A 57,671-nucleotide genomic window follows, 5' to 3' on the forward strand; every position below is an offset into this window, starting at 1 on the left:
TTGCGGCCAATGGAATTGAGCTTGATAAGAAGAAAGGTTTTGTTGCAAAGAAACAAGACGAAGAGACGAAAGAAGTTGTCAAAAAACTTAATGAGAAAATTGAATACAAAGAAGTTCAAGGCCATGAAGTTGTTGATCATGGGCCAAACTCTGGCCCTGCTAGACTAGCGGGAATGAAGAATTCATGGGGATTAAAAACTGGCCTAAGTGTAAAGCAGATGAATTACGCTAGTATGGAAAATAACAATGGAAGCGATGATGATAACTACGGTGGACTTGGGGCCGATATTGTTGGACACTACCGCCATGTTTTAAATCAACAACTATACCTTGATTATATTTTTGGAGTACATGCTTATTTCATGGATCGCGGCGATCTTGAACCTGAAGATATGGACGATGACATCTTAACTTTTGAGTTAGGTGTTCAAGCTTACTACCGATTAAATAATCGCTTTAGGCTGACAACGGGATTTTTCATGAATGATGAAATGTTTCTTACAGCGCGATTTGAAACGAGTCTAACTCCTGTCATGGATCAAAGAACGCAGTTTGCACCTTATCTAAAATTTGGAGCAGAATATGACTACAGTGATAATTGGAGCTTCCTAACGAGTTACCGCTCATATATTGTTGACTCTCATCACCCTAATATTGCCATTTACTCTGGAAAAGGCTTTGAATTTGGAGCAAGAAGACATCTTTCGAAGTCAACGGCCCTCTTATTTAATTTCTTACACCGCGAATTTATCGCACAAGATATCATTGTTAAAAATAAAGACTTTAGCGTCTTATATGAAATGGAGTTTTAATGAGAGCGCTACTAATAATTTCACTACTACTTGGCCTATCATCATGTTTTAAAACAGACGCTGATGGAAATGCTTACCTTTTTGAAAATGACAATAGGGCCGTTATCTCTTTTGAGTTCTTTAATGCGGATACAACCTCAACTTGGTATTTTGGGATTCAAAATCAAGTCGACACAAACGTATTAAATGTTGAAGGATATAACTCTTCTCAATACTGGTGTATTGAGAATGTCTATATACAACTGAAATCGGGAGATGTCTCATCTGCATCATTTGACGTTGTCCTAAACAACTCTCCTGTTACTGCAGGCATCCCATTCCCAGGAGGAAATGCTAACGTCCATATCGCTCCAGGGGATCAAGTAAAAGCCTCTATAAATTGCACAGCTTGTGTTAACGGATACGGAACAATTAATTTTGAACTAGGAAAGTGTAACTAGGCCAATTTTTTTTCGATCGAATTTCATGAGTCTTAAATAAATAACGAGATCTGCAAGATAGAAAATTGGTATCCAATAATTATGTACCACGAGAAAGTTTAAGAAAAAGTACGAGTAATAGAAAATATTAATAACAAGGCCGACAAATAAAAACTTGTCGGCCTTTTTGTATGCAAGATAAGCAAAGCGAATATAGATTAATAGGCTAAGAAAGGCGACCACTCGGTAAGAAGCAGTTAAAAGCTTACTCATATTAAATGGTAAAATGAGCTTCGTTAATTCATTAGTCGTTTTAGAGATGACATCATCACTTATACAACACGAGCCACTGCCCTCCACTAAGTAGAGAATATAGTGAATGCCAAAAACAAATATCGCCAAGTAGACAACAATTTTATACATCGTTCTAAGAAGCTTATGCTCACCTAAAACTTTACTTAAAATATTCCATAAATCAAAACGCGCCAAAAATAGTAGGAGAAAAACGAGTAGAGTGACTCCTACTTTATAATCAGAGTATAGTGGAACAAAGAGAAGTGAAGTAACTAAGAAACAAATGATGGCCTGAAAAAAAGGCATCCTTTCGATTCTTAACGATGATTTTAAAGTACGCCTCATACGAAAAGCACTCAGGCTTAGAAAGAGATAATAGAGCCCCACAATAAATGTGAAAAAGCTATAAATAGCGGGAATCAATTTCATATCACTGTGATTAAGACTCATTTCAAGCATCTTATTAAATCTCTATTGTAAAACAGGTAAAGGATTCTTCATTATCTAACTTTAAGTTACCATTTAATTTTTCAATATCTCTCTTTATTGAATAAAGTCCTACTCCCCTTTTATCGCCCTTAGTTGAGGAGCCAAATTCGAAGGCCAACTCAGGAGACTTGAAGTCAACAAACTTTCCATTGTCGATAATTTTGATAACAAGTCGATCTTCAACATTGTTAATGTTAATTTTTATCCACTCAAGTTCTTCCTTAAGTGCTTCATGAGAGTTTTTAATCAAATTAATCAAGGAGTTCTTGATAATCCCTTTATTTACCCTCACTTCTTTATGAGGCCTAGTATAGAAAATTTTAACGTCGGGAAAAATTGAAATCACTTCTTCAACAATATCCGAAATATGAGAGTCACTTGATCCTCGATTTTTATAATTATTTAAAATATCGATGGCGCTTTTCGTCCCTTCATAAATGGCCTTAACTTCCTTGGACTCTTTAATGGAATTTTCACGTTTAAGCTTTTGTAAGCGTAAGTTTGTAAACTGTAGTGGATTGGCCAAATCGTGAATCATAGAATTATATGACTGTTTTTGTTCCTTAAGCTTTTGGGCAAAATGAGAAACCTCTAATTGCTGCAGCCTTGTGTACTCCAATAAGTCCACAACGAAGTAGAGAGGAATCCAATACTTGAAGCCAAAGGCATGATAACTCGTTGTATAGAAGATATTTAAGACACTGATAAAAAGTCCAAATATCATGAGGTAGTCACGAGACTTCAATGAGATCAGAAAAAAACGAATATAGACAAGAGAAACCGAAATCGTAAAAAACTTCACAAAACCTGAAAAGCTATCATTCATTAAATATGGAATCTGCACCTTTAAGATATAATTTGATGCAGGATTTTTAATATATTCTTCGCCGAGACAACAAGGCCCTGGCCCCTTCATTAAAAACCAAAATAAATGAATGAGACAACAGCCAATAGCGCCTACAACAATGCCGTTATAAATAACTCTCAAAGTCTTATTCTCATTGAATACTTCTGAAAGGTTTCGCCAATAATGATACCTGGCAGTGTAGGTGAAAATAAACATCACCAATGTCAAAGGTACTTTATAAACAGAATATAGAGGAAAGAAGAAATTAGAGACAATGATTAAACAAACTGCTGCTTGAGAAAAACACATCACAACTGTCTTAATTGGAGAGGATTGTGCATTTTGACTTAGGCGATTTAGATGAATACTTGTCACACCTAATGAGATTAAATATGTCGCTGCTCCAAGAGCAATTAGGACATAGCCAAAGGCCAGCCAAAAATTTAGAGAGAATTGATGTAAATATTCATACATTAGACAAGAGTAATGATTTTATGCGCCATAGTCAATAAGACTAGTTGACGCATAAAAAAATTATCTCAGAAAGTTTTATTAGGAAGCTAATTTCTTAGAGATTTGAGAGCCCACGACCATTGCGAGAACAAATACCACTATCGGGGCCGAAAGGTTAATTAGGTTTACGATGGCCGGACCAGGACAAATTCCTGCGATCCCCCAACCAATTCCGAAAAGGGCCGCACCAGAGACTAGCTTCTTATCGATAATCGTCTTAGTTGGTAAGTGAAATTGTACATCACAGATTGGAGCACCGCGCTTTGTAATAAGCTTAGTGGCAATAACACCAATAACAACGGCACCACCCATCACAAAGGCTAGAGATGCATCCCATCCCCCCTGCAAAGAGAAGACGTCAAGGAAGCCGATGACTTTCTTTGGATTAACCATCCCTGATAGAGTTAGACCAATACCAAATATCATTCCAGCAATTAAGCTTGTTAATTTCTTCATTATAATAACCCCATTAAAGATACGACAGCGACAGCAACGGCCATGAAAGTGAGAGTTGCGGCCAGTGAACGTTTTGAGAAACGTGAAAGTCCACATACACCGTGTCCACTAGTACAACCTGAGCCAAGTTGTGTTCCGGCACCGACAAATAGACCGGCCACAATGGCCTTAGTATATGTTAGGTTGAGGGCATAATTGAAAAAGCTTGGGTCCACCAATTTAACAACAAGTCCACCGGCCAGGAGACCTAGCACGAAGAAGACACGCCAATAACCGCCGTCATTCTTTTTGTGAAAATTAAAAAATATACCTGAGATTCCCGCAACTCGCCCATTAAAATAGAGCAGAAAAGCAGCCGATACTCCAATTAATATCCCGCCAACGAGTGGCCATGTAAAGTTCGTCATATACTCACCTTTTTATTGAAAATCAGTCCTTTGTCATAGTTCGAGGACTTACAAACTTAAATTAATTATATATAATGATTATAAATTAACATTGATGCCCATCAAATTTGGAAAAACATGATTAAGGAAATCTTAAATAATATTGAACAGCCTATTTTTCGTCAGTATCAAAAAGGCGAAGTCATTTATAGAGAGTCAGAGTCCCCTCAATACCTCTATATTGTAGAAGAAGGAATTATTGGCCTTTATTACAATAGCGAAAATGGTAAGGAGAGCTTTTTAAGAGTCTATGGGCCAGGTGAAATCTTCGGCCATCGTTCATACTTTTTAGAAACACCTTATCACGCCAATTCAATTAGTCTGACAAAGTCAAAGTTAATGCTCATTGATCGTAAGCAATGTGACAATATTTGTCTTGAAAGCCCGGCCCTACTTAAGAATATGACGAAAATTCTAGCGAGGGAACTTGGAAATGCTGAAAGAAGACTTGCTGGAATGGCAGATAAGTCGGCCAAGGCAAGAATCGTTGAGGCCCTAGTCTATTTAAAGCTTAAGCATCCAGAGCATAATTGGACTCGTAAGGAGATAGCAGACTTTGCAGTGTCAACTTTTGAGAGTGTCACAAGAATCTTAAGTGAACTCGAGTCTGCAGGTTTAATCACTAAGAGTGGCAGAAGTATCGAAATTGTGGACGAACAAAAGCTTCTAAAATATTCGAGTGAGAATTATTAAGATCTTGTTAAATTCATAGCAAATTTTACATTTAAGGCAGCTCAAGCTTGTCTATATCACGTTGCTTAGATAGGATGCGGCCAACTTTAACCCACACAAAGGCCATCTTATGAAATTAGCAATGACTCTTTTATCATTTATCTCATGTTTAGCAATTAGCTCAAATGCAATCGCTTGTGACAATGTTGTAAATAAGCAACTAGAAAGAAAAATTAGAGCAGATCGTCCACTAGAAGTTAAATACCTAATGTATCTAACTGAGGGAACAGAGCTTCTAAATGAAAGAGGAAATAAGCTAGCACAATTCAATGAAGACAAGCTTATTTACTCAGCAATCGGTTCAGAGCACTCTGGTTGGTTTAATGCAGCTGTTGCAGTTAACCCAGACACATGCTCGATTGATTATATTGGCTACTTTGCAGCTGAGTAATCATAGCAAATAAATTTAAAAAATATCTAGGCCCAGCTTCAAGTTGGGCCTTTTTAATCAACTAAATAAATATCATATCTCAACCTTAAGAAATCCTTTAATTTTTCAAATGTAAAAGTATTTAGTTTAAATAATTAACTTTATAAACTACTGATATCTCATGTAAAAAAATTGAACCTCCACAAAAAATTGCCACCAAATTAAATAATTCCTCCAAAAAGCCGATATAAGTGACTGAATTTAGTGATTTGTTCATTAAGTGCTTTAATACTAAAGAAATATTATATTAAGTCGAAAATATTTAAGAATAAAATTTGTTCACAAACAACTAACTATCAATGATTTGTGAGGGACTTTGAAAAAACCAATACTCTACGTCGGACTAGCTCTGGCATCACTATTCAGCTTTAGCTATATCTTCTTTGCAGATGGTAATGCAACGAAGACTGCTAGTTATAGTGAATTGGCGAAAGAGATTGGAATCGAATACGAACTTGTTAAGCCTAAGGTTAAAGCAAGACTAAACTCTACGACATCAACTATTAGTAAAAGAGGGCCATCTTCGCTTGCGCAAGATGATAATGATGAAGTAGTAGAGCCAAGTAATAAGAAAGGAGACTTTCAAGTCTCAAAACTTGCTGTTAATAAAAAGAAGAAGAATTCAACACAAGTCTTCTTAAACGACTCAGATTATTCTAGGCCATATTATTCAAATAGCTCTTTTGAAAGAACTCCTGCAAAAGCAGACGATAAGAAAGTAGAGGCCAAGGAAGAAAATAAGAAAGTCATTACTTACTCTCTTCCAACACCACCACAAGCTGATGAAACAAATCCTGAAGATGAATCTTCAAGTGGCCAACAAAATCCTGGTTCAAATAATACAGTCATTGTAGTACCTGCTATTGAAGGTCGTATTCCTCCTCTATCAGGACTAATTACTCAGACAAATAATAAGAGTCTCTTTATTAGCAATGCCTATGCGGCAACAACATGTGCAGACCCTAAAGTCGAACTCTTTGATCTTGTGACGATGACAGTACTTGAAGATAACCCGATTACATTTGAAGGGATTAATACTTCAACATATTTTAAATTTGATGCAAAGAAATTAGCACTAGATCTAACAGCACCAGCTCGTTACAAGGTTAAGGTTTCGGGATGTAGCGACGAGCTAGAAAAAGTTGTAACTAGTTATTTCAAGCCACAAGATATTACACCTGTTTCAACTCTACTTGCTAAGATCACAAATACAGATATTGACTACACGCCGACACAAGAGCTTGCAAATTATCTGGATCAAACTGAAGCATTAATCCAAGCAAGTGTTGATAACCAAACGATTGATTATGATCTTATTTATACTGAGCTAGAAAATAATACTGATGCCAGTATAATCTTTAGTGAGCTAACTCATGGTGAAACAGCGGCGATCTTAAAAGACGCTGCCCCAAAACTAAAGTCTCTTGAGACACCGACTTCATTAAAAGAAGGGATTTCAAGTGATTTTGAAACAAGTGCCGTTCACTGGGATTCATCTTATCCAGTTGCATACCAATGGATACTTGATGGAGTGACTGTTTCAAATGCAAGTACATGGACTTACACACCACCAGCAGATACTGCTGCAAGTGCAGATATTATTGTTAGAATTGGGAAAAAGAATGATGGCGATGCAAATGTTAACACAGACTTAGTACATCACGAATTTACCTATACACTTGATATAGAACAAATTAACGATGCACCTACTCTCGTTGCATCTCAAAGTGTTAATGTTACAGAAGACACTGTACACAACTTCTTTCTGACAACTGGTAATGATGTGGACTCTCCAAGTCTTTCTTATATTACAACTTCACTACCAGCAAACGGAACATTGACTTGTGTAGGATCAACTAATGATTGTACATATACGCCAAATGCTGATTTTGTTGGTGTTGATACTTTCACATATAAAGTAAATGATGGAGAGCTAGACTCAACAGAAGCGACAGTTACTTTAAATATTTCAAATGTAAACGATAGGCCAGTTATTGGAGCGGATCAAAGTCTTACGATTGCGGAAGATAATACACTTGCAATCACTCTTAATCAGGCAACGGATGTGGATAATGCACAAGCATCTCTTACTTATAAGATCGTAAGTTCAACAAATAATGGTACACTTTCAAATTGTATTACAACAGGTACATATGGAAATGATTTAACATGTGACTATACACCAAATACAAATTTCCATGGAAGTGACAGCTTTAGTTATATAGCAAATGATGGATCTCTCGATTCTGCAAGTGTAGCAACTGTATCTCTAACCATTACTCCAGTTAACGATGCTCCTACACTTGCAGCTACTCAAGCAGAGTCAACAAATGAAGATACGCCACTAAGTTTTAATCTTAATGCTGGTAGTGATATCGAAGGGACGACTCTAAATTACACTATACTTTCAACGACATCTAATGGTGTCCTTTCATGTACTCAAGGGACTTCAACAGCTTGTACTTATACGCCAAATCTAGACTTCTTTGGAAGTGATACATTTACTTACCAAGTTGATGACGGTGAACTAAATTCAACATCAGCAACTGTGACAATCACAGTAAACACAGTAAATGATGCTCCTGTAATGGGTGCTGATCAATCTGAATCAACAGATGAAGATACTGCTCTTAATTTTACATTAAATACTGCAACTGACGTGGATATTCCTGCTCAAACAATTTCATACAAATTAGTTTCTGGCCCTACTAATGGGACTCTTACAAATTGTATTACAACGGGCTCATATATTAACGATAGAGACTGTACTTATACGCCAAGTGCTAACTATAACGGATCAGACTCATTTACATATATTGCTAATGACACAGTTACTGATGCAGTAAGTTTTGCGACAGTGACTCTTACAATTAACGCAGTTAATGATGCTCCGACTCTTGCTCTAACTCAAACAGTTAGTACGAATGAAGATACAGTTCTGAACTTCACACTAAATGCTGGAGCAGACACAGAGGGTGACAGTCTTTCATACTTAATTGTGACAACCCCTACTAAAGGATCTTTAACTTGTACGGGTGGAACTTCAAGAGATTGTACTTATACTCCTGATCTAAACGATAATGGTTCAACTTCATTTACATATAAAGTAAATGATGGCCAATTAGACTCAACAACAGCAACAGTTACAGTTAATATTACTTCAGAAAATGATGCTCCTGTAATGGCAGGAAATCAGGCAGAGACAATTGCAGAAGATAACACGTTAAGCTTCACTCTTTCTGGTGCTACAGACGTTGATATTCCGGCACAAACTATCCAATACAAGTTAATTACAGCTCCTACAAATGGTACGCTATCTAATTGTATTAATACATCTACTTATTCAACAGATATTACATGTGACTATACACCTGGGGCGAATTTTAATGGAAGTGACTCGTTCACATACAGAGCAAATGATACGCTAACTGATTCAGCAACTGATTCAACAGTATCAATTACAATCACTCCTATTAACGATGCTCCAACTCTTGCGGCCACGCAAAGTGTATCAACAAACGAAGACACAGCTTTAAACTTTAACTTAACGGCCGGATCAGATATTGAAGCTGATACTCTGTCTTATGTTATTGTTTCAACTCCTGCAAATGGAAACCTAAGCTGTACAGGTGGAACATCGACAGCGTGTACATTTACACCAGACTTAAACTTTAATGGTTCGACATCTTTTACTTACAAAGTAAATGACGGGGCCCTTGACTCAAATACTGCAACAGTAACAATTACTGTTAACGCAGTTAATGACGTTCCTGTTATGGCAGCAGATCAAGCTCATTCGACTAATGAAGATACTGCAGTAAACTTCACTCTTAATGGTGCGACAGATGTAGACTTACCGGCACAAACTTTAAGCTACAAGGTCATCACAGCGCCATCAAATGGTACGCTTTCTAATTGTATTACAACGGGAAGCTATGGGACAGATATCTCATGTACTTATACGCCAAATGCGAACTACTATGGAAGTGACTCATTTACTTATACTGCAACTGATAGTGTTGGTGTTGCCGTTACAAATGCAACGGTTTCTCTAACAGTAAATAGTGTAAACGATGCACCTACTCTAGCGGGAGACTGGTCATTTTCAACTAACGAAGATACTACACATAATTTCAATCTAACGGCAGCAAGTGATATTGAAAATGATACGCTTTCTTATATCGTTGTTTCAAACCCTACAAATGGTACTTTATCATGTACAGGTGGAACTTCTACGGCGTGTACTTATACACCAAACCTGAATTTTGAAGGAAGTGACTCATTCACTTATAAAGCAAATGATGGGGCACTGGACTCAAATACAGTTACAGTAAGCATTACAGTAAATGCAATTAATGATGCCCCTGTTATGGTGGCCGATCAAAACGAAGTAACGAATGAAGACACTCCACTTAGTATCACCCTTAATGGTGCAACAGATGTGGATGTACCAGCACAAACAATTAGCTACAAGGTCATAAGCCTACCAACTAATGGAACACTATCTGATTGTATTACAACTGGATCATATGGGACAGATATCACTTGTACTTATACGCCAGGTGCAAATTTCAATGGGACAGATTCATTCACATACCTTGCAAACGATGGGCTGCTAGATTCAGCGGCAAGCTCAACTGTTAATATTACAATTAATGCAGTAAACGATGCTCCAACTCTGGCAGCGACTCAAACTATTTCAACAAATGAAGATACACCTCTAAATTTCAGCTTAAATTCTGGCGCTGATATTGATGGTGACACTCTATACTATGTTAAGCTTACTGATCCTGCTACAGGTTCTTTAAGTTGTTCAGGTGGTACATCTCGTTCTTGTACTTATACTCCTGTCGCAAATTTTAATGGAACAACAACATTTACTTACCGAGTAAATGACGGTGTGGCAGACTCAACTGTTGCGACAGTTACAATCATTGTAAACTCTATTAATGATGCTCCTGTTATGGCAGCAGATCAGGCATATTCAACTGATGATAATACGGCCCTAGCAATTACTCTTAGTAATGCAAGTGATGTTGACGGTGATCCACTAACTTATAAGGTTGTCACAGCACCATCTAATGGGACACTTTCAAATTGTATTACGACAGGTAGCTATGGAACTGATTTAACTTGTACTTATACAAGTAATATTAACTTCCATGGAACAGAAACGTTCACTTTTATCGCAAATGATGGAACTGTTGATGCAGCTTCTGTTGAGACTGTAACAATCACAGTAACTGATAAAACTCCTTCAGCTCCTCCTACTATTGCGCTTACATCGGCAACTTACACAAGCTCAACTGCTAACACTATGACAGTGAGTAGCTGTAGCGATATCACTTCAGTAATTATTAATGAAGGTGGCCAGACAGCGGCCGGTGATGCATGGGTAGCGTGTTCAACGGTAGCAAGTGCAACAACTTATACCCTTGCAAGTGCCACTCAGGGCCTACACACACTTAAGGCATGGTCAAAAGACCCACATGGCAATATCTCGACAACTTCAAGTGATATCAATGTCTATTACGATACAATTAACCCAAGTCTATCACTGACAACACCAGCGATTCAAAAGGGTGGAAATAATCTCAATCTTGCCTGGAGTGCAACTGATGCAAGTACATCATCAGCTCAAAACTTCCAAGTGGACTTTTATAATGGAAGTAGCTGGTCTTCAGTAGGAACGACTGCGGCGACAAATGGGCCAATTAGTTCACAGGCCTTCTCAAGAGCATGGACTGTGCCATCAATTAATACGACTAATGCTAAGTTTAGAGTTTCATTCACAGATCTAGCAGGAAATTCAGCAACAGTAGAATCAAGTGCGTTTGAGATTGACTCAATTGCTCCGGCCTTAAGCTATACATCACCTGCCAATAACTCATATCACCTTTCAAGTACAACGATTAATGGTAATTGTGAAAGTGGGTTAAATATTAATATCTCTGGTGATATTCAAGCGGCATTCTCTATTGCTTGTTCAGGTGGAACTTTTTCACAGACTGTTAACTTCTCTGATAATGATGGATCGAAGGTTGTTACAATCAATCAGGTTGATGCTGCAGGAAACTCGACATCAGTTTCAAGAACATTTATTCGTGATGAAGTAGCTCCTATTCTTACAAAGACAGCGGGGATTTCTCCTGACTTCACAAATGCTGACACTCCAAATGCATGGTCAGGAACTTGTGAAGGAACTTATACAATTTATGTAACAGGTGATGAGACAACTTCATTTAACTGTTCATCTGGAACGTGGAGTTGGACTCCTTCACCAAAAACAACAGACGGAACATTTGTTTACAACTTAGTACAAACAGATGCAGCAGGAAATACATCTTCTCCTGCCCTTTCACTTTCTTGGCAGCGTGATGCAACTCCTCCGGCATTTAATGCGACAGCTCCGATTCAAATTGAAATTGGAGAAAACCAATCTGAAACTCTACTAAGAGACAGTTTCACAATTTCAGGAACATGTGAAGGAACAAATGTTATTACTATTTCAGGTACAGAATCAGACAGCATTACATGTTCTGCATCTTCTTGGACTTGGACTTCAGGAAATTATACAACTGACGCGACAAGGGCCTTTACATTTACTCAAGCAGACTCTGCGGGAAATACTTCTGCCCTAACTTATACATGGACAAGAGACTCCAACTTCCCTGCACTTGCTATCGATCTAAGTTCAATCAAGAATAATGGTACGACTGCAACGTTTACAGGTACATGTGAAGACGGCCTAACGATTAATATTACTGGTGCACAAACGACAACAACAACTTGTTCTTCAGGTGTATGGTCTTGGACAACGGCCACGACAGCATCAGACGTTAATAATACTTATAATTTCGCACAAACGAATGGAGCATCAAATACGTCGACAGTTTCAGGTTATTGGTACCGAGAGACAGGACTTCCAGTCGTTAACACAATTTCAGCAGGGCTTGCAGACCCTTCACCAACAAACTTTATTCCATATTCACTGACGGCAAGTTCACAGAATGCGAATGTTTATCTGACACATATTTGTCTTCAATCGAATACGACAGTTCAGCCGGCCATTGATGATGTATGTTGGATTGCAGTTAACTCGACATCTATTGGAATCACTCCGGCACAAAATATTACAGTGGCTGACTACTCTTACTTACTAGGTTGGGAGCCGGCACTTTATGATGTCTATGCATGGGTAAAAGATGAAGCTGGAAATATTTCAACAAATACGCAAGTCCTAGACACAGACTATGATCAAATTGTTTATGACAAGGCCTCTCCACCTACGATTTGGGACGTTGCGGCCGCAAATAATGATACATCTTCAATTCCTCCAACAAGAGCAGACTCAGCTGTTCCAACAGGGACTGACCTATATATTCGTTGGAAAGTAGATGATTCAATTGGCCTTCCAGCAACGGCCATCAATATTTACTATACTCAAGACGAGCAAACATTTACGGCCATTGCAGGCGCTCAAGGGATTGCTCCTCATACAAATCATGGTTGTCCAGGGATTTCTCTAGCAGCTAACGAAGGTTGCTTTAAATGGACAGGTGGTTCACCACTAGCAACAGCTTACAAAGTTAGGGTAAAAGTAACGAACCTATCTGGGATTAGTACTCAGCTAACTTCGACGCCAATAAATGCTGATCGTATTAAGATTATTGCAGGTAATACTGAAGCTGGTCTTGGTGGTGATGCAAGGTCTGCCCTATTCTTTAACAAACGTGTTGGAGACTCTTCAGATATTCACACTCTTGTTTTTACAGATGATGGTAATATTTATTTTGCCGACTATAAAAGAGGGATTATTACAGTTGATCCTGCTGATGGTAAGCAGAAACTCTTTATTGCTAAAACAGGAACATCAACTGGAGATGGTGGGCCAGCAGAGAGTGCTACTCTCCGTTACCCAATGAAAATCACTCTTGACTACCAAGGGCGTCTCTTAATTCTCGATTATAATAGAATTAGAAGAGTTGACTTAAATTTAGAAAACCCAACAATTGAAACGATTATTGGTGGTGGTTCAAGTACTGCTGACACAGTTGCAAACCCACTTGATCTTCAGATGAGAAGTTTATCAAGTTCTGATTATAGAACCAATGCAGTTCTTTTCACTCCACTTCCTAATGGCGACCTTTGGTTTAATGCTGAAAGATCTGAAAGTATTAATACTGACGGAAGTTTTAAAGTTAGAATCTATAGAGCAGCAACAGGACAGGTTGAATCTTTCTACCTAGGTGGAACGGGAGACGGTTGGCAGTCAACTCAAGATCTTTCTAAGTGCCGTGTTGGTTATACTGGAATAAAATTCAATCAGGCAACATCTCAAATTCAAGGGATCACAGGCCATGCCTACCACCATAAGAGTTTCCCAGGTTGTGATATGTATGGGTCAACTTCTGACTATACTTATGCCAGAGTTTATTTTGATCCAACAACTGGTCAGTCCATTACACCATTTGATAATAGCTATCGTTGGTATCATTATTATAACTACACAGGAATGGATGGTAACTCTTATGTAACAGTTGCAAGAAGTTATATGAATCGAAATAATTTTGATGGAACTTATACGAGAATTCTAGGTTCAGGAACACTTGGTGAATGTGCAGATGGGACATTAGCGACGGCCTGTAATATGGATATCTACTCTGTCTTTGTCGATAAGAATGGAAAAATATATTTTAACGACCGTGGTAGAATTAGAACTCTTGATGAAGAAGGTAAAGTTGTTACGATTTTTGGTCAAAGCCAATCTTACGGTGACAATGTCAATGCCGTTAATGCGCGCTTTAGTAATATTAGCCGTGTCACAAGACTTGATAACGGTAAGGTCGTTGTAAATGACACCTCATCTTACTATCTCAAAGAATTCACAATTGAAGGAAATATCAATATTTTAGCTGGTAATGGTACCGTTGCGACAGCATCCACATCGGCAGCTGCTAATACACAACCAGTAAGAAACCCTTACTGGACAGTTGTTGACCGCGCAACTGGAAATATCTATATGGACCGTGTGGAATGGCACTACGGCCGCTTTGCCATGCTAAATCGTTCAACAGGTATGTGGGAAGATGTCTTCAGCAACACTAGTGGTACAAGCTACTATGATCCAACATCAGACGGTAAAATCGGAAGTGATATTGACGTTGCCGGTACCAATAACAGAGCACTACCTATTGGGTTTGCAAATGGGAAGTTATTCTTAAGTAGAATGAAATATAATACAACTGATCTTAGATACGAAGACTTTATGCTTAAGGCCTACGACTCTGCTGACAGTTATAGACAAGAGCATATCTGGGGTGTTCTAGGATACAATGATGTAAACGAAGGTTGTACAGAGCTTAGAACAGCACCTACTTCAGGAAGCACATGTGAATATGAATACTGGGATAACTACAGAAATATCTTCTACGATAGTGTCGATGCTAAGTATGTTACGGCCAAAATGTATCGTGGTGCTCAACGAAGAGTTATTGCTATAAAAGACGGAAACGTCGAGCAGATTGCCTACACAGCAAGAAATATTGACGATGGTTTTGTCTACACGAGACGCGGTGGAACTCAATACCTTTACTACTGTTATGGCAGTCGTCTCTATGGCCACAATATTGATACAGATACTGATTTAGGTGCCCTGAGCTGGACCATGCCACAACTTTCATGTCGCGGAGTACAATTCGATTACAACCCGACAAATGACTCAATCATTTTTCCATTTGAACAAAATGGGCTTTATGGAGTCGCGGAATACTTCCTCTAACCAAAGTTTAGATAGTCTAACAATTGTTTCCTTAAAATACTGATATTACTCATGTACAAAGCGTATACATCGTTATAAATAATGCTCAACAATGAATATTTTCATCTTATTTAAGTTAAGATGTGAGCATTATGAAGAAGATAAAATTTGTCCTGCCCCTATTTCTATTTCTCATCAATTTACTAGTATTTGGTAGTGAACTCGATATTAGTATGCTTCCAGACAAGAGTGTCCAACCTGGAGAGGTTGCCATTCAGGTTCTGCCGATTAAGTCCCCAACAAACACAACTTATAAAATTTCTATTGAAAGCAATCAACAGTGGCGCGCCGAGGGCCCTGAAACTGTCGAGCTGATTGCAGGTGATCTGACTTACCTAACTTTCTATACATATACTCCTAGCTTCGTTGATGCGGGGACAATTCATGAGTTAAAGATTATTTTCACAAATATTGAAACTCAGGAAAAGATTGAAAATAGCATAAGCTTTATTGTGGCAAAGAAGCGAGACCTTGATTTCTTTGATGCTGATCAAAATATTGAAACAAATAAGAAAAACCACACACTTAATTTAAAAGTTAAAAATACTGGTAATGCAAGCGAGGTTTATCATTTTTCAATCAGAAACCTAACACCAGAAGTAAGTGTAAGCGTAAATAGCTCCCCTATTACTATTGCAGCTAATGAGGTGAAACTTCTTCCAGTTAGAGTTAATTTTAAAAATAGTACTTCGACATATGCAGCATTCGAAGTAAATGCCAAAGTTGGTGGAATCACAAAATTTCAGAAGAAGTTTCAGGTTAAATTTGTTAGCTCTGCTAATAATCAAGACCGTCAAGGAAATTACCTTGATACAACACTTACCATCACAAATGATTATATGAGTGTCGAAGGAAGAGACTCCAACCTTAGCTCAGTTGTTCTAAACTCAAATGGCGCCCTATCAGACTACGTTTCTTTATCAAGCTACGTGCAGGCCAATATGGTTAACGGACAAGCACAGGATGCACGTGGGACTTTTCACTTTGATGGTGACAGCTGGCGCTTTAGTGCTGGGAATAACGTCGATCTTGACGTGGATACAAATGTTGGTAACGAGGCCCGTGATGGTGTCGCTTATACAAGAGATATTCTTCCAAACTTAAAAGTTGGAACACTTGTGGGTGTTGACGAAAATGATGAATTTAACACTGCGGCCATGGTTCAATATGATCCAAGGCCAGGACAGCGTACATTTGTAGTCATTAATCAAAACTCGGATTCAGGTGAAACATCTGGATCAATTGGGTATCGTGGAAATTTTAACCCAAATGATAAGCTTTCATTTGCACCATCCCTTACAATTTCAGATGATCCACAACGTGGAGTCATTCAAGACTACCGTACGGCCGTTCGTTATATGGTGAGAAACAACCTTCCAATTGCTATTTCATCTGGTTATCGAAAGGATCGCTTTCAAGAAGTCATTTATAATAACGCTTCCCTTTCTTATGACTTTGACGGAGTGCTAATTGAGCTTAGTCGTAATGACGAGTTAGATCGAGATACTTTTGCAACAAATGAGCAAAATAGACAACACCGTAGTTCAAATCAAGTAAGAGTAAGCTTTCCAATGGGTGGTGGCCTTTCTGCAAGTGTTAACTACCAAGATCATACTAGCTCAACTGTGAAAGAGCAGAGAAAGTTCATTACCTTTGCTTATCAAAACAAACAATTATATGCGGCAATGAGAGCTGGTATTGCCAGCAAGAATTATACTGATGGCAATATTCAGGACTATACAAATGAGCCATTTGTCTCAGTTGACTTAAGCTATAAAGCGCCGAAATTTACGATTAGATCACACGTTGAATATGAATCATACGGTGATGACTCATATCGCACGCGCACAAATATTGGAATTGATTATAATATCGACAATAATCACTTCAATGGAAATGCCTACGTAAGAATTGGACACGATGAAGGCCAAAGAAGAGATTATGTTACTCAGACAGAAACTGATCTCGATTATATTGAAGCTGGTATCCGTACAGGAACAGATAGTAACTACTCTTTTGAGATCTATACAAGAGCAGAAGATAACCACCAATACGATGATATTGACTATCAAGTCGGAATTCGTTTTCAATACCGCTTTGGAGCAAAAACTCCAAGAAAAGTTGAAGACGCCTTTGGTGGAAAACGTACCGGAAGTATTGCTGGTCGCATCTGCATCGATCGCAACTTAAATGGAACTTGTGAAGACTTTGAAAAAGGTGTTGAAGGCCTAAGTATTTATAGCGTTACAGGAAGTGCAACAACAGATAAAGATGGAAAGTATCTAATTAATGAGCTCAAGCCAGATATTGATCATATCTCCCTTATAGAGCGACAAGTTACGGCCAAATCACTTGAGTCGTCAGAGTATTATAAAGGAACAAAAGTTCTTAAGAATCAAACGGTATACGTTGATTTTGCTCTTAAAGAAATCTCTACTATTAATACATTCTCTTACAATGATATCAATAAGAATGGACGTTATGATAAAGATTTCGATACACTTATAGGAGATATTACTTATCAGCTAATCGATGAAAATAATGAAATCATCCCTATTAGTGGTAAGTCTTTAAATACAATTAATTATTCACGTCTTCGTAATGGACAGTATAAATTGAGTGCAGTAGCAAACTCTTCTATTTACAAAGATATTCAAAAGGAAGTTACTCTTGATCTTCCTAGAGACAATATGCAAACCGTGACATTTGGTTTTGAGCTAATTGATGTGGATACACTTCCAATCCAAGACTTAATCATTACAGAGTTTGACAATAGCATTATTAGTGCACCTAAATTTAGCGCACTTCTAACTCTCGATTCGGCAGAAACTGAATATAATATTCTCTCAAATATTTCGGTAAAACTTGATGGTTATCAAGTTGATATCGAAACGCAAGAGGTATATTCCGGCCTGTGGGATATCAATCTTGACCTTAAAGATCTGATCTCATTGATAAGTCAAAAAAATGAGATCACGATTGACATTGAATTAGAAAATGAAAACGGTAAAAAACTACAAATCAAAAGAGTTAGAAACCTCTTTTACAATAATTAGAAGGTCATAAAAGGTCATAATGATGAAATACTTTTTAACACTCATTCTACTTTGTGCAAATCTTACGACTTCAGCTTGTCTCGTTCTCCAGAAAGACGACAATGGCAAGAAATCTCACCCAGCAATCAAGCACTACCTTGAAGGTGGAGATAAGAAGCGTGAAATTGTTGTTAAAAATGTGAGTGATGAGACATGTCAGTTCACAATTATTAAGACAGAACTTATCCAGTCTAGAGATGGAAGCTATAGTTACCTCCCTTACAAAATTGGACAGAATATAAAATTCTCACTGGCACCCTTTATGTCTCTTCTTGATGAGAGAGGAAATGAAAGCTTTGCCATTGAGCAAAGCCTGGCCCCAGGAGAAACAAGACACTACGGCCTTCAAATTAATATTCCAGCAGCTCAAAACATAGGAAGCTTTCAGGCCGGTTACAAAATTGATTACTTAAATGGATCAACGTCTTTTATCGTTGGAGAAATTTACTATTCAACGAAACAGACACAGGTATCACCTCAGTTAAGATTTTTAAAATTTGATAAAAGGAAGAAGAAACTTGCTTATGCGGTTGCCAATAAAGGTAATGCATACACTTTCTTTACAATGAATCTGATCTACACAGACCCAATGACTGGCTTTGAATCACGCGGGGTTGTGGATGAAGACCAGCTCTATCTTTTCAAAGCAAATATTAGAAACCACTTACTTCCAGGAGGAAAGACAATTCTTTCGGAAATAAGTTTAAAGTCACATATTAGAGGACTAAAGAAGCAATTTGCAGAACAATTCCCAGGTCAGGAATTCCCTGAGGTGTTAAATCTTACGGCCATTCCTCTCTATGGCATTGACTACGAAAATTGGCAAAATCATAAAAATATACCATTAGGATTAAAATCAGTAATGATTCAAACTAATTAATTTACTTAAGGAGAAGACATGAAATTAATTAAACTTGCAACTCTTGCGACAGCTCTTAGCTTCAGCACTTTTGCAGCAGACTCAACAGCAAATGGATCAATCACACTTTCAGGTGGATTCTCACCAAAAGTTAATAGTGTATCAATTGCATTAGTTGACTGTGGACAAGATGTATCTTTTAACGACTGTGATGCGACACTTGAATCAACAAGTTTTGGAACACATACGCAAGATGCATCACTATCTCTTGGAAATTTAGATGGTGAATCGAATGTAAGGTATGTGAAATTTGAAATCAAATCAAAAATGCTACTTTTCAAAAATGACTACTTAAAGATCTCTAAGTCATTAACTTCATCTGCGAATGATGTATCAGTAGCACTTGAAAAAATGATCTTCATTTCAGCTGGCCTAGGTTCTTACGGACAACAAACTCTTGGTGGCGCATCTTCTAGCTTATCAGCAGGAGACATCATGGTTGATACTAAGAAAGAAATCACAGATGTTGCTTCAGAAGTATACAACTCAGCAGCGGCTAACCCAGGTGAAGCGAACGCAAAAGTTCTTTCAGCTCTAGTTGATAACTCAGCACTTACAGTAAGAGGGATTATTTCTCTTGAAGCAGGTGACGAGGCAACTTCAAGCGATTTTTCAGCAGTGATCAACGTTGCTTTCACTGGTGTTGATGGGAACGAAGCACCTTAATGATTAAAAGCATAACTCTCACATTCTCACTGCTTATTGCTGTTAGCATCTACGCGACTTGTAATATGAGTGGCTCTTTTGGATGTGAGAGTTATACAGATAATGGCCTTAATGGACTTGTCCTCGATCCGTGGCAAGTTTATGAAGGCCGCTATTCTTGTGCATCATGGTTTAGCTCAAACTATGACTACGACATTGAAGATATTAGTGTACAAGCAGGTATGGCCATTGAAATAAGCTTCAAAACAGATACAAGCGATGAACTTGATATTAAGGCCATCACATCTAATGGAATTAGACACTTCCAACGCATCAGAAACCAAGTTGTCTATGATGCTGTGGATGGAGATCGTTGGTATTTGCAGACATACCGTCATACTTTTACAGGAAAATCGACAACACTTAGACAGATAAGGATGAGAATCCCGTCTTTTACTAATATTGATGATTTTGAATGGATACTTGGAAATGGATCAGGTGGAATCTCTGATGGACGCTATCTCCAGTTAAAAGATCAAGCACATTTTAATTATACAATTTCTGAAGAAGACCTATTCTCACCTGTTCCTAAAATCTGGAATCTGGAGCTTGAAGGTGTCTTTGGTGCAAATGATGAGGCCCTAATAAGCTTGGCCCCTCGAAGTATTTCCCCTTTCTACTTTCCAAATTGTGACTCAATTATCGACTCACTTATTGTCGTGGCACCTAGTGAAAGTGGTGGAGATTCATTCTCAATAGAATGTGAAGAAGTCCCTTTTCCCCTCACATCACGCCTTCCTTTTCTTACAATTAAGAATAACACAGCAAAGAGTTATTGCTCGGCCATTAACTTTTCAATACAGACTCGTTTTAACCTATCAATTTCAGATGACATTGAATCAACTAGCTACACTGAAATATTCGATATTATTACTGAATTTAAGTAAGAAATTATTTCAAACAATGACAGCTTCACTTGCTTTATCTTGAGCAAAATGGGATCTAGTAAATCAATTTAGAAATATAAATAAAAGTGAGGAATATATGAAAAAAGTACTTCTAGCTCTAGTATGTCTACTAACTCTTAACGCACAAGCTGGTATCTCTATTGGACTACCTCCAGGTATGAGCATGCCTGACTTTGATGCAATTGAAGAGTCTCAGCGTGTATTTGCAGAAACTGTTGAGGAACTTATGGCAAGTGATGAAGTAAAGGCCATCGTTGAAACAGTTGAAGATGACTATCTTGCTGCATGTATCCCTCAACCGCAAAAGGCATCTGCAACTCTATTTAATGTTTACCTTCGTTACGAATGTGAGGGTGCAACAGATGTTAAGCTTGTCATTGCAGCGAAAATGAAAAAAGGCGTTGTAAAAGTTAAAAACTACAAAGTTAAATTCTAATTTTAAAATATGAAGGTCAGCTAAGCTGGCCTTTTTATTTGCCCTTTTAATTATATTAATGTAATTAATACGAAAATTTACCCAAGGGAGCTACACCATAATGTGGCTGAGAAGAGCGGATTTGGCCGTCAAACCTTTTAACTTGATCCAGGTAATGCTGGCGTAAGGAGACTCAGATGAAAATACTGATATTAGTATTTATTTCCCAACTAACATTTGCACAAACAACTTCGGCCAATAGTGACGATGCTATTTATATTTACGGCCTCTTTGAGAAGAAAGAATATTATAGCGACGCTAATAGTACATCTCTAAAGACGGCCAAAGACTTTTCACAAGAACAATCCACAGATTTGAGTGAATCATTTAAGTCCGTTCCTAACCTTAATATGGCAAATGGAAGCTCACGTTCTAACTTCTTTCAAATTAGAGGAATTGGCGAGAGGTCGGCCTACGAAGGAATATCAAACTACTCAGTAGGACTAATGGTTGATGAAATCGACTATACTGGTGTTTCAGGAACAACAAATCTTAATGGTATTAAGCAATTAGAAGTTTACAAAGGGCCTCAGGCCACACGTTTTGGGCCAAGTGCAATGGCGGGAATGATTCATCTAAAGTCTCAAGACCCGACGCAGGAATCAAAGTTTAAAACATACCTTTCATATGAATCATTTAATACATGGGAAGAGAGCATTAGCTACTCAGGTATGCTTAATCCTTCAACAGGGCTGACACTAAGTCTATCAAAGAGAGACAGTGATGGCTTCATGGAAAATGAATACCTCAAACGCAACGATACAAATGGCCAAGATGAATTAAATATTCGTGCAAGTCTAGTTAAAGACTTTATCGATTCAACTCTTACTTTTGGACTTCACTACTTTGATAAGGCAAACGGTTATGATGCTTTTGTGCAAGATAATGGCCAAACAACTCGTTCAGACAAACCTGGAAAGGATAAGAGTGAAACTCTTGGCCAGTACCTAAAATACGAAAAGGATCTTAGTGCAAACTTAACAAGCACAACAATTCTTACCCACTTTAAAAATAACTCATACTATAGCTATGATGAAGACTGGGGTAATAACCCTTACTGGAATACAATCCCTGGATGGAATGCTGACTACGACTACAATATTGAATTCCCAAGAAAGCGCGAAGACTTTACTCTTGATCAGCGAATCTCATCAAAAAGCAGTACTATCGGTGTTTATCTAAAGTCATCAAATGAAGATTTTAAAGAAATAGGATATGAAGATTCAGCGGTTAGAAAAAGTATCGATGGAGAAGTCGACACTAAACTAGTCTCAATCTATGCCGAACAAACGAAAGACCTAAGTGAAGCAGTTGAAATAAATTATGGTGGCCGTATCGAATATCGCAATGTCGAATTTGAAGCGCAAGAAAGTGGAATAGAAACAAAACTTTCACCAGAAGATTTAATGTATGGCCTAAATATTACACTATCTAAGAAAGGTTTACTTGGAGATCTTGCCTACTTAAAATTATCTAAGGGATATAAGCCTGGTGGAATCAATACACAGTCGGCTGTCCCGGATACACGTAAAGAATTTAGACCTGAGGATCTTTACTCATTTGAACTTGGTCAAAAATATCATTTAAAAGAAAAAGGGATTTCACTAAGTAGTTCTCTCTTTTTCATGTACCGAAACAATGCACAAGTAAAAACATCATTTCAAGATGATCCAATGGACCCTAGCTCATTTACTTTCTATACAGATAATGCGGCAAGTGGTTTCAATTACGGAGCAGAGATTGAAGCGGCCCTGACTAAGACCTATGGCCTAAGTGTTAGCTCGGGACTAGGCCTTCTAGAAACAAGGTATGGTGATTACAATATCGGAACAAGAGATCTCGATGGCAGACAGATGCCTCATGCTCCGAATTACCAAGTAAACCTCAATTTAAATTACAAGTACAAGAACGGTATGTATTGGGATATCAATTTCTATGCATCTGATGATTTTTATTTTTCAAACTCTCACGACTTAAAGTCAACGGCCTATCAATTAGTTGATACGAAAGTTGGTTATCGTTATAAGTCTTTAGATATCTCAATTTGGTGCAAGAATATCTTTGATGAAACATACTCACTTCGTGGTTACTATTTCGCCAATATGCCTCCAGCGTGGCAAGACGACCTCTATACACAAAAAGAGGCACCACGTAGCTATGGCATTAGTGCAAGCTATGAGTTTTAAAGATAGTCTTTATTAATGCCATAGGCATTGAAAATATGATCATCAGGAGTATGACGATAGAGTTTAAGCTTATTTCTCTCTCGATGTTGCGAAATATATTCTTCGTAACAATCATTAGCTTCTAAAACTTGATTCGTGAATATGCCCTGTTGATCAAAAGCGAAGCGCTCAGCACGATATGCGTGTTGGGCGCGGTTTCTTTCTTTTAATTCATAGATTTCATACATTTTAGAAGTCTCATAAGGTGAAAGCTCTTTCATTGGCTCTATATCAAGGCCAAATAATCGTTGAAAGTCTTTAAATGTATTATAATAAATCATATCAACTTCGTATTCTTGTGGAATTAGCTCGTCTAGAGCATGAGTTGCTTCATGAACAAAGAAGTGCGCAACAAGGCCCAGCTCATCTTCAAGGCCAATGAAAATTGTTGGAGTCTCCATTGTGAAATCAAAGAGTGCTGAAGTTCTTTGAGATAGTCCTCGACGTTGCCTTTCATATTGCGAGAGATTTTTGATCTTTAGCTCACCTGTTTCTAAAAGAGGCTTGATCTTATTGATAACATCCTTGCCCTTGCTAGTCGTCGACACTAATGCGAACAAATCATCTAGTTGGTAATTTGTTTTATTTAAGTCGAAATTACGGTCTCCACGTCTGATGGAACACTTTGCAACCTCTAGCTTTTGATTTTGAGAACGATGGCGATATGTAGGATTATGATCGATATCAGGGCCAAATCCCCCCATGCCACCTAGGCCTCCAAACGAAGCAAAGAGATTCAAATTGATAAGTGTTAATGCAAAGTATTTACCCATAATATTCTTCCTTTGAGCACAGATTAACACCTAAAAAACACAGAGTGTCATATTTTGAATATACTTCATTGCTGACTATTAGTTATACATATATCGGATACTTAGCTTAAATAAACAGGCCTAAAACTAGACGAATTATGATGATTTGACTAAAACTATAGAATAATAATTTAACGTAAGAGAGATTTATGGGAAGAAAATCAGCAAAAATTGCGGCCAAAAAAGGCGCAGCAGACAAGGCCCGTGGACAGGTATTCACGAGAGCACTAAAAGATGTATTCTTAGCTTCTAAAAGTGGAAGTGGCGATCCAGAAACAAACTTTCTTCTAAAGGTTGCGATTGATCGTTGTAAGAAGTTTAACGTTCCAAAAGACAATATCGACCGTGCGATCAAAAAAGGTCAAGGTGGAGATGGTGTCGGTTATACAGATATTAATTATGAAGGCTATGGCCCTGGTGGCGTTGCTGTATTCGTTGAAGCTTCAACAGATAATAATACAAGAACAGTAGCAAGTGTAAGAAGTTACTTCAATAAAGTTCAAGGATCACTTGGGCAAACTGGATCACTAGAGTTCGTTTTCAAAAGAGAAGCAAATTTCTTAGTTAACGAAGAAAATGTATCTGACCACGATGAATTTGAACTCGAAGTAATCGATGCTGGAGCAGAAGATATTACACTTGAAGATGGTGTATTTGAGATTATTGCACCAGTAGAGTCATTTGGAGATATCCAAAAGAAACTTCAAGAGATTGGAATCACACCTGAAGAAGCAAGGCTTGAGAGAGTTCCACTTAATCACAAAGCAATTGATGATGAAGACACATTAAAGCAATTTGAAAGATTAATTGATCTACTTGAAGAAGATGACGATGTCGTAACAGTTTATCACAATCTAGAAGAAAGTGAGGAATAGATGAAGTATTTAATTATAACACTCGTCGCACTAATGGCCAATGCTGTTGACTTCAAGGTTGAAAAAGATCTTGCAAAGAACTTATTTCTTTCTCTTGAATCAACTGTAGCACCAGATTGTAGTGGAAAAAAGTGTCTTATCGAGCTTGACCAAATCCTATGTACGGACATATTCAAAAGAACGAAGTGTACAGTTGGTGCATTTTCAAATGGTGATATTCTTGTAAAAACAGTAAAAGGAAATGAGGCCCAAGATATTTTTGATGCCTTATATGATATCAATGAAGCGACTTGTTCTTCGGATAGAAAAACTTGTGGAACTCACTTCTACAATGTAACTTGTGAAGAAAAATCAAGATTAGTTTTCAAATCATATAAATGTCGTTTAAGTGACCTTAGAAAGTAGAATATAGAAGGGATCCATAGGATCCCTTTTTTTATCAATGAAAATGTCATTAAAATCTAATTCCGGCCCCAATATAGAAATTATATCCACTTTGATCAATTTGTTGGGAAACGCCACTTTCATGTGACATCGGAGCGAGGACATAATCTCTTTGCTCAACACCTATTTGAAGAAAGAAATTATCCCAGAAGACGGCCTTGGCCTCAAGTGAGACACCATAAGAGTAACCACCAATATCATTAAAGTGGTTCTCTTCGTATTTTTCACCATTATAATATGTCTTCGTATCTGAGTAGACGTGCACAAGTCCGACACTGGCCCCAGGGCTTATTTCAAAACGAAAGCTAGGTGTATCAACTAAACGAATCGCATATTTCATCCCAAGCTGAATATCATTTAATATTGTTACATTCTTTGCTTCATAGACATCATAGCGGTCATCTTCTAAAAGGCCCCCCTCTGTTACGCCAACATGTCGACCAGACATATTATAGCGGCGGTAAGTATCAGCTAATTCAATACTAAAATTTTGTGTAACTAAGTATTCAATTGTGACTTTATGGCCTTCTTTAAATTTTAAGTTCTCTTCAAGGTAGTGATTAAAGTCTTCATCATATACGTCATAGACGGATTCACCATCTCGCGAAACATTATACGAGGTGTCCATTTCAGATCGATTGAGCTGTGAATAAGAAATAACAAATCGTTTTCGAATACCATCCAGTAATGACTCATCATCTAATTCAAGCTCTTTAATATCAATTGGCTTAAAGATAGCATCGCTATCCCCAACAATTTCATTTAAGTGAGCATGATTGATATTTAGGTTTTCCCCAAAAACATAAGAGCTAAATAATAAAACTGATAATAATACTTTCTTCATATATGGCCTATTTAAAATTAGTAAAATTCTGGAAGATCTAATTCTTCTTCTACATATTCATCATATTCTTGATCACCTTTCTTCGTATCAACTTCATACGACTTCCCAAAGAAGAATTCCTCCATATCAAAGCGGTATTGGTAAGTTAACATGAATTGAGTCTCATCAACTTGGCGATTTCCCTTGCCATAATTTTCATCAAATTCATTGCGCTTAACTTTAAATCCAAAGGTATGCTTTGATTTCTCACTTGGCCTGTACTCAATACCGGCACCATATTCATTTCTTTGATAGGTATAATTAAATTTCTTATCTTCTGTTTTAAAGCTTCTTTCATCACCTTGCTTATAGTAGCCATAGGCCCTAGCACGGCCATCTCCTATTTTAAAGTGGATCTCCCCTGTTGCTTCTATATCTAAGTTAATCGAATCTTGATTATACATTCGCTTATAAGAGCGTCCCAGGTTTCGCTCATCTTCTTCGTTAAACTGATGAATACTCCATGTATCACTGGCCTTAGCAACACCAGAGAGAATAATTGTTGCGCCATCATCGAGAACAAAAGCTTTTCTGATAACTAAGTGAGCATATTGAATACTCCCATGCTGACCGATCGATTGATGAAGTTTCTCATACCTCGCCCCTAAGGCCCTTAGAGCAATCTCAACTCCACCAAACTCTTCTCTTTGATATCTTTTTTCAAACTGCATCCAGTCCAATTCGGAGAGCTCTAACTCCCCATTACTATCGGCCCTAAAGGTAAGAGTAACAGGGCCTTCATCTAGACTTGCGTCTTTATACCAATTACCAAGATTTGTTTTCACCCCGGCCTCAACGCCGTATAAATCATTGGCCACAACAGAGGTTGTGCTTGAGCATAGAAATAGCGTACTTATAATCGTTAAGTTTCTTAGAGATTTCATCATATATTTAACTAAGCAAATAAAGTGCCAATAAATCATGCATATTTATCGTTATTTCTTCTAAAAACTGACTAAAGTCTAGACAAGGGGATTGTTATTTAAACAATTCAATCAGTAACTATCTCATTTTCAAAGGGAAATAATGGCATATACTTTGCTCTCTATATAGCTATGTCTAGAAGTATATATAGAGCAATATTAACGACATTGATGGGCCTATCACTTGTTACACAAGCAGACCCCTATACTGAAATCTTACTTGGTAAAGATGTCGATAATTTATCGATCTACGAATACTATAAAAGGCATCACATCCAAGATAAGGAATCTCTTGTTGTTATTGGCTCACACTATATCGATAGTGACATGCCTATTGCAGGAACTGGTTTTACGGTACAAAGTGAAGGCCAAAAGTTCATCATCACAAATTCTCACTTAGTAGATGGTGATAATAAGTTTTTCATCTACCGTGGGGAGCTACACCCTATTGAAGAAAATAAAACCCTCTCTTGTGCCAACCATGATATTACCATCATAGAAGTCAACAATACAATACAAGAGACCTTTGGTATTTATAACTCAAAGAATAATAGTCTTTATACTCATGGAATGAATAACTCTCCAAGGAGTCTAATTAAAGACGAGTTTACTTTTGGAGAAAAGAAATCAACAAATTATAATAATAGGCCACTATTTGAAAATTTAAAGACTGGTGAAACACTTTCATATATACAAATTGGTAATATGTACGACCTTTCTTGTAATTTTTATCCAAGCTCTCCTGAGCCTTATAAAGGTAACGCACTATTTGTTCCCATTTCTGAAGCAATTAAGGCCATAACGACAGAACCAGTTCCTTACAAGCAAAATCATCACAATCAAATTGGTACAATGAACTCAATTATGGATTTGATCTCTCACAATAAGTGTACAATTAACTTAGACTCAAAAGAAAAGGATCATGAAAAGAGTCGTCAATCATTCATCAGTCGTTCGATTATAACTCCATCAAGTATCGTTCCAGGTATGAGTGGTTCTCCTCTATTACAAAATAATGATTTAAATCAAAGTAAATATGAAATCGTTGGTATTGCAACTTCCTATGATCGTATCATGCAAAAATCAATTTTTTCTTCTCATTCAAATATCAAAGAGTGTCTTAATAACTATATTCAAGGTAAGCGTGGCCACTTAGATAATGTTCGATTTAAGTACTCAAAAGACTATCAATCAACTTATCGACAAAAATCGTCACAAAACCTCATCGAAGAAATACCAAATTCACATGGTAAGGCAAATGGGGACTTAACAGATTCTCAAATTAAGGAACTCTATGACCTATACCTAACGAAGAAAGAGATAAAGATAGATAATGATAACAAGTTCAATCTTAAGACAATTGAAGTCATAAGAAGCTTCAAGAATGACAGCAAAGATCAAACCATCATCAGAGGTGGAAACGGATATGGAAATGGAGGAGGCCCGATTGCGTCAAGCTCTATAAATTTTAGAGAAAGAATAAATATCCCAACAGGAATGGCAATCAACAAAAACCTTGTTATCGGCTTCAAATGTCAGGGACAATCAGACAAGGAAGCTCATGATTATATTTTTGCAAATTGGGAAGGTCTCTCTTATAGCGAAATCAACCAATGTGAAGAAATAGATAAGAATGACTCTATCGACCTAATTTCACTCTTAAAGAAAAGATTAAAAAGTAGCAAGAGTAGCAACAAAGCTGAAAACACGGAAGAGACCTTCTCAATAAGATCATCTCTTAAAATTAAAAAAGATACGATTCTACTTACAATTAAGGGGAAATATCTTAAGAATAAATTTCGAAAGACTGTTAAAATTAATAATGCGCTCCAAGACTTTAGTCCAAGGTTAGAAATAAGGCTCGATGATCAGTATTCGATCATTGCAGATATAAAGGAATTATTCTTCACAGATATGTTAAGTATTTCAAGACGTAGTAGAAACCAAAGACTTGCTGATGCTATACATAGAGACTCTAAGGCCAGAGTATTCTATAGTCTAAAAAAATCAGATAGTACAAAAGGAAGCATTCCACTTATAAATACTTGGGACTAATGAGAAACTCGATCAAGCCTTCACATTTGATTGACGCCGACATCGGCCAGTTAACAAAGCTTTTCTTTGAAGTTGAATACCACAGTGAAGACTTCATCTATATTCAGATCATGATGTCGTACTACCTTAATGACTTAGCAAAGCTTAAGCGTATGCAAGATACACTTACAAAGGATTCGTTCTTCGATGTATTCTTGAAGGCCCGTATCGCAATATTAGAGAACAGATCATATCAAATTAAGAGCATCGATAATTTTAGAGACTCACCTTATCTAGGTGACCTCTTTTTTGCAATGGCACTTATCGCTGCTCAAAAAGAGGATCATTTAGCAGTCAAAGATAATTTTCTCATGGCCCATCATTCATATATGAAAATTGGAGCACAAAAGAAGGCCCTAAATGCACAAATGAATACCATTACAGCAGAAGGAAATATCGATATACGAAAGCGACTACTTTCAAATTATATTGAAGCTCTTGATATACTGATAAAGAGAGGGTCGTTCACAAGTGCTGCAAATATCTGTGTTAATATTGCAGATGAATTTCATAAAGTAGGTGCACAACGAAGCGCTTTTCGCTACCTCGAAAAAGCTCTTAAGCTTCTTGAGGATCAAAATAATACTCTTCAATACGCCCAGGCGCTGACACACCTTTGTGAGACTCAATTCTGTCTTAACCAGAAATTTAATGCAATGAAGACGCTTGAAGAGCTTCATCGTTATGAATTTAAAGAAATAAAAGAATCGACTAAAGCAATTGAAAACCTCTACCTCAATGGTAAGAATAAAATAAATAATGACTCTCTAACAACGGCCTGGAGAATCAGACTAAACAGGACGACAGCAGTGAATCTGTTAGGAGAGCTAAGCGATCAACTCATCCTCCTCCTTGCACACAGGCCTTATCACTTTAGCGAACTTATCGATCAATTGTATCCAAATATAGATGAAATCGATGCAAAGAATCGCTTAACAACACTAATTTCAAGAATTAATAAAAAAGATGATGGATTAATTCAATTTGATCAAGAGGCGCAAACATATACCCTATCTAATAATGAAAAGATAGAGTTTGCCAGTAAGGAGTCAATCAAGTGATAAAGGCCCTTTTAAAAGAAATAGATAAGGATCTATTAGAACACATTGATATAGAGAGTCTGTCACAAGAGCAACTAAAGACTACTCATGACCTATTAAAAGGTGAGAAGAATAATTTATTAAATCGTACGCTTTTCTATCTTCTTTCAGAGAAACTTTATCGTGAGGACTACTCGAAAATAATAGAAGCAGATGTGAATTCTTCAATGAAGGACCCCTTTTATAATTTCGTTTCAGAGTTAATTCAGAAAAAACCTAACCAGGGCCCGTCAAAAATAAAGGGAAAACTTAGTAAGAAAGAAAGTATACTTTTTAATGCTCTAGAAGAAGCAAGATTTAACAGACAAGAGCTTATTTTAATGATCTATGGAGAGGATTGCGACTATCTCAAGGCAGAAACAAGCTTTAAATCACTTCTTTACCGATTTAAAAAGAAGATAGACGGCGAAATAACTATTTCACCAGATGTAATCTATTCAATATCAAGCTAGATACTAATGTAGCAGATTATTTGACGTATCTTTTGTCACTAAATCATGATTAGAATTAACAACAGTAGTAGGAATAACAATTTTAAAAGTTGTGCCTTCATTTGAAGTAGTAAAGTCAATTGTTCCACCTAAGTAATCCACAGACTTTTTAACGATGTACATTCCAATTCCAGTACCAATTGACTTGTCTTCATTAAAGCGCACAAATTGCTCATAAACTTCAGACTTATCATTGCATGGAATCCCTACCCCATTGTCAGCAACCTTTATATAGAGATTATTATAGTCATCATGCATTTCAACATTAACAAATGGAGCACTCTTATTAACATCATAGTATTTAACAGCATTAACTATAATATTACTTAAGATCTGAAAGACCCTTACTCTCTGAGAAGAGTGTCCACGTGAGAGATCAACATCGGTAGAGAATTTGATATTATTTTTCTCAATTAAGTACTCATTTGAAATAACAATATCTGAAATCATTGTTTCAAAATCAAGTTCTTCATCTTTATGGGTAGAGACATCTAATCTTGCTAAATCTAAAAGGCTTGAAATGAGCTCGGCCAAATGCATGACTCGACTTCTAATCTTTTCGACTTTTATTTTTATCTCATCTTCATTAAATCGCTTTGTTTCGATATTTCTAATGATCAAGTCACATAAAATGCTAATTGTTGTTAATGGAGACCTTAAGTCATGTGATGTACGATAAGAAAACTGCAGAAGCTCTTCATTTGTCTGGGAGAGCTTTTTATTTGTACGATCAAGAACTAATAAATCAAAATAGTACATGGCCGCCATCGCCAAAATAAGCAGAACAATTGCAATAACACCAAAACGCGAAATATTCTTAGATATTTCATTTAATTGAGCTTCCTTACTCTCTAATATTCTAATAACTTCTTTAGCTGCAAGGTCTGCCTGGGTATCATCAACTCTTACAAAATTATCTCTTTGTTCCGCCGTAAGAGAAGCATCAAGATTTTTTAATATCTCTAAATTATCTCGATATTCCTTGGCCGTTGAAAATAGATTATCAAGAGACTTTAATTCCTCATGTGATAGGTTATATTCTTTGGAGCGATTATATGCGATTTCAATCTCATTGAACTTTGAGACGGCCTTTTTATAGTAGCTCTCATCATATCTAACGACATAATTTTTAAAATTATGAATTAGACCGTTATAGCCAAAATTTCCAACAACAGACACAAAGAGATCAATACGCTGATTTAACTCAACGACGGCCTTGCGATTCTTATTAGAGAAGTAATAAGCACAACTAATACTAAGAAGAATAAAGGCCAAAACAGATGCCAGAAATAACTTCTTCTTAAAAATATTAGTGTTTATCAACAATTCAACGACCTTAAAAAAACAATCGTATAAATGATAGTTTAAGAATTAAGTGCTGTAAAATAAATCACATAAATTTGAAATATCAAACAAAAGGTAATTAGGAAAAATTTTTGTTAGTAGAACATAAAGATTAACTAGTGATTCTTCACTGACATACTAAAGTTTTTATCTTTATGATACTGGATGACTATTTTGCGCTTCGGCCGTCTAATGATAAAATTAATAGCATATGAAAAAGTATATCTCTTTACAAAATTTAGCTCTCATAATTGCATTAACTCTATTTGCCTTTAAGCAAGGCCCTAGTATCGCAAATAGCTTCAGACTAAAAGAAAAGAATATTTCAAAAAGACCTGTCAAAACAATTGAAGCTAACCCTAAAAGCATACAATTCCCACCAGACAAGAAGGTGGTTACATTCTTTTGGATGACAACATGTACTCCTTGTAAAATTGAAATGCTACGATTAAAGAAGTCAGTTGAAAGTGGAAAAATATCCAAAGGCTCAATCTATGCCGTCAATCCCTTTGAAAGCACTGCCCAGATAAAGAAGTTTCTAAAAAAGAATCCCTATCCTTTTACCTTTATCGAAGATAATGATCTTGGCCATGATCTAGTAATTCAGGCCACGCCTACAACAGTTTTTCTAGACAACGCTAAGGTCAAATACTTTTCAACAGGAATTAGCTTTATGGGGATTTACAAAGCAGAGAATTTTATCTCTAAATAGAAAATTACTTAAGGTGAATTCCTTTTTCTCCAATTAAGACATAATTGAACTCTATTTTTAAACACCTGTTAAATATTTGAACATATAGAAAACGTAACCCACTGTATTTACATGAAAAATATTGGACTCCGCTTTGCTATATTAGTATCAAATAAGATGGAGATTGGTTAAATGAAAAAAGTATTTATTCCTTTAGTATTATTATTTACGACTTCAACGTATGCCACAAAGCTAGAAGAAATAAATCATGCAATTGATCTCACAAACTCGGTAGCAAGCGTCTCAAAGCAGAAGCGTCCGAGGTCATCTATAATATCGAATACACCAAGTTACGATATTTCATTGGATATGAAGAATCTATTAAACTCCATGAAATTGTACAAGATTCAAAAAGAAGAAGGCCTTGAAGATAGAGAAAGAGAAGAATACTTAAAAGCTCTGATTTCAGTGTCATATGAGATTGTTAAACTAAGAAATAAGCCTTCTAACGTTTATGATTTAGACTTTTATAAAATACCTGAAATACTCAACTTTGATGAGAGCTTAAAAAATATTCAAATTGTAGAACTTTTATTAAAGCATCACGTCGACGCCCTCTATAAATCACTAGAAGATGAGCGAGAAGAAACAAATGAAATCATTATGGATCCAAAGGCGATACACGAGATCATGCTACTTTCAAAAATTGCTCAAGATAAGAACTTAATGGAACACGAGAGAATTGAGCTAATTGTTCAAAGTTGGCGAGAAATTCAAAAAAATAAGCAAGTAATTGCATATAACCCAGACAATTATAACAATGAATACGATTTAAACTCTGCCGAAGCATTTGTGACAGAAGCTGCGCTAAATTTTCTCTTATTAGAGTAGCCCCTAAAGCTTCTTTAATTCAAATTCCTGACCTTGCGTAAAGATAAGAGTCTTCCCATTATCTTTGAATTCGAGTTTTATATGGGCACGTTGAAATTTAAATATTGTACTAGAAAAAGCTTCAAAAGGAATCTCGTTCTGGGCATCACTTGATGCTTCCCCTAGAAGAATTCCATTCTCATTTCTAAAAGTAAGCTTAATTGGAAAATCATTACTTCCATATGTTCCATTATACTGATCAAGTATTTCTTTCTTAACTAGGATTGACTCTTGAATGACAGGAATATCAAAATCGTCGCCATAAAATCCGGCCAAAAGAGCAAGAGACATATCGTTAAAATTAAATGACAAGGCATTTGTTAGGTTTACCATAGCAATATCATCTTCAATATTATAGGCAGCGATAGATGCATAACCATCGACGCCACCTGTATGTCCAAAGAAGTATTTGTCAGCATATGGAAACTTCATTAAACCTAATCCATACTCTCCCTCGCCGATAAACTCTTTCATTTTCTTAAGTGAGTCTGCATTAATAAGTCTTTCTTTAAATAGGGCGCTAAGAAAAGTTGCAACTTCTAGTGGTGTGGAAGTAATGGCACCAGCACCAAGAGGAACACTCTGATGGGTATTAGTTGCTTTTTCCCAATTAGCTCTTTTGAAGTAACTAGTGACTTCATTAGATCGACTACTTTTAGCATCATAAACAAAAGTACGACCTAAAGAGAGAGGTTTAGCAATATACCTTAGTAAGTAAATTAGCATACGTATCATTTCCTGCCTTTTGAGCAATATAACTTAAGATGACATAGCCAGCATTTGAATACTCATACTTTTCACCTGCAACAAATTCTAACTTATAGCGATAGAAACGCTCCATCATCTGACTTTCAGATTGGTGAGTTTGAGCATACTCCTTGTAATCAGCAAGATCAGTCATATTTGGAATGCCTGAACGGTGGCGAAGCAAGTCCTCAACAGTGATTGCATTTGCCTTGTCTATCTTTGGATAATAAAGAGAAAGCTTATCAGATAGCTTTAATTTCCCCTCTTCTTCTAACTTTAAAATAATTGCCGCTGTATATATTTTTGAAACAGAACCGATACGGAAAATAGGTTCTTCTAGCTGTTTATCAAAATGATAACTTCTTTCATAAACTGTCTTACCAGCTTTAACTAAAATAGCGCTTCCCGAAGCGACTTTCTTATTTTCTAAGACTGCAAAGAACTTATCTAATTTTTCAGTATTAATATTAGACTCCTGGCCAGATTGGCATGATAGACAAAAAATTAAAATGACAAAAAGAATTGCTTTTATGATGACCTCTATTGAATTGTAATGACAACACTATATCGGTCTAATTTATTTGTTCTTTAAACAATATCAGTATAGAGAAATCAATATATCAAAGAGATGTCATTAAAGCTCGAATGATTGAATCTTTAAAAGCATGAAACCCCTTATGATATCTCCATTTTGAATGATAGATCATAAAGATATCTTTTTCGACATTAAAGCGAGGGTGTTGTCTGAAAAGGCCCATTGAGTCACCGATAAAAACAGGCAAAATACCATGAGCACTTTGATTACATATTAAATTTCGGATAAAATTAACACTATTTGAACTTACGTACTTATTAGAAAAATGAGTATTTAAATATTCTCTTTGCTCAAAACTATAAAAACTCTCAGCAATATCAGCTGAAAAATCAACAAAAGGCGAATTTTCGCTTAGTCTTTTTGACTTAGAGAATATACCGTATTTCATAGAGCCAATTTTTTTTGATATAAGACTATTTTCAGAAGATGGCCTCCCTAGCCTTAATGCGATATCGGCCTGCCTTTCAAATAAACTTTTATTCTCATTCGAAATATTGATCGAACAATTAATCTTTTCGTTATGAGAAAGGCGTTTAAGGAAGTCACTATTAATGAGTGAAAACGCTAAACTCTCCACTGTAGTAAGATTAAATTGAATAATTCCATCTGAGTTATCGTTAATTAGCGAATTAATATCACGACTCATTTGCTGAGCGACTTCTGTTATCTTCAAACAATATTGTGTAGGCATCATTTTTCGATCTTTTCGAGTAAACAGTGATTTACCAATCTCTTTTTCGAGACCTGTAAGTCGTCTCGAAATCGTTGAAACATCAACATTTAAATCAACAGAAGCAGCAGTCAAAGTACCGTTCTTGGCCACAGATAAAATAAGTTTTAAATCGTTCCAATTTTCCATACTTGTATTTATACAATATTAATTTGCACAGACGCAAGCCTCCTTCAACTAATTCCATGCTAATTTATTATAAAAAAGGAGAACTATGAAAATTATTATTTTAACTATCGGAGTATTATATATGGCAACTCAAGCAAAGGCAGACTTCTCGAAGAATATACCAAAGAGACTTGTTGAATTCACATCATAACCAAAGAAATCTACTATTACAGCAAAAGATAAGGTGGCGCTCGTTATCATCGATGCTCAAAGGGAATACACTATTGGAAAATTGAAATTATGGGAAATGGAAAAATCAATAAAGGCTTCTGAAAAAGCGCTCAAAATAGCAAGAAACTATCATATTCCCATTATCCATATTCAGCACAAAGGTAGCGAGACCTCTAAATTATTTAGAATTGGTACAAAAGAAATGGACTTTATTCCAAGGTTAGCTCCAGTTCATAACGAAAAAGTCATTCAAAAAAGCCTACCAAATTCATTTGCAAAAACAGACCTTCATAATTATTTGACAAAATTGGGCATAAAAAAAGTAATCTTCATAGGTTATATGACCCATATGTGTTTAAGTTCAACAATCAGAGCGGCCCTCGACTTAGGCTATCAATCCTTCACCTTCGTCCAGACAACAACAACTCGTGACTTGAGAGTAAAAGGTGAAGTCATACCAGCAAAAACGATCAGAGATTCAGCATTGGCAGAGTTAGCCGACCGCTTTGTCACTATTCTAGAACTGAGGAAATTTGAAATGATTTTAAAGCAAAAATAATTAACTAGCATAAATAACTGTAATTATATAAACCCAAGAAAAAAGTTAAATGCACACATAGTTTTATTTTGACAGACTGCTTAGAAATCCGTACTAAATAATTCTCCAAGCAAAACTTTTTTCTTGGAGAACCTAATGAAGAATTCCCTACTTCTACTTATTTCACTTGTATTTACATCTAACACATCATTCGCATCTTATGACGGATACGATGATTACTATGGCGAAGACATTAACACAGTTGTCGAAACGATAACTTCTTGTCACTACAGTAATTTCAACAAAAAGCTTGTCATTAAAAAAGTGTACTCAGATGTATCTGGAGAAGCTCTATTTAACGAAATTTCAATTGATGGTAAAGCACTTGAAAAAATTGACTACAAATTCGAAGCAAAGAACTTTGTCGACCCATTAACTAACTTATCAAAAGCAGGATATCTTCTAGAACTAAGTCATCAGTCGGCCGACAAGTCTTCGACACTGAGCCTAATTGCATCAAGCTTAGATGCTCACCTCTACAACCCAGATTGGGAGAGCTATGATCTTAGAGGAACACTTAAAATCTCATCAATTTACAATAAAGAAACAACTTATGTTACTCGTTGTAGCATCGAATCAGAAGTTCGCTACGGGACACAAGAAGAAATTGACGTACTTTTTGAAAACTTTGATTACGATTCTTATAACGACAGAAGATAGTAGTCACAATGCTTAAATATATCATTCTAACGATATTTATCACATCAATGTCGAGGGCCACGGTCCTCGACAAAGATGCTTTTCTCAACTGGGTCAAATCAAATGACTTTCAAACACTTACACAAGTTATTGAAAGTATCCCGGAGGAAGACTATCAAAATATGACATTGGCCTATAAGTCAGGGGCGCTTCTACCAGCAGCACCAAATAAGCTAAGGCCTGTGATTTGGAATGAGAAAAATTCATTTGTTATTACCTTTTCAACATTTGAAGCAGATCAACACGAAGAAGATTCAATTGAGGCCATCGCTTGGAATCAAGAAGAGCTTCGCTATGAGCTTCTCGTCCTTGATCTAGAGAATAAGAAATGGCTTATCAATCAAGCGAAGTGTCTAGAGTGTCACGGACAGCGCCCAAAGCCACTATGGGGAGAATATCCGACATGGAACGGTTTTATTGGCCAACGAAATGACTTAATGGGTATTAGAGATCGTAAATATGTGAGTAACTTTTTAAAGAGTTCAGAGTCTCGCGGCGAGGCAGTAAGAAGAAAGATTAAACGCGAAGGTGCTCCATTCCCATTCAGAGTTGCCACGAAAGAATACTTTGACCACAGAGAACACTCGCAGGCCGACCACAGGCCAAATATGCGCCTTGGACAAGTATTTGCCAGACATCATGCCCTTTCTCTTTTTAATGATCTAAAAAAGGCCCTAACACAAGAAGAGCTTAAAAAGCTCTTTTCAATAATCCAATCCAAGAAATACTGGCTCAAAGACACAAAGCTAGAGTTCTATTTTAACAAAGCAGGCCTTACTCTATCTGATCTGGACATTGCTCAAGTTGCCAATCAAGAAATAAAGACGACATGGGAGCATATCTATTTTGATGGAGATGCAGAGATTCTAGAGTACCTTACATGGCAATATTTAAATGATTCAAAAATGACCCTAGGAAATGAAGTTTCATTAGAGAAAAAGTATCCTTTTCACTTCCAAAATAATCTGGATGTAAAAGAGACAATCAGCCTATTCGATACAATTACTAAATGGATACAGCTTGACTTTGAAATGACAGACAGAAACAAGAAGAGAAAGCGCCATCGTGTTGAATAAGTTAATTGAAAGCAATGTGTTTTCATTAACTTAGCTCTTATCATCACCATTAAGTAAGAAATAAATTCACGATTTTCAAAAACGTCACCTCATGTAAATGAGATAAATTCTGATATCCATTACCTTGCCTCCATAACAAAAAACAAAATAAACAAATAAAAATGGAGATGAGAAATGAAAAAATTAGCACTTACTTTATCGCTACTACTGGCAACTCAAACTTTTGCCTTTAACTGTAAAAATGAACTAGCAAGAGATATTCAAATTAGAACTAAATCAACAAGCTATCTTCCATCAAAAATCCCTGGAGAGATGATTAAAGAATGTTTCTCAAAGCAGAAGAATTTAAAAGAGAATCTTATTTATTGTGGTTTTGCTGCCTATATCCCGGGAGCGATTATTGGAGTCTCACTAGGTGCTGGTTTACCAATTCTTGCACCAATTTTTGCAGGATTCGTTCTTGTGATGGAAAACGGAAATAAAGATAAGAATGGAATTTCAGGAATTGATCACAAGCGCCAACTTAAATTAAGTAAGCGTCTCTACAGTGTACTTTCAGGTAACACAAGAGATCTATGGTTAATTAAGAATTATCTTCCGGCCTATAAGCATGTTTCAAATGAAGACTTAATGTCTATTCTAACTAAGATGGATGAAGATGGAAGTCTTTGTAATGGGCCAGGTTTTCGTGATAGAGTTCACAAAATATCGGAAGCAGGACTTAGAGAGCTTGAAAGAAAAAGTGTCGAGGTAGGAGTTAAGCTTAATTGGATGGATCTTCTAACAATTGATGGTGTTGATTCAGTTTTAACAAAAGAATACAAAGAATGGTTTTTATACCGTTACACTTACTTTGATTATACGACTTTTGGACAAGTAATCGATAAGAAGGAACTCAAAAAGGTACTAAAAGAAGAATTTAAGGCCCTAGGTTATCGTCCTAGACACCAAGGTCACTCAAATAGATAATTAAACTAATATATTGGCCCCACTTTAAACTGGGGCCTTTCTTATTTCTTAGCAAGCGAATAAATATAATTCTCAAGGTCTTTAATTTCATTTTCAGTTAAAACATTCTTCCATCCAGGCATTTTCTGTTTATAACTAGAAACAAGTAAGTAGAAATTAAAATTAGGAATTTCTTTAGATAATTCTTGAAGATCAACCTTATCAACACCCCTACCATTTTCACCATGACACTGAGAACACTTATTCATATAAATGCGCCTGCCTCTAAGAACTGATTCGGCACTATAAATACGTGTCACAGGAGTCTTATCCTCACTCTCGGCCACTGGTACAACTCCATGCCTCATGCTCTTATTCTCAAAATGCTGGCGAGATTCAGTGTTAACGCTTGAGCATGAAGAGTAAGCTAGAAATAGCGTAAAAAGTAATACCAAATTCCTCACAATCACCTCTTATTTAACTTCACGTAAGATCATAAGACGACAAGGGGCATGGCCCACCATATACTCGGCAAACGAACTTGAAAATAGCGCAGCTATTCCATGCTTACCTCTTGTTTCAATGATCATTTCATCAATTTTATTTTCTTCGGCATACTCTTTTAGAGCAACCTTTGCAGAACTAGCAAAGAGACATTTTCCAAATACCTTTCCCTTATAGTCTTCAGCGACGATTTCATTAGAAAGCCCCAACAAGAGATCTGAAACTGATTTTTCGATATCTCCCATTTGCCCTTCAAGCGGATAAGAAGCGAAGTAAAAAGTATCGGCATAGACCTGAGTTTCAAATCCGTGCACGAGATGAACCTCATCCCAACGATTCCAGTCGAAATCTTTTAATTGATTCTTATAGGCATTGATAGACTCATCAGTTATATCAACACAAATCATTAGCTTACTCATGGAACCTCCTTATGTTCTTATATCGATATTATCTCTTTATACAATAGTACTCGAATATGACATAGGTCACATTATGAATAAGAAGATCTTAATCTTTATTAATAAACCTTGAAACTGAGTATTTAAACGGAGTAAATACGGATGTCTTAATCCCCGCCTCAAAGAGAACTCTGGCCGTCCACATATTACAAGTATTAAACATATGGTAGCTTCCATTAGCTTCATAAAAGCTATCCTTAACTTGGGTAGAATTATAGTATCCCTTTACTTGAATTTTTATAGGACGTGATTTTTCTAACTTAAAAGAATCTTCTATAAAATTTAATATAATATTCAATTGCATTGGCGAGACTTTAACATCAGATAGTTTATAAGCATTCTTCGGTAAATTTTGATATTGAGTCACGTGCATGACAGATGAGCTAGGGAGAAATAAAGACGTTGTAAAAATAGGAAGCGTAAGATCTTTCATTTCTGGCACATTCAAAAAGAATTCACGATCCCCCCACCCAAATTCAACATAATTAAAATTCAATCCTTCCTCTACTATAAATGACCTCAACTGCGGACTTATTAGATGCATAGGAAGTAGTATGCCAGTGTGTATTGCTCCCTCCACAATATAAATACGATGAACGGCTTCACCTTGAACATCTCTTTGATGACCAATATAGAAACCTGCCACTGTCATCACAAAATAGATAGCGACAAATAGAGCTGGCGGAATTAGGAAATAGAATGGCCACTTCGTTTTAATTCTCATAAGTCTATAGTATGGTACGTCGATACTTTTCGACAAATTAACATCTTACACTAAGAAACGTATGTAACGAGGTCATATTCGCAGAGTAAGATGACCTACTGGCCTCTATTGTTAGCTTACTTTATATGCATCGACTCTATCTATTAATAGTACTAATGATACTAAAGCCAACATACATTAATCATACAAAATAGCTTCTTAACTAACTGAAACTACCAAAAGTAACGACGTACTGTTTATTATAATTTCTTATATTTACTTAAAAGCTCTAGCAATTTCTTTTCATCGTAACTATCAATATGGGCAAATGGGAAATCATATTTTCTGTTATGTATAGTTTGAAACACTAAAGCTTTATTACCGTAAATACTTTTAATAAAAAAAGACTCTAGTTCCTCTAACAAGAAAGTATGTTTTTTAAAAAATAGGCCATTAAAAAATGTAATACGAAGATCATCCACTTCGATATAAATTTCTTTTTTTCCATATAAAAAGATATGAAAAGCTGTTCCTAGCATTGTAGTTAAAGAAAGAAGCGCTAAGGCAATGACAGCAGTTTGTTGAATTCTACTTAAGCTCTCATCATCTACAATTAGAAAACAAAAGAGTAGCAATGTCATGCACATCGGTAACACAAAGACGAAGTATATGGACCACTTTAACATTATAGATTTTTTATAATTAATTCTCATATAAATATCTTCCTAAAAAACCTTCATCTATAGTTTTAAAGTGTCATCCGCACTACCTGTCCTTGCGAAACGAACCTTATCTCCTTCCTTTGAATCAATAAACCGATAACCAACATGTTTTTTCACATAAAAAATATCAGAATCGAACTTTAAACGATAACCACTATCAAGGAGCTTTCTAATCCTGATATTGTTGCCATTCTTTATCAAATAATAAGCATATCCTCCTAAAGTAAGGATAGTGAATAACACAAAAAGAAATCGCTCCGTATTGCTTTTAAAATAATTTGCAAACGGACCTTTTTGTAAAATTTGACGATTATGGCCAGTTGGACACTCTATTTCCCTTTCAAATCTTGGAGAGATTAGAATAATCAACTTTTTATTCATATATTCATCTCATATATACTAAAGAATTCACTCACGACTGATATTATAGGTATTATTACAAACCATAAAAGCCCCCAGTTATTGATGTTCACAAAAAGACGTTTTATCGTTTTATAAAAAAAGTAAGTTTCAATAATTCCAAAAACTATAAACAACCAGAAAAGTAGATTCAAGCTTTCTAAAGCACTTTTTGGTTCACTATAGATGAATACATAAAATGGAATAGTAATAATTATTGGTATAGTAAAATATGTACTGAACAAAATTAGAATGTATCTAATCTTATCTGAGCGAGCTTCCTTGACCCCAGACCAATGAAGATTCTTTTTGAACCACCAAGTTACGGGGTACCACAGAAGAAAGTATGAAATAAAACTGAAAAGTAGCGTGTATGTAAATAAATCAGTCCAACTTGGATTATGGTAATACGTATAAAAAAAGCTCTCTTTATTAAAAGCAAATGGTATTTCAAGCGTTTTAAAGTCAAGCATTCTATTATAATAAAGAATTGCAAAACAATTCATAAAATTGAAGAAATATAATATGAAGCGATTTGGGCCATTGCTATTTTCTTCAAAATAAGAAACTGGGTTAAAATATAGTTTCAGTATTGAATTCGAGTTATTTAACACTTACTTACTCCTACTCACTAAGATGAAAAATAAGAAAATAATCAATTACTAATTTTTAAAATACCAATAAGAAATAAACACATCACTACCTTTTTCAACGATAGTATTTACTTCGAGTCCAGTATCAGAAGCATCTGCATATATCTTACTTAAGTCATATGGATGGACCTTCACTTCTTTATTTGATTTCACAACAACGAAGAGCAACGTTTTCTCTATCGTCTGATTAAGCTCTAACGGTATTGATATACCACGAGAGTCACCAGAGTTTATTTTTTCATAGATGACCTTAGTACCCGACTTATAAGTAAAAGAACCTCCTTGGATAGCAGGAGCCGAATCCAAGGTGTAATACTTCAACGTTTCGCTGTAATCGTTATTCTTAAATGTTAGCTTATGCAAATCAACAGCTTTGCCATTTTTGATCTGTACAAACTTCCCTTGCTGATCCTCACCATCGATAAATATAAAATAGGTTCCATCAAATAAGTTTCGAAGCTCACCATCACTAATTTTCTGAGAAACAGTTTTCCATCGTTCAATTTCTTCTTCAACAAAGCTAATGTAGGCATTCTTTCCTTCAAACTTTTTTGGCAGTTTGACTACTCCATCTCCCCTTATATAAGTCATGTAAAGCTCAGACTTATAATCTCCTTCGCGGTAAACAAGCTTCACATTAGCTTTATCATAAAGATGATTTAGCTTTAAATTAATCTGATTACTTTGAATGCTAAAACCAGCATCACCTAGTATTTTTTCTTCTAGGTATACTTCTATCTTAGCTTTTGAGGTATCAAGCGGATATTTTAGCTCTATGCTTTCTTGAAATGACTGGTTATTAAAGTAAACTATATTTGGAATTTCTTTAAAACCATTTTTAAGATTTAAACCAACATGTTTTTTATAGAAAACATAAGTTTTGCTTAAAATTACTTTATCACCTGTTTGCTTGAATAGCTCTACAACATTTTTCTCTTTTAAGGTGCTGACATCAAAGCTAGGCCTCTCGACTCTTTTTTTGTTTATCTTCCAAATGGCAGTTGCACCATCAAAAAAGCCGTCACCAATATACTCACATGTAACAACATCAACCGTGTCTTCTTCATTACACACGATATTAACAAGTTGGAAGTCACTTAGTTTAACGGCATCAATATCTTTATGATTTGACTTAAGGTCACTTGCTCTAAGCGAAGCACACAAGAATATAAGAAATAGATATAGTTTCATACGTGTACTCATCGTCATATTATGACATAGAAATGAATATATTCAGGAACTTATGAATAAATCAAGTTATGAAGTACAACTAACTGAAATGAATACTAAGCATCTAACTACTGCAAAATTACGACAAGATGATTTATTCTTTCCAAGCAGCATTCTGAATAACAACGTGATAACCATCTGGGTCGACAAATGTTTTCCCTAGTACCTTCAGTTTCAGGTGTCTTTACGCATGACCATGCGTAAAGAAAAAGCATCTGGAAAGATTACTCATATGGTACGTCGATACTTTTCGACAAATTAGCATCTTACACTAAGAAACGTATGTAACGAGGTCATATTCGCGGAGTAAGATGACTTTCTGGCCTCTATTGTTAGCTTACTTTATATGCATCGACTCTATCTATTAATAGTACTAATGATTCTAAAGCCAACATACATTAATCATACAAAATAGCTTCTTAACTAACTGAAACTACCAAAAGTATCGACGTACTAATTTACTGCTGGTATGCGATGAATTTGCCCGACTCCTCCCATCCTGGTCGTCGCTGGATAGTTCGGCATTAAATACCATCGTGGTATTTAACGCCTCCCAAACCGGGAGAATACATGTTTAAATCGAGCTTATCTTCAGGTTAAAAAAGAAAACCCAGGACAAGCCTGGGTTTTTCTTTTTGAATTTGGAAGATTCGATAGATTCTCCAATATATCAATAAGTTAAGTATTCAATTAAGCACTTCTAAGCACAGCCTAACGTGACGATAATTCGACAATCTCTACCAACAATAACACTTTACTTCTTTGTATATAAAAAACACTACTTCTTCAACTTACCTGTACATACTTCAATTTCAATTTGACCTGAATTAGTGTCTAGAATTAGTGCATCATTATTTATTTTAAAATCTTCTATAAAATCAAGGCTGATATTCCACATACACCTAAAGTTAAGATCATAGAAGCAAGCTCCAATCTCAAATAGGACTATTATGCCAACATCATTAAAAGGGATTATTTCAGATATATAGAAATCAAGATCTGCCTCTCCCAACAAGCGACCAAAATCATCTAATTGAAAAAGTTTTTTATCTAACCCGATAAATATGCGTTTATCTGTTTCAAATACAACGACAGGAGGAAAATAAGCGTCATTAAAATATTTTAGACCAATAGTAAAGTTATCAAATTTTACTATTGAATAATTAGATATCGACTCATCTTGAGATGATAATTCATTTAAGCTCTCACTCTTTAATCTTTTTAAATAATCCAAGCGACTTAGCCTTCTCTCTATTTTGAACATCGTATAATTCCTTTATTCTTTGAATTTAGATTACTTTTTTAATCCACTTTTTAATATAACAGTAATTAGCTGATCTCCATCCAAAATAGATTCAACCTTTAAATGTCCTTTTTTTCCTGATATTAAGCTTTCTCTAAGCACTCGACCATTTGGTAAATCTGACTTAGAAATATTTGTAGGGTCTTTTAGAACATTTAAATTAAAGATTTATACGTCGTCTTTCTTTAAGAGAAGCAGCTGTCTTTTTAATATTAATTCTACCATCTAAATTTAGCACACTCTGAATATTACCTTTTTTGTTAAAAACCTCTAAGTGAATCTTATGTAATCCATCTAAGTATAAATAGTCATCTTTTTTTAAGATATCAAATCCCGAAATTTTGTCTGTAACTTTCATATATAGACTGACCTTGTATGGTCTGAGACGTTTTAGTTTTTGTATTTTTAAGTATAGAACCAAAAGAACTCGAAAAAAATTCATTCATGTTCGATACTGTTTAGTTGTTTTTCCGGCGGAACTAATTAAAATATCAACTCCCTTTCCTACCGAGTACTTCCCTTATATGAGAATAATTTATTGATTATGAATTTAAATATTCATCATATAGATCAGTATTTTGAACAAAGGTGTCAATTTCTTCAACTAAATTAGAAAAATGAGTTACGATATCAAGTGCATTCGCACGCATTCTTATAAGAGGCTCAATTGTTTCTACAGATTTTCCACGATCCAATAAATTTAAAAGCTGAATTATCTCATCATTAAAGCAATTTATATCTTCGTATAAATCAGCCTTTGAAGTTTCAATTTCATCCTCTATAGCAGACATCTTTAAACTTTTAACTTTCGACAATAATTCAAGCTGAGCTAATACTTTATATGCATTTTTAATATTTATTTCCATTATATTTTCCTTACATTATATATTTATACGTCGCCCTTCTTTAAGTGCAGTAGCCGTCTTCTTAATATTAATTGTACCGTCCAAATTCAAAACACACAAAACCTGACCAGTGCCACTAAAAACTTCAAGATGGTTCTTATGTAACCCATCTAAGTAGAAGTAATTTCCCTTAATCAAATTTTTAATACCAGAGACTTTGTCAGTCACTTTATATATAGACTGGCCTTGTATGGTCTGAGACGTTTTAGTTGTTGTATTTTTTATTATTCGGTTCCAGGTGCCTTTTCGTTGGGCATGCGTAAAGAAAAAGCTCCTGGAACGACTCCTAAAAAAATACTTGAAATCTTATTTTTCTTTTATTTTTGATATTATCTCTTTGAGAATATACTCCCACTTATTTCTAATCATATAATTCTCTCTAAGGCTAACACCTTCATATCGACTAGACGGGAAAAGCCAAAATAACGAAGATGAGATTGCTCCGTAGTTTTCTGTATATTGAATATTTTTAAAATTGACTTGATCTTTTTTAGAGTAGATTCGAATGTCGTAATCACCTTCATATGTCCAATATGACGGAATAACTCCAAGAGTTAAAGCGCTAAATACAAGACCATACATTCCAGTCCCACTGCCATGGAAATAGAATGGAGAGAGAACCCTGACATCTACATAGTAATCTGTATCGAATTCTATAGGATGCTCTCTATCAAATTCCTCTATCGACGTATATCTTGTAGCTATTTTATCAAAATTTTCCTCAACATCACATTTTACAAAATTGAATAAATTGATCTTTTTAACAACATCACATTCGTAACTATTTTTCACAGTACTCTTAATAAACCAGTTCTTATTATCCCAGGAGCTTTGATCACTAACATCATGTAATTTAACAAAACGAAAAGTTACTGAACTTTTAACTTGTTCGATGCCTGTTAAATCAACAGACTTATATTCATCACCAGTATAGATAGTCGCACAACTTAAAAGTATTTGAGAAAGTAATGAGAGAATTATCAAACGCATTATTTATTATAGCGCAGATATGAAAATGTTCACTAAATTTTATTTTGATCAAAAGAGATAGGTTTGGGTTAGGTGATATGCGATGGATTTGCCCGACTCCTCCCATCCTGGTCGTCGCTGGATAGTTCGGCATTAAATACCATCGTGGTATTTAACGCCTCCCAAACCGGGAGAATACATGTTTAAATCGAGCTTATCTTCAGGTTAAAAAAGAAAACCCAGGACAAGCCTGGGTTTTTCTTTTTGAATTTGGAGGACGAGACCGGATTTGAACCGGTGAAAAACAGTTTTGCAAACTGCCCTATTAGACCACTCTAGCACCCGTCCGCAGAATGATTTTAGATTTCCTATAATATGGATATTTTTTAATAAGTCAATTTAAATGCTTAAAAATATTGACCTGCCACTAATGCGGCAGGCCTATACTTAAGTATTAAAAAAACAGGATGCGTGGCCGTTAAGCTTCGCGGATAACGTACTTGTCTTTACCCTCATCAACCATTTCTCTTAGTTCTTTACCAACTTTGAAAAATGGAACCTTTTTTGGTGGTACTTTTACTACCTTACCAGTCTTTGGGTTACGACCTTCGTACGCTTTATAATTACGGTTTGCGAAAGATCCGAAACCTCTGATTTCGATTCTTTCATCATTGAATAAAGCATTGATCATGTCATCAAAACAAATATTAACAACAGTCTCGGCCTGCTTGTGCGTTACATTTGCTTGCTTTTCGATTGCTGCAATTAAATCTGCTTTTGTCATTTTAATCTCCTCTCGATATGAGAACTCTTTCGAGCACAAACTCAATCCTATGATTTTTAGTTACTTCACTTATCGTCCAAGTCGCTAAAAACATTAGGAATATTTATTGTGCCACAAAAACTTTACTATCATTATACACTAGATTTTATTTCCCAATAGTATAACTACTTAAAATTACGTTTATTTTCACACAATTTCAATGAAATGTAAGAAATTAACCTAAAATTAAAGAAGTCAACGAAAACTGGCGATTAAGTAAGTAGAAAATTAAGGAAATAGGCCAATGAAGGTAATATATTTAATTGTATTCTTATTTATCACATCTTCCTGTGTTCCACAGGTTGCGCGTCCAGATGGATTCTTTGACGACATCAATAATATCGATACTTGTGAAGATCTATTCTTTCTTCTAAACGAAGGAAATGTATGTGCAAGTTCATGTGGTGAAGGAGAAGTCGTTGCAGACGAAGCACAATTAGAAGAAATCCTGGCCGACGAAAGTCTTGATGACTTTACTCGTGAAAATATTGAGGCCTCTGCTGGTGTTTGTATCACAGCACCAGAAGTGATTGCCCGTCCAAGTGACTCTGTTTTTATTGATGACGATTTTTGTATTTGTAAGAATCAAAAAGTTGCCTCGGTAACAAGTGGTGCCTCTTGTGCAGCAACTTGCCAAGAGAAGACGGCCACTGTCGCTACCCTATATGGAACGGTAACTGTTGGGCCAAAAATTAAAGACGACACTAACCTACAAAATCTTTTTGGTTTTTGTAATAACTCGATTGATAACGGTGCTCAAAACCCACCATCTTGTCAGTTAGTTGCCACAGATATCGATGGACGCCGCTATACGGCCGACCTTAAAACATATCAGGGAACAAATATTTTTGAAGCAAACCTTGAGGCCACAACAGTAAATTTTGGCGAAGCTTATACTTTCCATATTGAAGAAACTGGAAGTGGTGTTGAGAATGCAAAAAGTGATTACGAGCAGTTTAAGTTATTTGAGCCAGGTGATGATGACGAGTACGAAGGTAACCTTAAGATCAAGCTTATCTCACAATACACTTGTATGATTCGTGCGACGGCCACAAGCTCAAATTACGATCCAAGCGATCAGATCTATCTTGATACTGTGAGAAAGCACTTCTACATGCCTGTTGACTACCCGACTCCTTATCTTCCGCCGGGTGTTTCAGATACTATCTTTTGTCACGACTATATTAAGACAGGGCAAAATGATGATGCTCCACAATTTCCACGTCTAGAGTTAGTGCCAGATCACTTTTCTCTGTGGGATGTAAATGATGTGCGCTTTATTGCAGACGGAGAAAATCGCAAGGTTGATTTCCTAATCAAAGATCGCATGATTGAAATGGGGGCCAACGTAAGCGGGACAAAATCGTACTTTGCACCTCTTGAAACTTGTGTGGCACCGAATGTTAGCGTTGAGGACGGAGGCTTCCCAGAGGCCTGTTCAGGAGCTGAATCAGGGCTAATTCAATCAGGGCTTGCTATGATTCCATTCTTTACTGACAATAGTGGGCGCGCAATTTGTCCAGGCTACACTGAGTACAACTCATCTAATATTGAATTCAAGGCCCTTGGAGAGATTATTGGAACTCCAACAGAAGGCCTATACTTTGCCAAAGGTCCACGTGAAGTAATTGATCTTGGTGATGGAAATAAGCAAGAGATTAAGCCTGCTGATGTTATGTTTATTAGAGAAGGTCAGCTAAAGAAGATCTGGTTTCATTTAACAAATGATGGAATCCACTACAAACCAACGAGCGATACACAATCGCAACCAACATACTTCTACTGGCCAGCGGACGAAGATGCGCCATACGTACAAAAACGAGGGTATCAGAAGCTTTATCAAGTGATGCACTCAAGTGAGCTTGCAAGCAGTGGTTACACAACATCAATTCCTACAACAATCAAGCCTCTTGATCGTAAGATGGGTTGTATTCCTGTAACGAGTGGTAACTAAAGCTAGAGAACTCTTTTAATGAAAACATCAACGCTTGGATCTAAGTAGTCTTTATAGATAAAATAAAGAACACCTGCTTTTAGGCCCGTTGAAAAAACAAAGAAGATTAGCGACTTTACGTAGCGAAAAACAAAGAACTCGTCTTTCTTAATAAATGCACGTTTAAGAAAAAAGCTAAGAATAAATAGGAATATAACAACTCCTAGAGCAAGCTTTAAAACATCCTTATCCTGTGTTAACTCGAATAAGTAGAGTAAGGCCTTATCATCTTTTACAATCCCTACAGCAAAGTTTACAAGCTTATCGCTATTAACAAAGAATTGCATGATTGGGTTTTGCGTGGCATTTTCGCGAATCATTTGGGCAACTTGAGCGTCAGGGACATTTTTAAATTGTGCATTAATCATCTTAATTGCACGTCTCATCATCTCAGGGTCGGCCTTACCATTTTTTAGACCGAGACCTTGTGTTGGCATATTTACGACATTAACGGCCTGGCCACCATTATTTTTGATTTCTTGGTTAAGAGTCTCAATTGACTCTTGAAGGTTTTCGATATCTTGAGAAGAAGTAGTCTTATCACGACTATCGTAATCTTCATCACCATACGCAAAAACCCCATGTGTACTAAGAAGTACACACAGGGCAATTAAGTATTTAATAAAATTTAATTTTGAATTAAGCGTTTGCATCTGCAGTTTTCGCCTGCTCCCCTCTAAATCTATCAAATAGAAGTACAACTGGTGCTGCAACGAAGTTAGATGAGTAAGTACCAACAACAACACCAAGAGTGATTGCCATAAAGAAATCACGGATTGCAAGACCACCTACGAAGAACATTGTTGCTGATACGAAAAGTGTCGTACCAGAAGTAAGGATTGTTCTTGAAAGTGTTTCGTTAATTGCATTATTGATGTGATCTTTGATATCACGTCCAACAAACTTTGCTTCATGCTCACGTACACGGTCATAAACGATAACGGTATCGTTAACTGAGTAACCGATAACGGCAAGGATTGCAGCAACAGTCTGCAGAGTAAACTCTGTTCCAGTTAGAGCAAATACACCTAGAATGATTGTTACATCGTGGAAAAGAGCAACAATTGCACCTGGCGAGTATTTGAAATCGAAACGCAGACCAACGTAGATCATAATTGCAAGTAGTGCCCAAAGCATTGCTAGGAAACCAGATTTTCTAAGCTCAGCACCGGCCTTAGGACCAACGATATCAACTTTTCTGATCTCAACACCATCTTGTGCATACTTAGTCGTTAGTGTTTTTGAAACCTTTTCAGTAACTTCATTTAAGTTACCTTCGTTTGCACTAACTTTAAGAAGGTATTCATTCATTTGAGGCTCACCGATTGTTTGGATCGTTACCCCAGTGAAACCAGCTGACTTCATTTCACGACGAAGCTCATCTAGGTTTTCAGTTTTTTGGAACTTAACTTGAATCTCAGCACCACCACGGAAGTCTACCCCGTATTTCATTTTAGTACCGATAAGAACAAGTGAAGCAATAACTAGAATCGCAGAGATAAGACCTGCAATCCCGAATTTATTAACAAAATTGAATTTTGTATTACTTTTTATAATTTCAAACATCTTAAACTCCAATCCTTAAATGCTTAAGTCCTGCCCTTCTACTTTATTCATATAGAATTCAAAGAATAGCTTTGAAACAAAGTAAGAAGTGTAAACAGTTGCAAAAATACCAATTAATAATGTAACAGCGAAACCTCTAATTGGACCTGTACCAAAGTTCAGAAGACAGATACCAGCAAGAGCAGTCGTGATGTTTGCATCAATAATTGTCCAGAAAGCAGAGTTGAATCCGTTTTCAACAGCTTTATAAAAGCCGACATTATTTCGTATTTCCTCTCGAATACGCTCGTAAATAATGATGTTGGCATCAATTGCCATACCAACAGTAAGAGCGATCCCTGCAATACCAGGAAGAGTTAGAGTTGCACCAAGTCCAACAAGCATAGCTAAAACAATTAGAACGTTAAGAGCTAGAGTTGTAACGGCGAATACACCAGAAATTCTATAGTAAACAAGAATGAAACCAAATACTAGAATACAACCAATGATTGCAGCAAATCTAGCTTTATCAATTGAGTCAGCACCAAGTGATGGACCAACTGTTCTTTGCTCAAGGAAATCAAGTTGTACAGGAAGAGCACCGGCACGAAGAACAAGAGCTAAGTCTTTTGCTTCTTTAAGTTGCTCATTATAACTTTTTCCACCTAGAGAAATCGTCGCGCGTCCTCCAGCAATCTTACCGTTGATACGTGGAGCTGAGTAAACGTTACCATCTAGTGTAATGGCCATTAAACGTCCAACATTTTCACCAGTAACTTCAGCAAAAATCTTTGCACCACGAGACTTAAAGTTAAGTCCTACTTCTGGGTTGTTATTATTTTGTGGGTTGAATTGAACTCTAGCATCCTCAAGGTCTTCACCTGTCAGACGAGCAATTGATTCAATTAAGTATGGAACTAATTGAAGGATATCACCTTTTGCATTAGTTACTCTTTCAAATGCAAGAACATGTCCCTTTGGAAGATCAGAAGCTACGATTTCGTTTACCTTTGAAACGTAATCAGAAAATCTCTCACCTTTCTTATACTCAACGCCTTGCTCTTTTGCTTTTGATACCCAACCTTGAATTGTGATTGGAGCAATTTCAGAGTTTACCATTTTGAATTCTAGCTTAGCTGTTTTACCGATTAGCTCTTTTGCTCTTTCGATATCCTTAACACCTGGAAGCTGAACAACGATGCGGTCCTTACCTTGAGAGATAATCTCTGGCTCAGTTACACCAAATTCATCAATACGGTTACGAATAACTTCGATCGATCTTTTTACAGATTGATCTTCGATATCAGTCTTAACTTTCTTAGTTAGGGCAACAGAGATTGTACTACCAGTATCTTTAGTTACTCTTAGAAAACCATTGTATTGGTCATGAATAATATCCTTTAAAGTCTCAACATCAGTAGTTGAACCTAGGATAATTTCTTGGCGTGGATCTAGCTCATCAGATGAGTCTAGGTCACCAATTTCAAAACCGTTACCAGTTTTGTCCTTGAAGCTAAATTCTAAACGGCGCGCGTATCCTTTAACCTCGTCTTTGTAGACCTTTTTGAAGTCAATTCCTAAGATCATGTACAGACCACCTTGAAGGTCTAGTCCTAAGTTGATCTTAGACTTAACTGGAAAATTGTCAGTTTCTTTAAAATTAAATGCAGTAGGTACAATCGAAATACCTGAAATGATCGCTACGATAAGTAGAAATACGAAGCGATACCACCAGCCTCTTCTCATTAGATTCTCCTAATCCTTGGGTTTCTTTTGGTTTTCTCGAATAATAGAGTTAAATAAACTACAAAAATTATATGAGATTAACTACTTAAAAACAATATTAAGAGAATATTAATTTCAAAAACTTACGATTGCTTCGTTTTTTCCGACTTAATTGCTTGGTCTTTTTCTTCTTCAGAATTATTAGAATTCTTAATTTCGGCATCACCTTGCGCTGCAACGCTAGCTTCCGGTGACTCTGTGATTTGTGATGCCACAGATTCCTCTTTGTGAGAATTGGTCTCTGCAGCATCATTGACGTGATCCATTAAATCATCTTTGGCCTTTTGAAACTCGCGAAGTCCTTTTCCTAAACCTTTTGCCAGTTCAGGTAATTTTTTGGGTCCGATAAAAATCAGAGCAAAAACTAAAACAATAAGTAATTCACCAGCACCAAAGCCACCAAACATAATTACGCCTCTTTTTTATTAGAAAGGATACTTTCTTCAAGTCCACCAAGTTGTGAACGTAAGATTTTAATACGTGTACCTTCAGCAATTTCAAGGTCCACAACTTTTTCAGTCATCCCTACGATTGTACCAAAGATTCCTGATTTTGTGTAAACACGGTTACCTTTTTCAAGTGTATCAAGCATTTTCTTTTCTTCTTCCATTTGTTTCTTTTGTGGTCTGAAAACAAGGAAATAAAAAATAGCAACAACAGCAATAATTGGAACAAAGTTCATCGCTGAATTAGCTGGAGCCGCAGCACCACCTTGAGCATAAGCATTAGATATAAAAAGTTGTAACATTTGTTTCTCCTAACTTTTATTTTAATTTATTGGCCTGAGGCCCATTTTCGTGAAGTGTATCTGTTATAAAATTCTTTGTAATAATCGTCAAACCTATCCGCTAGAATTGCTTCTCGTGCATCTTGAGTCATCTTAATCATGAAATAAAGATTGTGATAAGTGATCAGGTTACCAGAAAGAAACTCTCCAGTTGTATATAGGTGTCTAATGTATGAACGTGAATACGTTTTACAAACTTTGCAATCACAACTTGGATCAGGCGGAAGTGTATCCTCTCTAAAACGAAGATTCTTAATATTAAGAGGTCCATCGTGTGTTAGAAATTGTCCATTACGTGCATTCCTTGTTGGAAGAACACAGTCAAACATATCAATACCGGCGCGAATCCCATTAAGAATATCAAGAGGCTTTCCAACACCCATTAAGTATCTTGGTTTTTGATCTGGCATTGTGTGAACAAAGTCATTTAGGAAATCAACCATCTCTTCATTCTTCTCACCAACAGAAAGTCCACCAAGAGCAAGTCCTGGAAAGTCCATTTCTTCTAAACGCTGCATACATTCCGTACGAAGATCTTTATGAAGTCCACCTTGAACAATACCAAATAGTTTTTGATAATCGCGAAGCTTGTAATCGATACAACGCTTGGCCCATCTAAGTGTCAACTCCATACTCTCGCGAAGAGTTTCTTTTGTTGCAGGAAGTTTTGGACACTCATCAAATGCCATAACAATATCAGAGCCTAGGCCCTTTTGAATCTCCATACTTTTTTCAGGAGAGATTAAGTGTTTTGAACCATCAATATGTGAAGAGAAAGTTACACCTTCTTCAGTAATTTTATTAATGTCTGAAAGAGAAAATACTTGGAAGCCACCAGAGTCAGTTAGAATTGGACGATCCCAATTCATAAACCCATGAAGTCCTCCACCAACTTTTTCAATAAGCTCATGCCCAGGTCTTAGGTATAAGTGATAAGTATTTCCAAGAATAATTTGAGCATTCATCTCATAAAGATCTTCTTGCCACATACACTTTACAGATGCACGAGTTCCAACAGGCATAAAGATAGGTGTTTTAATTTCACCATGCTCAGTTGTAATTGTTGTTGCGCGGGCCTTACCGCTATATCCTTCAACTTTAATCATATTCTCTTACCTTAAAATTAACATCGCATCACCATATGAAAAGAAACGATATCCCTCTTTAACTGCAATATTATAAATCTCTAATGTTTTCTCACGGCCAATTAGCGCACTCACAAGCATAAGTAGCGTTGATTTTGGTAAGTGAAAATTTGTCACTAAACCATCAATACTCTTCACATCAACACCAGGGTGCAAGAAGATTGAAGTATCCTTCATCTCTCCTGGAGTATAGTCATCCACTCCATTTTGCCAAATCGTTTCAAGAGTTCTTAAACTCGTTGTCCCAACAGCAAAACGCTTTTTTGCATTTTTTATTTTTTCGAAATTCACCTTATCAACAAAGTAATTTTCAGAGTGCATTTTATGATCTTCGAGATTATCAACCTTGACTGGCGCAAAAGTTCCAAGCCCGACATGTAAAGTTACCTTCGCAATGTCATGTCCTTGTCCCTTGATCTGCTCTAATAGTTCATCCGAAAAGTGAAGCCCTGCTGTTGGAGCAGCAACACTTCCAAGCTCATTTGCAAAAACCGTTTGATAATCTTTCTTATCTTGATCATCCGACTCTCCCCCGCGAATATAAGGAGGAATTGGAACGAGTGCATTTGCATTTAAGTAATCAATTAGATCATTTCCAACAATAGATGGCGCAATTAAGAACTCACCTTCAATATTGTCGACAATTGAAATTGTCAGTCCATTAGCGAAGATATATTTATCACCGTCCTTCTTTTTTCCACGGGCCTTAACAAGGGCGCGGTAATATCCGGCCTCATTAGGCTCAACTGTTAAAAAGAAAACCTCTGCATTTCCACCACTTTCTTTGTGACCTTTTAGACGACAAGGAAATACCTTGCTCTGATTAAGAACCAAAGTTGTCTCACTTGGGAGAAAATTAATCAGTTCATTAAATTTATGATGTGAGATTGTATCAGTTTCACAGTTGTAAACTAATAGTCTTGAGTGATGACGTCCTTCAATTGGGCGCTCCGCAATCTGCTCTTTAGGCAAGTCGTAGTCGTACGACGATAGCTGTAAATCCACATTATTTAATTGATTCATAGGTCCCGATAGTAGCGTGAAATTAGGTAATCGTCATCATGTAAGTTTTTCAAATCACAACTTTCTTATATTCAAATGTAAAGAAAACTGCAAAAACTTACAAAAAGCAAAAGAGAGGGAAATTTGAAGTTAAATCTTACAAAAATCGCATTATTTTCAGCGCTAATTTCAACAAATTCGATGGCCATTAATAAAGTTATTTATGGAAACGATAATAGAGTTGATGTGCACGAATCAAATAAAGGTTTTCTAGTTGATAGTGTTGCGGCAATGGTTCCAGGTTACGCTTTTTTAAAAGACGAAAAAGGAAAAGTTGCTGACACAAAGCTTCTAAGATTTCCTACTTTAAAATATCATAGAGGTTACCCTACATGTGGTGACATGAGATTTAGAGACCAGCCAACGATTGCAAGTTGTAGTGGATTCTTAATTGGAAAGAATCTTCTTATGACGGCCGGACACTGTATGATCTCTGGTGGAACAGAAGTTTCTGACCAAGTGACATCAAAGTGTAGAGATAATAAATGGGTATTCAATTATAACTCAACATCAGTAAACAAAGATGGACAATTAGAAATTAAAAAGAGTGACGTCTATAGTTGTAAGCGCGTTGTAGCGGCATCTTACACAGGTTCCCTAGACTACGCAGTCGTTGAACTTGAGCGTGAAGCGACAGATAAAAAGCCTCTAACTCTAAACATGTCAACAAATGCAACAGCAAAAGGTACAGATATTTATGTGGCCGGCTACCCTACTGGACTTCCTCTTAAGGTTGCAGATGGTGCCAAGGTTATCTCAAACCCAATTTACAGCAAAGAGA

General features: G+C 36.3%; 53 protein-coding genes, 1 tRNA gene and 1 riboswitch (2 of these 55 only partly in view). Of the genes, 24 read left to right on the forward strand and 30 right to left on the reverse strand.

The window, feature by feature from the left end; translation table 11 throughout:
* Together ABMA72_RS02285 and ABMA72_RS02290 are read left to right on the forward strand one after the other, a co-directional pair.
* Window positions 1-812, forward strand: partial view of a FecR domain-containing protein gene (locus tag ABMA72_RS02285; protein ID WP_393055837.1) — the final stretch only. It extends 880 nt beyond the left edge of the window; only the last 812 of its 1,692 coding nucleotides appear in the window; its start codon lies beyond the left edge, outside the window; its stop codon occupies window positions 810-812.
* Window positions 812-1,252, forward strand: coding sequence for a hypothetical protein (locus ABMA72_RS02290; RefSeq protein WP_393055840.1), 441 nt, complete (start codon window positions 812-814; stop codon window positions 1,250-1,252). Before ABMA72_RS02285 ends, ABMA72_RS02290 begins: the two co-directional genes overlap by 1 nt.
* Here ABMA72_RS02290 and ABMA72_RS02295 read toward each other — a convergent pair.
* The 4 genes from ABMA72_RS02295 to ABMA72_RS02310 form a co-directional block, all read right to left on the reverse strand.
* On the reverse strand, window positions 1,235-1,975 hold the full coding sequence (locus tag ABMA72_RS02295; RefSeq protein ID WP_393055842.1) for a hypothetical protein: 741 nt from the start codon (window positions 1,973-1,975) through the stop codon (window positions 1,235-1,237). The genes ABMA72_RS02290 and ABMA72_RS02295 overlap by 18 nt on opposite strands.
* A 13-nt stretch (window positions 1,976-1,988) precedes the next feature.
* Entirely contained in the window at window positions 1,989-3,335 is a 1,347-nt protein-coding gene (locus ABMA72_RS02300) for a sensor histidine kinase (RefSeq protein WP_393055845.1), read from the reverse strand.
* Window positions 3,336-3,413: 78 nt separating this feature from the next.
* The gene (locus ABMA72_RS02305) at window positions 3,414-3,830 is read right to left on the reverse strand and encodes a DUF6691 family protein (RefSeq protein ID WP_392860911.1); all 417 of its coding nucleotides are present in this window, start codon (window positions 3,828-3,830) and stop codon (window positions 3,414-3,416) included.
* Window positions 3,830-4,237 (reverse strand): YeeE/YedE family protein, encoded by a 408-nt coding sequence (locus ABMA72_RS02310; protein WP_392860912.1) that lies wholly within the window; start codon window positions 4,235-4,237, stop codon window positions 3,830-3,832. Before ABMA72_RS02310 ends, ABMA72_RS02305 begins: the two co-directional genes overlap by 1 nt.
* A gap of 117 nt (window positions 4,238-4,354) precedes the next feature.
* Here ABMA72_RS02310 and ABMA72_RS02315 point away from each other — a divergent pair, with 117 nt between their 5' ends.
* The 9 genes from ABMA72_RS02315 to ABMA72_RS02355 all read left to right on the forward strand — a co-directional run bounded on the left by ABMA72_RS02315 (window position 4,355) and on the right by ABMA72_RS02355 (window position 23,546).
* Entirely contained in the window at window positions 4,355-4,969 is a 615-nt protein-coding gene (locus tag ABMA72_RS02315; protein ID WP_392860913.1) for a Crp/Fnr family transcriptional regulator, read from the forward strand.
* A gap of 109 nt (window positions 4,970-5,078) precedes the next feature.
* Window positions 5,079-5,399, forward strand: a complete 321-nt coding sequence (locus ABMA72_RS02320) for a hypothetical protein (protein WP_392860914.1) — start codon at window positions 5,079-5,081, stop codon at window positions 5,397-5,399.
* A 355-nt stretch (window positions 5,400-5,754) separates the two neighbouring features.
* The gene (locus tag ABMA72_RS02325; protein ID WP_393055848.1) at window positions 5,755-15,219 is read left to right on the forward strand and encodes a tandem-95 repeat protein; all 9,465 of its coding nucleotides are present in this window, start codon (window positions 5,755-5,757) and stop codon (window positions 15,217-15,219) included.
* 131 nt (window positions 15,220-15,350) lie between these two features.
* Window positions 15,351-18,314 carry a hypothetical protein gene (locus tag ABMA72_RS02330; RefSeq protein WP_393055851.1) on the forward strand — a complete coding sequence of 988 codons (2,964 nt, stop codon included), beginning with the start codon at window positions 15,351-15,353 and terminating at the stop codon, window positions 18,312-18,314.
* A 19-nt stretch (window positions 18,315-18,333) separates the two neighbouring features.
* The gene (locus ABMA72_RS02335; protein ID WP_393055854.1) at window positions 18,334-19,233 is read left to right on the forward strand and encodes a hypothetical protein; all 900 of its coding nucleotides are present in this window, start codon (window positions 18,334-18,336) and stop codon (window positions 19,231-19,233) included.
* A gap of 18 nt (window positions 19,234-19,251) precedes the next feature.
* Window positions 19,252-19,938, forward strand: a complete 687-nt coding sequence (locus tag ABMA72_RS02340) for a hypothetical protein (protein ID WP_393055856.1) — start codon at window positions 19,252-19,254, stop codon at window positions 19,936-19,938.
* Window positions 19,938-20,864, forward strand: a complete 927-nt coding sequence (locus tag ABMA72_RS02345) for a hypothetical protein (RefSeq protein ID WP_393055859.1) — start codon at window positions 19,938-19,940, stop codon at window positions 20,862-20,864. The genes ABMA72_RS02340 and ABMA72_RS02345 overlap by 1 nt, the downstream gene beginning before the upstream one ends.
* 97 nt (window positions 20,865-20,961) lie before the next feature.
* Window positions 20,962-21,321 (forward strand): hypothetical protein, encoded by a 360-nt coding sequence (locus ABMA72_RS02350; RefSeq protein ID WP_393055862.1) that lies wholly within the window; start codon window positions 20,962-20,964, stop codon window positions 21,319-21,321.
* A gap of 73 nt (window positions 21,322-21,394) precedes the next feature.
* Window positions 21,395-21,507, forward strand: a riboswitch (TPP riboswitch).
* Window positions 21,498-23,546: a TonB-dependent receptor gene (locus ABMA72_RS02355; protein WP_393055865.1), complete on the forward strand. Its 2,049-nt coding sequence runs from the start codon at window positions 21,498-21,500 to the stop codon at window positions 23,544-23,546. Its footprint overlaps the riboswitch before it by 10 nt.
* Here the strand turns inward: ABMA72_RS02355 and ABMA72_RS02360 are convergent.
* On the reverse strand, window positions 23,543-24,358 hold the full coding sequence (locus ABMA72_RS02360; protein ID WP_392860925.1) for a hypothetical protein: 816 nt from the start codon (window positions 24,356-24,358) through the stop codon (window positions 23,543-23,545). The two genes, ABMA72_RS02355 and ABMA72_RS02360, sit on opposite strands and share 4 nt — an antisense overlap.
* A 188-nt stretch (window positions 24,359-24,546) precedes the next feature.
* Between ABMA72_RS02360 and ABMA72_RS02365 the strand changes: the two genes are divergently transcribed.
* Window positions 24,547-25,272: a YebC/PmpR family DNA-binding transcriptional regulator gene (locus ABMA72_RS02365; RefSeq protein ID WP_021266654.1), complete on the forward strand. Its 726-nt coding sequence runs from the start codon at window positions 24,547-24,549 to the stop codon at window positions 25,270-25,272.
* Entirely contained in the window at window positions 25,273-25,677 is a 405-nt protein-coding gene (locus tag ABMA72_RS02370) for a hypothetical protein (RefSeq protein WP_393055868.1), read from the forward strand.
* A gap of 49 nt (window positions 25,678-25,726) precedes the next feature.
* On the opposite strand, the gene ABMA72_RS02375 is transcribed toward ABMA72_RS02370, so the two are convergent.
* Window positions 25,727-26,560 carry a hypothetical protein gene (locus ABMA72_RS02375; protein ID WP_392860929.1) on the reverse strand — a complete coding sequence of 278 codons (834 nt, stop codon included), beginning with the start codon at window positions 26,558-26,560 and terminating at the stop codon, window positions 25,727-25,729.
* A 17-nt stretch (window positions 26,561-26,577) separates the two neighbouring features.
* Window positions 26,578-27,486, reverse strand: a complete 909-nt coding sequence (locus ABMA72_RS02380) for a hypothetical protein (protein ID WP_393055871.1) — start codon at window positions 27,484-27,486, stop codon at window positions 26,578-26,580.
* 168 nt (window positions 27,487-27,654) lie between these two features.
* Between ABMA72_RS02380 and ABMA72_RS02385 the strand changes: the two genes are divergently transcribed.
* Genes ABMA72_RS02385 through ABMA72_RS02395 form a run of 3 tightly spaced genes read left to right on the forward strand, consistent with a single transcriptional unit; the run spans window position 27,655 to window position 31,168 of the window.
* Complete coding sequence (locus tag ABMA72_RS02385; RefSeq protein WP_393055874.1) at window positions 27,655-29,577, forward strand: hypothetical protein; 1,923 nt, start codon at window positions 27,655-27,657, stop codon at window positions 29,575-29,577.
* Window positions 29,577-30,677 carry a hypothetical protein gene (locus tag ABMA72_RS02390; protein WP_393055877.1) on the forward strand — a complete coding sequence of 367 codons (1,101 nt, stop codon included), beginning with the start codon at window positions 29,577-29,579 and terminating at the stop codon, window positions 30,675-30,677. Before ABMA72_RS02385 ends, ABMA72_RS02390 begins: the two co-directional genes overlap by 1 nt.
* Window positions 30,674-31,168 carry a hypothetical protein gene (locus ABMA72_RS02395; protein ID WP_392860935.1) on the forward strand — a complete coding sequence of 165 codons (495 nt, stop codon included), beginning with the start codon at window positions 30,674-30,676 and terminating at the stop codon, window positions 31,166-31,168. The genes ABMA72_RS02390 and ABMA72_RS02395 overlap by 4 nt, the downstream gene beginning before the upstream one ends.
* Window positions 31,169-31,171: 3 nt before the next feature.
* Here the strand turns inward: ABMA72_RS02395 and ABMA72_RS02400 are convergent, their stop codons facing one another.
* Window positions 31,172-32,533, reverse strand: coding sequence for a sensor histidine kinase (locus ABMA72_RS02400; RefSeq protein WP_392860937.1), 1,362 nt, complete (start codon window positions 32,531-32,533; stop codon window positions 31,172-31,174).
* Window positions 32,534-32,762: 229 nt separating this feature from the next.
* On the opposite strand from ABMA72_RS02400, the gene ABMA72_RS02405 reads away from it, so the two are divergent.
* Window positions 32,763-33,263 (forward strand): TlpA family protein disulfide reductase, encoded by a 501-nt coding sequence (locus ABMA72_RS02405; RefSeq protein ID WP_393055880.1) that lies wholly within the window; start codon window positions 32,763-32,765, stop codon window positions 33,261-33,263.
* A gap of 171 nt (window positions 33,264-33,434) precedes the next feature.
* The gene (locus ABMA72_RS02410; protein WP_393055882.1) at window positions 33,435-34,133 is read left to right on the forward strand and encodes a hypothetical protein; all 699 of its coding nucleotides are present in this window, start codon (window positions 33,435-33,437) and stop codon (window positions 34,131-34,133) included.
* A gap of 3 nt (window positions 34,134-34,136) precedes the next feature.
* Here ABMA72_RS02410 and ABMA72_RS02415 read toward each other — a convergent pair whose 3' ends face one another.
* The 3 genes from ABMA72_RS02415 to ABMA72_RS02425 form a co-directional block, all read right to left on the reverse strand.
* Entirely contained in the window at window positions 34,137-34,898 is a 762-nt protein-coding gene (locus tag ABMA72_RS02415) for a serine hydrolase domain-containing protein (protein WP_393055885.1), read from the reverse strand.
* Window positions 34,867-35,463 (reverse strand): serine hydrolase domain-containing protein, encoded by a 597-nt coding sequence (locus tag ABMA72_RS02420; protein ID WP_393057073.1) that lies wholly within the window; start codon window positions 35,461-35,463, stop codon window positions 34,867-34,869. Before ABMA72_RS02420 ends, ABMA72_RS02415 begins: the two co-directional genes overlap by 32 nt.
* A gap of 76 nt (window positions 35,464-35,539) precedes the next feature.
* Window positions 35,540-36,373, reverse strand: a complete 834-nt coding sequence (locus ABMA72_RS02425; RefSeq protein WP_393055887.1) for a LysR family transcriptional regulator — start codon at window positions 36,371-36,373, stop codon at window positions 35,540-35,542.
* 223 nt (window positions 36,374-36,596) lie between these two features.
* On the opposite strand from ABMA72_RS02425, the gene ABMA72_RS02430 reads away from it, so the two are divergent.
* The 4 genes from ABMA72_RS02430 to ABMA72_RS02445 all read left to right on the forward strand — a co-directional run bounded on the left by ABMA72_RS02430 (window position 36,597) and on the right by ABMA72_RS02445 (window position 39,925).
* A complete protein-coding gene (locus tag ABMA72_RS02430; protein WP_393055890.1) occupies window positions 36,597-37,142 on the forward strand; it encodes a cysteine hydrolase family protein in 546 nt (181 codons plus the stop codon).
* Between the two features lie 135 nt (window positions 37,143-37,277).
* Window positions 37,278-37,841, forward strand: coding sequence for a hypothetical protein (locus ABMA72_RS02435; RefSeq protein WP_393055893.1), 564 nt, complete (start codon window positions 37,278-37,280; stop codon window positions 37,839-37,841).
* Window positions 37,842-37,849: 8 nt separating this feature from the next.
* A complete protein-coding gene (locus ABMA72_RS02440) occupies window positions 37,850-38,956 on the forward strand; it encodes a hypothetical protein (protein ID WP_392860947.1) in 1,107 nt (368 codons plus the stop codon).
* A gap of 174 nt (window positions 38,957-39,130) precedes the next feature.
* Window positions 39,131-39,925 (forward strand): hypothetical protein, encoded by a 795-nt coding sequence (locus ABMA72_RS02445; RefSeq protein ID WP_392860948.1) that lies wholly within the window; start codon window positions 39,131-39,133, stop codon window positions 39,923-39,925.
* Window positions 39,926-39,966: 41 nt separating this feature from the next.
* Here ABMA72_RS02445 and ABMA72_RS02450 read toward each other — a convergent pair whose 3' ends face one another.
* From ABMA72_RS02450 to ABMA72_RS02505, 12 genes are all read right to left on the reverse strand, one after another.
* Window positions 39,967-40,368 carry a c-type cytochrome gene (locus ABMA72_RS02450; RefSeq protein WP_393055896.1) on the reverse strand — a complete coding sequence of 134 codons (402 nt, stop codon included), beginning with the start codon at window positions 40,366-40,368 and terminating at the stop codon, window positions 39,967-39,969.
* A 9-nt stretch (window positions 40,369-40,377) separates the two neighbouring features.
* Window positions 40,378-40,827 carry a universal stress protein gene (locus ABMA72_RS02455; RefSeq protein WP_392860951.1) on the reverse strand — a complete coding sequence of 150 codons (450 nt, stop codon included), beginning with the start codon at window positions 40,825-40,827 and terminating at the stop codon, window positions 40,378-40,380.
* An 88-nt stretch (window positions 40,828-40,915) separates the two neighbouring features.
* The gene (locus tag ABMA72_RS02460) at window positions 40,916-41,590 is read right to left on the reverse strand and encodes a DUF2459 domain-containing protein (protein ID WP_393055899.1); all 675 of its coding nucleotides are present in this window, start codon (window positions 41,588-41,590) and stop codon (window positions 40,916-40,918) included.
* 239 nt (window positions 41,591-41,829) lie between these two features.
* On the reverse strand, window positions 41,830-42,210 hold the full coding sequence (locus ABMA72_RS02465; RefSeq protein ID WP_392860955.1) for a hypothetical protein: 381 nt from the start codon (window positions 42,208-42,210) through the stop codon (window positions 41,830-41,832).
* Between the two features lie 99 nt (window positions 42,211-42,309).
* Window positions 42,310-42,672, reverse strand: a complete 363-nt coding sequence (locus tag ABMA72_RS02470; RefSeq protein WP_392860957.1) for a hypothetical protein — start codon at window positions 42,670-42,672, stop codon at window positions 42,310-42,312.
* Window positions 42,673-43,352: 680 nt separating this feature from the next.
* A complete protein-coding gene (locus ABMA72_RS02475; RefSeq protein WP_392860958.1) occupies window positions 43,353-44,534 on the reverse strand; it encodes a hypothetical protein in 1,182 nt (393 codons plus the stop codon).
* A gap of 817 nt (window positions 44,535-45,351) precedes the next feature.
* Window positions 45,352-45,837, reverse strand: coding sequence for a hypothetical protein (locus ABMA72_RS02480; protein WP_392860960.1), 486 nt, complete (start codon window positions 45,835-45,837; stop codon window positions 45,352-45,354).
* Window positions 45,838-46,036: 199 nt separating this feature from the next.
* Window positions 46,037-46,234: a hypothetical protein gene (locus tag ABMA72_RS02485; RefSeq protein ID WP_393055902.1), complete on the reverse strand. Its 198-nt coding sequence runs from the start codon at window positions 46,232-46,234 to the stop codon at window positions 46,037-46,039.
* Between the two features lie 184 nt (window positions 46,235-46,418).
* On the reverse strand, window positions 46,419-46,742 hold the full coding sequence (locus tag ABMA72_RS02490) for a hypothetical protein (protein WP_392860964.1): 324 nt from the start codon (window positions 46,740-46,742) through the stop codon (window positions 46,419-46,421).
* 345 nt (window positions 46,743-47,087) lie between these two features.
* Complete coding sequence (locus ABMA72_RS02495) at window positions 47,088-47,771, reverse strand: hypothetical protein (RefSeq protein ID WP_392860966.1); 684 nt, start codon at window positions 47,769-47,771, stop codon at window positions 47,088-47,090.
* A gap of 250 nt (window positions 47,772-48,021) precedes the next feature.
* Window positions 48,022-48,098, reverse strand: a tRNA-Cys gene (locus tag ABMA72_RS02500).
* A gap of 130 nt (window positions 48,099-48,228) precedes the next feature.
* Complete coding sequence (locus ABMA72_RS02505; protein ID WP_021266755.1) at window positions 48,229-48,534, reverse strand: HU family DNA-binding protein; 306 nt, start codon at window positions 48,532-48,534, stop codon at window positions 48,229-48,231.
* A 283-nt stretch (window positions 48,535-48,817) separates the two neighbouring features.
* On the opposite strand from ABMA72_RS02505, the gene ABMA72_RS02510 reads away from it, so the two are divergent.
* A complete protein-coding gene (locus tag ABMA72_RS02510) occupies window positions 48,818-50,527 on the forward strand; it encodes a hypothetical protein (RefSeq protein WP_392860967.1) in 1,710 nt (569 codons plus the stop codon).
* Window positions 50,528-50,529: 2 nt separating this feature from the next.
* Here ABMA72_RS02510 and ABMA72_RS02515 read toward each other — a convergent pair whose 3' ends face one another.
* From ABMA72_RS02515 to queA, 7 genes are all read right to left on the reverse strand, one after another.
* Window positions 50,530-51,219, reverse strand: coding sequence for a hypothetical protein (locus ABMA72_RS02515; protein WP_392860969.1), 690 nt, complete (start codon window positions 51,217-51,219; stop codon window positions 50,530-50,532).
* Complete coding sequence (secF, locus tag ABMA72_RS02520) at window positions 51,206-52,132, reverse strand: protein translocase subunit SecF (RefSeq protein WP_392860970.1); 927 nt, start codon at window positions 52,130-52,132, stop codon at window positions 51,206-51,208. The genes ABMA72_RS02515 and secF overlap by 14 nt, the downstream gene beginning before the upstream one ends.
* Before the next feature lie 15 nt (window positions 52,133-52,147).
* A complete protein-coding gene (gene secD, locus ABMA72_RS02525; protein WP_393055904.1) occupies window positions 52,148-53,857 on the reverse strand; it encodes a protein translocase subunit SecD in 1,710 nt (569 codons plus the stop codon).
* 122 nt (window positions 53,858-53,979) lie between these two features.
* A complete protein-coding gene (locus ABMA72_RS02530; protein WP_393055907.1) occupies window positions 53,980-54,303 on the reverse strand; it encodes a twin-arginine translocase TatA/TatE family subunit in 324 nt (107 codons plus the stop codon).
* A gap of 2 nt (window positions 54,304-54,305) precedes the next feature.
* The gene (yajC, locus tag ABMA72_RS02535; protein WP_021267106.1) at window positions 54,306-54,644 is read right to left on the reverse strand and encodes a preprotein translocase subunit YajC; all 339 of its coding nucleotides are present in this window, start codon (window positions 54,642-54,644) and stop codon (window positions 54,306-54,308) included.
* 26 nt (window positions 54,645-54,670) lie between these two features.
* Window positions 54,671-55,789 carry a tRNA guanosine(34) transglycosylase Tgt gene (tgt, locus tag ABMA72_RS02540; RefSeq protein WP_392860975.1) on the reverse strand — a complete coding sequence of 373 codons (1,119 nt, stop codon included), beginning with the start codon at window positions 55,787-55,789 and terminating at the stop codon, window positions 54,671-54,673.
* Between the two features lie 6 nt (window positions 55,790-55,795).
* Window positions 55,796-56,851: a tRNA preQ1(34) S-adenosylmethionine ribosyltransferase-isomerase QueA gene (gene queA, locus ABMA72_RS02545; RefSeq protein WP_393055910.1), complete on the reverse strand. Its 1,056-nt coding sequence runs from the start codon at window positions 56,849-56,851 to the stop codon at window positions 55,796-55,798.
* A 123-nt stretch (window positions 56,852-56,974) separates the two neighbouring features.
* On the opposite strand from queA, the gene ABMA72_RS02550 reads away from it, so the two are divergent.
* Window positions 56,975-57,671 carry the 5' portion of a trypsin-like serine peptidase gene (locus ABMA72_RS02550; RefSeq protein WP_393055913.1) on the forward strand. The gene runs 335 nt beyond the window's last position, so the window shows 697 of its 1,032 coding nt (coding positions 1-697); its start codon is at window positions 56,975-56,977; its stop codon lies off the right edge, out of view.

The organism is Halobacteriovorax sp. CON-3 (assembly GCF_043196995.1).
Lineage (GTDB): Bacteria > Bdellovibrionota > Bacteriovoracia > Bacteriovoracales > Bacteriovoracaceae > Halobacteriovorax_A.

Excerpts from the sequence above, each read along its gene's own strand:
- ABMA72_RS02290 (WP_393055840.1), top strand. The coding sequence starts at position 812 with ATGAGAGCGCTACTAATAATTTCACTACTACTTGGCCTATCATCATGT.
- ABMA72_RS02295 (WP_393055842.1), bottom strand. The coding sequence starts at position 1,975 with ATGAGTCTTAATCACAGTGATATGAAATTGATTCCCGCTATTTATAGC.
- ABMA72_RS02300 (WP_393055845.1), bottom strand. The coding sequence starts at position 3,335 with ATGTATGAATATTTACATCAATTCTCTCTAAATTTTTGGCTGGCCTTT.
- ABMA72_RS02305 (WP_392860911.1), bottom strand. The coding sequence starts at position 3,830 with ATGAAGAAATTAACAAGCTTAATTGCTGGAATGATATTTGGTATTGGT.
- ABMA72_RS02310 (WP_392860912.1), bottom strand. The coding sequence starts at position 4,237 with ATGACGAACTTTACATGGCCACTCGTTGGCGGGATATTAATTGGAGTA.
- ABMA72_RS02315 (WP_392860913.1), top strand. The coding sequence starts at position 4,355 with ATGATTAAGGAAATCTTAAATAATATTGAACAGCCTATTTTTCGTCAG.
- ABMA72_RS02320 (WP_392860914.1), top strand. The coding sequence starts at position 5,079 with ATGAAATTAGCAATGACTCTTTTATCATTTATCTCATGTTTAGCAATT.
- ABMA72_RS02330 (WP_393055851.1), top strand. The coding sequence starts at position 15,351 with ATGAAGAAGATAAAATTTGTCCTGCCCCTATTTCTATTTCTCATCAAT.
- ABMA72_RS02335 (WP_393055854.1), top strand. The coding sequence starts at position 18,334 with ATGATGAAATACTTTTTAACACTCATTCTACTTTGTGCAAATCTTACG.
- ABMA72_RS02340 (WP_393055856.1), top strand. The coding sequence starts at position 19,252 with ATGAAATTAATTAAACTTGCAACTCTTGCGACAGCTCTTAGCTTCAGC.
- ABMA72_RS02345 (WP_393055859.1), top strand. The coding sequence starts at position 19,938 with ATGATTAAAAGCATAACTCTCACATTCTCACTGCTTATTGCTGTTAGC.
- ABMA72_RS02350 (WP_393055862.1), top strand. The coding sequence starts at position 20,962 with ATGAAAAAAGTACTTCTAGCTCTAGTATGTCTACTAACTCTTAACGCA.
- ABMA72_RS02355 (WP_393055865.1), top strand. The coding sequence starts at position 21,498 with ATGAAAATACTGATATTAGTATTTATTTCCCAACTAACATTTGCACAA.
- ABMA72_RS02360 (WP_392860925.1), bottom strand. The coding sequence starts at position 24,358 with ATGGGTAAATACTTTGCATTAACACTTATCAATTTGAATCTCTTTGCT.
- ABMA72_RS02365 (WP_021266654.1), top strand. The coding sequence starts at position 24,547 with ATGGGAAGAAAATCAGCAAAAATTGCGGCCAAAAAAGGCGCAGCAGAC.
- ABMA72_RS02370 (WP_393055868.1), top strand. The coding sequence starts at position 25,273 with ATGAAGTATTTAATTATAACACTCGTCGCACTAATGGCCAATGCTGTT.
- ABMA72_RS02375 (WP_392860929.1), bottom strand. The coding sequence starts at position 26,560 with ATGAAGAAAGTATTATTATCAGTTTTATTATTTAGCTCTTATGTTTTT.
- ABMA72_RS02380 (WP_393055871.1), bottom strand. The coding sequence starts at position 27,486 with ATGATGAAATCTCTAAGAAACTTAACGATTATAAGTACGCTATTTCTA.
- ABMA72_RS02385 (WP_393055874.1), top strand. The coding sequence starts at position 27,655 with ATGTCTAGAAGTATATATAGAGCAATATTAACGACATTGATGGGCCTA.
- ABMA72_RS02390 (WP_393055877.1), top strand. The coding sequence starts at position 29,577 with ATGAGAAACTCGATCAAGCCTTCACATTTGATTGACGCCGACATCGGC.
- ABMA72_RS02405 (WP_393055880.1), top strand. The coding sequence starts at position 32,763 with ATGAAAAAGTATATCTCTTTACAAAATTTAGCTCTCATAATTGCATTA.
- ABMA72_RS02410 (WP_393055882.1), top strand. The coding sequence starts at position 33,435 with ATGAAAAAAGTATTTATTCCTTTAGTATTATTATTTACGACTTCAACG.
- ABMA72_RS02415 (WP_393055885.1), bottom strand. The coding sequence starts at position 34,898 with ATGCTAATTTACTTACTAAGGTATATTGCTAAACCTCTCTCTTTAGGT.
- ABMA72_RS02425 (WP_393055887.1), bottom strand. The coding sequence starts at position 36,373 with ATGGAAAATTGGAACGATTTAAAACTTATTTTATCTGTGGCCAAGAAC.
- ABMA72_RS02435 (WP_393055893.1), top strand. The coding sequence starts at position 37,278 with ATGAAGAATTCCCTACTTCTACTTATTTCACTTGTATTTACATCTAAC.
- ABMA72_RS02440 (WP_392860947.1), top strand. The coding sequence starts at position 37,850 with ATGCTTAAATATATCATTCTAACGATATTTATCACATCAATGTCGAGG.
- ABMA72_RS02445 (WP_392860948.1), top strand. The coding sequence starts at position 39,131 with ATGAAAAAATTAGCACTTACTTTATCGCTACTACTGGCAACTCAAACT.
- ABMA72_RS02455 (WP_392860951.1), bottom strand. The coding sequence starts at position 40,827 with ATGAGTAAGCTAATGATTTGTGTTGATATAACTGATGAGTCTATCAAT.
- ABMA72_RS02460 (WP_393055899.1), bottom strand. The coding sequence starts at position 41,590 with ATGAGAATTAAAACGAAGTGGCCATTCTATTTCCTAATTCCGCCAGCT.
- ABMA72_RS02465 (WP_392860955.1), bottom strand. The coding sequence starts at position 42,210 with ATGACATTGCTACTCTTTTGTTTTCTAATTGTAGATGATGAGAGCTTA.
- ABMA72_RS02470 (WP_392860957.1), bottom strand. The coding sequence starts at position 42,672 with ATGAATAAAAAGTTGATTATTCTAATCTCTCCAAGATTTGAAAGGGAA.
- ABMA72_RS02475 (WP_392860958.1), bottom strand. The coding sequence starts at position 44,534 with ATGAAACTATATCTATTTCTTATATTCTTGTGTGCTTCGCTTAGAGCA.
- ABMA72_RS02480 (WP_392860960.1), bottom strand. The coding sequence starts at position 45,837 with ATGTTCAAAATAGAGAGAAGGCTAAGTCGCTTGGATTATTTAAAAAGA.
- ABMA72_RS02485 (WP_393055902.1), bottom strand. The coding sequence starts at position 46,234 with ATGAAAGTTACAGACAAAATTTCGGGATTTGATATCTTAAAAAAAGAT.
- ABMA72_RS02490 (WP_392860964.1), bottom strand. The coding sequence starts at position 46,742 with ATGGAAATAAATATTAAAAATGCATATAAAGTATTAGCTCAGCTTGAA.
- ABMA72_RS02495 (WP_392860966.1), bottom strand. The coding sequence starts at position 47,771 with ATGCGTTTGATAATTCTCTCATTACTTTCTCAAATACTTTTAAGTTGT.
- ABMA72_RS02505 (WP_021266755.1), bottom strand. The coding sequence starts at position 48,534 with ATGACAAAAGCAGATTTAATTGCAGCAATCGAAAAGCAAGCAAATGTA.
- ABMA72_RS02510 (WP_392860967.1), top strand. The coding sequence starts at position 48,818 with ATGAAGGTAATATATTTAATTGTATTCTTATTTATCACATCTTCCTGT.
- ABMA72_RS02515 (WP_392860969.1), bottom strand. The coding sequence starts at position 51,219 with ATGCAAACGCTTAATTCAAAATTAAATTTTATTAAATACTTAATTGCC.
- secF (WP_392860970.1), bottom strand. The coding sequence starts at position 52,132 with ATGTTTGAAATTATAAAAAGTAATACAAAATTCAATTTTGTTAATAAA.
- secD (WP_393055904.1), bottom strand. The coding sequence starts at position 53,857 with ATGAGAAGAGGCTGGTGGTATCGCTTCGTATTTCTACTTATCGTAGCG.
- ABMA72_RS02530 (WP_393055907.1), bottom strand. The coding sequence starts at position 54,303 with ATGTTTGGTGGCTTTGGTGCTGGTGAATTACTTATTGTTTTAGTTTTT.
- yajC (WP_021267106.1), bottom strand. The coding sequence starts at position 54,644 with ATGTTACAACTTTTTATATCTAATGCTTATGCTCAAGGTGGTGCTGCG.
- tgt (WP_392860975.1), bottom strand. The coding sequence starts at position 55,789 with ATGATTAAAGTTGAAGGATATAGCGGTAAGGCCCGCGCAACAACAATT.
- queA (WP_393055910.1), bottom strand. The coding sequence starts at position 56,851 with ATGAATCAATTAAATAATGTGGATTTACAGCTATCGTCGTACGACTAC.